The following is a 56,654-nucleotide window of genomic DNA, read 5'->3' as shown; positions in this document are numbered from 1 at the left end:
GGTCTCCAGCAGCCCCGCGTACAGTCCCGATTCCGGGGCCGGTTCCTGCCGGGCCGCCGCGCGGAGCGCCGCCGTCTCGCAACAGGCCCCGCCCATCCATACGGCGAGGCTGACCCCGCCGCGCATCGCGAGGGCCAGGCGCAGCTCCGTACTGCGCCGGCCTGGCCGGTCGTCGCTCATGCCTCCAGCTTGGCCCCGGTTCAGGCGTGCCGCACCCGGGCGGCCGGCACCTCGCGGGCCCTGGTGGCCGAGCGGCAGAAGTTCCGTATGAGGCCCGCGAGTTCGCAGCCCGGCTCGACGCCGAGCTCACGTTTCACGAGGTCGCGGTAGGTGTCGTAGGCGCGCATGGCCTCGATGAGGTTGCCTTCCGCCAAGTGGGCCTCGATCAGGGCCCGCTGGGCGCTTTCGCGCAGCGGTTCGGCGCTGACGGCGAGCAGGGCCGATTCCACCGCCTCGGCGTGCCGGCCGACGCGGGCCAGCTCGCGGCTGAGCGCCTCCAGTGCGTGCAGCAGCCGCTGGCGGACCCGTTCGCGCTCCAGCAGCACCCAGTCGTCGTACCATCCGGGCAGCAGGTCGAGCGCGTCGGTGCGCCATTTGAGCGCCGACAGGTCCTGGGTGGTGGCGGTGCCGCCGATGAGCCGCCCGGCCCAGCCGTACAGGACGTACAGGTCGACGACCGTGTGCTCGCGCACGGCGAGCGAGCACTTGTCGGAGTCGAGCAGGTCGATGCCGGCGGCCTTGAGCCGCCACAGGGCGGAGCGCAGGTTCCCCGCCGCCCTCAGGTCGTCGCCGGACGGCCACAGCGCGCCGGCGGCATGGCGGCGTTCGACCCGTCCGCCGTGCAGGGCGACGAACGCGAGCAACCGCTTGCCCCCCTCCGGCACGTCGATCCACCTCCCCTGATGGACGACGCGCGGGCCGCCGAGGAGGTGGAGCGCCGGCGCCTCCCCCTGCCCGGGACCCCGGACCGGTGACGCGAGGAACTGCTGGTTCATAGGCGGTCCTCCTGCAGAGAAGTCCGACCTCACATGCTATGCGCACACCGTCACGGATCAGTCACCGAGTGCTATCTTGCCTGTCGTTCGTCCCGTCCTGCCGGTCACCGCCGCCTCCCGGGTCGTAACAGTGCCGCAGCTCCCTCCTGACGAAGGCGACCCAGTCGCCGACCGGTGCGTCCCGGTCGTCGACGGGCAGGAGCACGTCGACGCCGACCGGCTCGTCGAGACGGATGCGGTCGCGGTGGCGCGCCTCCTCCACGGCCCGGGCGATGTCGGGCAGCGCGCACGAGCAGTACCTCAGGTCGACCTGCTGACCCAGGAGCCCCCGGATCCCGTCGAGGGCGGCGCCGCGTTCCCCCTCGGGCGTGTACGGCAGGTACCCGGCGGGCGGGAGTTCCACGATGCCCAGCTGTTCCAGGGTGTACGGGCCCGCGGGCGCGGCCCGGGCGCCCTCGCCGAGGCCCGTGACCAGCCGGGCCACTTCCCGGCCCACCTGGTCCTTGGTGTGGCTCCTCAGGAACTGCTGGTCGCCGATCAGGGCCAACTGCTCCAGCAGCGGCCGCAGATCGGCCGTGGACGCCGGCGCGACCCCCCGTACCTGCGCCAACTGGTCCTGGAACTGGAGGATCTGGGCGGTGTAGGCGTCCCAGGGCCGCATGCCGAGCCGTGACTGCCAGTACCGCTGCGGTGGGGCGGCGGCCCGGTCGCGGCGGGCGGCCCAGGTGTCGACCACCCAGCCGGCGGGATCGGCCGTGTCGCGCAGGAGCACCGCGAGCCGTACGGTCTTCGGCCTGCCCGGGCTCGCGGCGGGCGGGGCCCAGGAGGCCGGGAGGTGCGCGCCGCCGGTGCCGTACGGCCACGGCGCGTGCTCGGTGCGTTCGGCGGCGAAGATCCGGGAGGCGAGGAAGTTGCGCCGGGCGGCCGGGAGCTGGTTGTCGAGGCCCCGCTCGGCTGCCTCCGCGAGCTGGATCCGCACTCCCTCGGCCACGTACGGGCGCCGGGTGGTGGCCGTACCGGCGCACGGGTCGTCGCAGTAGCCGCCCTGTACGGGGGCGTCTCCGTAGGGCCGGGAGTCTGGGGCCGCCTCCACCCACCAGAATCCGTCGGGGCCGGGATCCAGGCCGGTGAGCGGGAGCGTCACCAGCCGCTGCGAGCGCAGCGGGCGGCCCTCCGCGGACACGGCGAGCCCGCCGCCGACGCGCAGGACCCCGTCCTGCGCGCTGACCTCGTAGCCCTCGACGACGCCGGGGCCGGCCGCCGCGCCGACGGCCAGGGCCAGTTCGCGGGCGTAGTCCTGGATGCGGGCCAGGTGTTCGGCGCGCAGGAACAGCCCGTCGAAGGGGTTGAGCCGGTCGATCCCGCCGTCGGCGGTCGCGGAGGGGGTGGCGGGCGGGGTGGCGGGCGGGCCGGCCGCCGGTGCGGGGTCGGCGGTGCCTTCGCTGATCGTCATTCCTCGGTCCTCCCGGGGGCCGCCTCGCGCGGCAGATGGACGGTGACGACGGCGTCGTTGCCCTCGTCGGCGGTGCCCGGCGGGCCGCCCTCCGGACCGGCGAACGGCGCCTTCGGGTGCGCGCCGTACAGGGGTTTGGGCCCGGTGCCGCGGATGCGGACGCGGACCGTCTCGTACGCGGGCCGCTGGTCGAGGTCCACCTTGACCCGGCGGCCGTCGGCCGACACCCGGATCCCGGCGACCTCGTCGGCGGCCCAGCCCCGGCCGGTGTCGGAGAGCGAGGTGATCTCGATGCCCTCGGCCTCGGCGGAGCCCGGCGCAAGCGGCGCGGTGACCTCGAAGCCGAGCACGGTGTGCTCGCGGCTCCAGGCGAGGGAGCCGGCCACCAGGCGCGGGCCTCCGGCGTCGGCCGGGGCGGCGGCGCCGACGATCCCGGGCGCCAGGGCGCACAGCAGCTCCTGGATCGTGGTCGTGGGCAGGAGCGCGGTGCGCACGGACGGGTCGGCGTACACCTCCTCGACCCGTACGCACCCGTCGTACTCGGTGAGTTCGACGGTGAGCCGGGCCAGTACGACGGCTGCGTGGTCCTCCGTCACCGGCGCCCCCGGCGGGCACGCGTCGCCCTCCTCGCGCTCCGGCTCCAGTGCGGTGGCGTCCGCGGCGGCCAGCCGGCGGAACGCGGCGAGCAGTGCAGGGGCGCGCAGGTGCGCGGGGACCCGGGCGACCTCGGCGGCCTCGCGCAGCGCCTCCTGGCCGGCGGTGTCCCCCGGCGCGGCCTCGTCGAGGCCGAGGAGGACCCGGATGCGGTGGTACGGGCGCCAGGGCGCGGGGGCGGCGGAGCGGATCGTGATCCGCGTGCCCTCCACGATCCGGGAGAAGTCGTCGTGGCGGCGCATCACGTCGCACGGGTCGGCCAGGGCGGGCACCGGCCGGTCCGGGCAGGACGCGAACTCCGCGAGGATCCAGGCCTCGGCGGTGCGCCGCGCGGGCGCTCCGGGACCGGGGCCGTCGGCGGGCGGCCCGTCCGGGGCCGGGGGCGGGTGGGCCTCGGTCCAGGCCCGCGCCCACCCGCTCAGGGAGAGGCACCAGGCCGCGTCCAGGGTGAGCTCGCGGCCGAGCCCGTCGACGGCGAGGCCGGGCAGGACCCTGAGCTCGTCGCCGTCCCGGGTGACCCCGAGGCCCCGGACGACGCCGGGGCCGTGCTGCCAGGCGTGGTGCAGCATGAGCTTGCCGCGCGGATTGCCCATCAGGACGCGGAAGTCGTCCTCGCCGAGCAGCATCCCGAAGGCCGCGCGCAGTGCGAGGAAGGGGTTGACGGGCAGCTCGTCGCCGCCGCAGGGGCCGCACCCGCACGGGCCGCCCGCGGGTGCGGGGCCGGTGGGCGGGGCCGGGGCGGAGCCGCCGCCGCAGCCGCACGGGGTGCTGCCGGAGCCGAGCGCCGTCATGGGTTCTCCTTCTGGTTGCGCCGGTCGGACGCCGAGGGGGCGGCGGAAAACGGAAGGCCGGGCGCCGCGGCGGCGCGGCGGGCGGGGGGCGGCGCCGGGCCGGGCGGCGGGGCGGACGGCGGGACCAGGGCGCGGGCCGCGCGCCGGTCCGCGCCCGGGGCGTCCCGGCCGGGCGGCACCCCCGGGAAGGGGCGGCCGGCCTTCCCGTACTCGCGGCGCATCGCGTCGGCGAGGTGTTCCTGGCGGACGGCTCCCCCGTCGTCCGCCGCCCGGAAGGCCGCGCCGATCGCCGCGTTGCGGATCCAGCCGCCCGGCACCGGGTAGTGCCGCGCGAGCGCCGCCAGGTCCGCGTCGGGGTGCAGCAGGGCGCGCGGCAGGTGCAGCTCCCACATCCGGTACCGGCCCGCCTCGTCGGGGAGCGGGAACTCCACGACGAAGTCCATCCGGCGGATGAAGGCCGCGTCGATGTTCTGCCGCAAGTTGGTCGTCAGCACGGCCAGCCCGTCGAACCGGTCGAGGCGCTGGAGCAGATAGGCCGTCTCCAGGTTCGCGAACCGGTCGTTGGCCTCGGAGACCTCCGTACGGGTCGCGAACAGGGCGTCGGCCTCGTCGAGGAGGAACACGGCCTGCGTGCGCTCGGCCACGTCGAAGCAGGCGGCGAGGTTCTTCTCGGTCTCGCCGATGTACTTCGAGACCAGCTCCGAGCCGTCCACGACCAGCAGGTCCCGGCCGGCCTCGGTGGCCAGCACCTCGGCGGCCAGCGATTTCCCGGTCCCCGGCGGCCCGGTGAGCAGCAGCCGGACGCCCCGGGCGGCCCGGGCGGCCTCCCGCAGCCGCCAGTCGTCCAGGACCAGCGCCTGGTGGCGCAGCCGGGCCACCGCGTCGCGCAGCTGCGCGCCCGCCTCCCCGCCGAGGACCAGCCGCGGCCAGCGGGCGTCCGGGCCGACGAGGTCGACTCCCGGGGGCAGCAGCGCGCCGGCGCGGGCGCGGATGGCGCCGGAGACGTCCGGGCCGTCGCCCTCGGTGCCGGGGGCCGGTGCGGCGCCGAGTGCGGCGCGGCTGTGCACGTCGAGGGCGACCTGCGCGGTGAGTGCCGGGTCGAGCGGGTGGCGCGCCGCCAGTTCGGGGGCGCGCCCGGGTGCTTCGGGCAGCGCCTCCCGCCAGGCGGTGCGCCGGTCGGCCGTGCCGACCGGTCCGGCCGGCACGGTGAGTACGGGCCGCTGCGGCCCGGGGCGTACGGTGCCCGGCGGTGCGCAGACCAGCAGCGGACCCGGGATGCGGTGGGCGGCGGGTGTGACAGGGGCCGCCGCTGCGGCCGCCGGGGCCGGCACCACCAGCAGCGGGACGGCGCCCCGTACGGCGGCGTGCAGGCCCAGCAGGCCCAGGGCGCGGGGGTCTTCGGGGCGGGTGCGGGCGGCGAACAGGCCGAGTCCGGCGGCGCGGGCGAGGGCCGCGCAGCGGCTGAGGGCGACGGTCTCGTCGCGGGCGCAGACCAGCAGGGTGCGGGGCTCGGCGGAGCGCAGGGCGGCGACGGCCCGGGCGGTTTCGGGGAGTGCGAGCCAGCCGTCGAGGCCGGCCACCGGCGGGCCGGGGTCGGCCTCCTCCAGGACGGCGGGCCGGGCGGGGTGGCCGTGCAGGGCCTCCCAGAGTCCGTCGGCGAGGGTCAGGGAGCGTTCGTGGAAGGGGCCGTCGCCCGTGAGGACGAGCACGCCCGCGCGCACGGCCGGGCCCTCGTGGAGCAGCCTGCGCAGGGCGACCCGGTCCGGCGCGTGCCCTCGTGCACCGGGCGTGCCGGCCCTCGCTGCGGGCCCTGGTGCGGTCCCTGCCCCCGTCCCTGCTGCGGTACGGGCCGCGCAGTCGATCAGGAGGCCCGCGAGGCCCACGCTGGGGTGGGGTGCGCCGCCGGGGTTCATGGTGCGGAACGTCCGGGCCAGGCCCTCGTGTTCGTCGGGGAGCCCCGCGAACAGGACGAGTTCGGTCTCCAGGGAGCCGAGCCCGAACCGGTGCACCAGCCGGTCGAGCGGGGTGGCGGCAGGGGGGTGGGCGCCGGGGCCGCCCGGGGTGCGGTGCGCGGCGCTCGCCGCCCAGTCCCGCAGGAACGCGGCGGACTCGCCGCCCGCCTCCTCGCTGCACAGGGTCTCCAGCAGCTCGGCCACCCGGACGGCGACGGCGGCCGCCCGGCCGGAGAGGTCGCGGCTGATGCGCTCAGACATAGCGGTACCTCACGACCGCGCCGAGCCAGCCCAGCCAGCCCGGGTCGAGGTCCAGTCCGGCGCGCCGGATCTCCGGGTCGGTGTCGGCGACGGCGAGGACGGCCTCGATCCAGCCGGTCTCGGCGGCGATCCGGCCGGGGCGGCGGGCGACGGTGAGGACGGCGCCGGATGGGTCGTGCGCGTACGGCCCGTCGCCGAGGCGGGCGGCGGTGGCCCGCGCCCAGTCGGCGGCGAGCGCGCCCACGGCGTCCCGCTCGCGAGGGGTCGCCGCGGCGGCGCGCAGCAGCCCGGCGGCGCGGGCGGGGCCGAGCCCGGCGAGGGCGAGGGCCGCGGGGTCCGCGGGGGCGATGCCGGGGATGAGTGCGAGGGCTGCGGTGTGCAGCGTCCAGGGCAACGGCCTGGCGGCCAGGGCGGGTTCGTCGAGGGCGCGGTCCGGGAGCCCGGCTTCGGCGGCGGTGGCGAACAGGAACAGCAGCCCGGCCCAGCCGGTGGCGGCGCCCTGCGGATCGGGAGCGGGCGCCGGGCGTGCGGGTCGTACGGGGTCCGGCGCGGCCGTCTCGGCGGCCGCGGAGCCGGCCGGGCCCGGACCGGAGCCGCCCGCACCGGTGCGGGGCGCCCCGGCGGCGGGGGGTTCGTGCGGGGGCGCAGCCCGGTCGGCCACGGCCCCGGGCCCGCCGTCGGGCGACGCGGGACCCGGCGGGGCCGGGGGTCCCGCGGTCCCGTCGGTCCCGTCGGTCCCGGCACACCCGACGCATGCGGCACACCGGACGAGTCCGGCACAGCCGGCGGTCCCGGTGCACCCCCCACACCGAGCCTGGCCCCCGGCACACCCGTCACATCCGGCCTGTCCGGCACACCCGTCACACCCGGCGCGCTCTCCTTCTCCGCCCTCCTCGCCGCTCCCGCCGTCCCCGCAGGGGCCGCGGTCCGGCAACTGGCCGCGCCCCGGCCCCGCCCCGGGTACGGGTCGCGCCGGGGCGCCGTCCGGGGCCCGCAGGCCCTGCGCCAGCAGCTCGCGCAGCCCGGGGCGGGCGGCGGCGCGGTGCAGCGATGCCGGATCGGTTTCGGCGAGGACGAGGACCGCCCATGCGGCCGGGACGGGTTCGGCGGGCCGCAGCCGGGAGGCGCGGACCAGGTCGGCCAGCCGGGAGCCGGCGAGCAGGGCCCGGGCGAGTGCGCGGGTGCCGGGGCCGGGCGGCGGGCCGCCGGTGTCCCCGGGTACGGGCGGCTCCCCGCCGGTCACGAGGGTGGCCAGGCGCTGCCAGCCTTCGCCGCCCCAGGCCCGGTGCAGTGCGGCGAGCCCGCACTGTTCGGCCGCGCGGAACACCGCGGCCGCGGCGTGCTGCGGGTGGCGTTCCAGGGCGGCCAGCAGCGCCGGGCCGGGCGAGGCGTCCGGGGACGGGTCCCCGGGCCGCAGGATGCCGGTCTGCCGCCAGGCCCACAGTCGTTCGCGGCGTCCGGCGGCCAGGCCGGCGACCGCGTCGGCGAGCAGTTCCACGTCGTGCCGGAAGTGCACGAGCCCGCCCGGTGCGGTGGTCCGGCCCTCCCGTACGGTCCGTTCGATCGCGGCGGCGACCGCCTCGGACCAGTCGCGGGCGAGGGCCGGTTCGGGGCGGGCCGGGTCGAGGGCGAGCGTCAGGTCGAGCCGGGCCAGGCACCAGCGGCCGGGCGGCAGGTCGAGTCCGCGCAGAGCCGTTTCGAGGGGGCCGCCGATCGCGCGGCGCAGCGGTCCGCGCAGTCGGTCGGCCGACGGCGGCGGCTGGCCGGGGTCGTGGCGCAGGGTGGCCGAGAGCCGGTCGATGACCACGGTGGGGGCGTTCATCCGACGCGCACCGCCCCGGTGATGGTGGTCTCGCCGACGCGGGAGCCGGCGGCGGGCACGCCGACGACGCCGTCCTCGCCGACCCGTACCCGCCCCACGATCGCGGGACCCCAGGCCGCGCCCGGGCCGACGACGGAGGTGAGCCCGAGGTGGAGGGTGCGGCCGATCCGCATGCCCGCCCCGAGGGGGCAGACGTCCACGAGGGTGTGGGCCGGTTTGTGGGTCTCCACGATGGCGCGGACGACGTCGAGCCGGTCGGGGCCGGGGTCCGCGGGGATGAGGACGCTGAACCGGTGTGCGGTGGCGGTGTAGCCGTCCTCTGCGGGCCGGGTGCCGCCCACGGTGAACCGGCCCAGTGCCCCGGAGGTGGCCGCCGCGCCGCCGACGGCCGGTGCGGGGGCCCCGCCGGGCCCGGCGCCGAGGACCGCTCCGCCGAGGCCGCGCAGCCGCCAGTGCTCCACGACGCTGATGGGCAGCGGGAGGTAGAGCCGCAGGATGCGTTCGAGGCAGGTGACGGTGCCGCGGATGCGGAACAGGTCGTAGGCCTGGGCGATGAGTTCGCGCCGCGCGGTCGGCGGCCAGCGCCGGTCCAGGGCCAGGCCGAGCAGGCCGGCCAGCCAGTCGAGGGCTTCCTGGGGGGTGGCGCGGGGGTCCAGGAGCAGGGTGCGCAGGGCGGCGCGGGAGTCCAGTTCGTGCAGCAGGCCTTCGGCGGGGGCGAGGAAGCGCTGGAGGAACGCGGCGTCGCCCTCGTCGCGGCTCCAGGCCCCGGGGAGTGCGGCGGGCAGCCGGTGTCCGGGCCGTTCCACGCGCAGGCCCCGGACACGGGGGGTCAGGCGCGGGGTGCCGGTGAGCCGGAGCACGATCCACAGGTAGCGGCCGGGCGGGGCGTCGACGGGGGCCTCGTACGTCTCGAACCCGTCGTCGGGGTCGATCTGCGCCCAGGGCAGTTCCCGGCCGGTCGGGCGCCGGAACAGGGGTGCGGTGGGCGGCGGCCGGTCGGCGTGGAGGGCGCGGGAGGGCAGCGGCGGGGTGTGCTCGGCGTGGCGCACGGAGCGCGGTCCGCGTACGGGCGGCTGCCAGGGCAGCGGGTCGGGGACGGTGTCCTCGTCCGTGGTGAGGAAGCCGGCGCGGACGTCGGTGCCGGGCGGGATGCAGGCGTCGAGGAACAGCCGGCCCCAGCGGGTGCGGTACTCCCCGGCGTCGAGGCGGTAGCCGATGACGGTGCCGGCGGGGGTGTAGCGGGCGGCGGGTCCGGCGGTGCGGGCGAGCCCGTCGGCGGTGGTGAACGCGACGCGGCCGTCGGGATCGACGGTGACGGCTCCGCCGTCGTAGCCGGGGGCGCGCAGGGGTTCGATCTCCGCCCAGGCTTCGCCGTCGGCACGGAAGCGGCGCAGCGGCTGGCCGGGGGCGCGGCCCACGACCAGCGCGCCGTCGGCCGTCAGGTCCAGGTCGGTGGCGTCCGGCACGGTGAGCGGGCGGGTGCCGTCGGCGCGGGCGACGACGGCGCGTCCGCCGGCCGGCCCGGTCCACAGCACGTGGAGCTGTCCGGCGTGGCCGGCGATCCGCGTGGGGCGCAGGCCGTCGCCGCCGGGCGGGCGGCGCAGTGCGGGTCCGCGCAGCGGGCCGCGGCGGCCTTCCAGCAGGACGATCCCGGCGGGCCGGGTGACGAGGACGGCCACGGCGCCGCAGAGGACGGTGACGTCGAGGGGCCGGCGGTGCGGGCGGTCCGCGCTGCGGACGGGGACGCGGCGCAGCAGCCGTTCGCCCCACAGGTCGATCACGTGGACGGCGCCGGCGCCGGATTCGGCGATGTGGAGGCGCTGTGCGGCGTCCACGGCGAGGCCGCGCGGGACGCAGAGGGTGCCCGGCCGGTGGGGGGCGCCGTCGGCGGTGGTGCCGGGGGCGATGACCTCCACGCGTCCGGCGCGCGGGTACGAGCGGTAGGCGCGGCCCCAGCGGTCGAAGGCCAGCCCGGCGGGCCCGTGCCCGGGTGTCGCCGGGTCCGGTGCGGGCTGCGGTTCGGGTTCCCAGGCGAGGCCGACGCCCCCCTCGTCGAGGAGGGCGGTGGATTCGTGGCGGCAGCGCACCCACTGGTCCGGGTCGGCCAGGACGCCGACGGCACGGTCGCCGTACATCAGCAGACCTCCGGGGGGAGCGGTACGACGACGGGGTCGCCGGGGGGCGGGGGCGGGGTTCCGTAGCCGGCTCCGACGGGCAGGGGGCTGCCGGTGACGACGGTGATCTCGGCGACCCGGGGCACCTCCCACGGGTTGAGCGGGACGAGCGGCAGCGGGGTCCATCCCGTACCGGTGCGGCGGGCCAGCAGCAGTTCGTCCTCCAGGTACTCCAGGCCCTCCACCTGGACGGCTACGGCCTCCAGTTCGGCGCGGCGCACGGCCCGGCCGAGGGGCCAGCCCGCGCCGTCGGGCCCGTACGGCGGCAGCGGGGCGAGGTACTGGCGCAGGATCAGCTCGACCCAGCGGCGCACGGCGTCGGGCTGGTAGCCGTCGCGGGTGCGGATGCCGACGGACACGGCGATGTCGGTGTAGGTGGGCGGGATGACGTACAGCTCGGTGGTGGCCAGGCGCCTGGGGTCGAGGTACGCGGCGACGCGGCGCAGCAGGGCGAGGTCGGGCAGGGGGGTGCCGGGGTCGCGCTGGTCCTCGGCGGGGAAGACGAGGACGCTGACGACGCCCGCGGCGGGCTGGGTGGGCGTGTCGGGGTGCAGCAGGGGCAGCGGCTCGGCGCGGCGCACGCCGGGGACTTCGAGGGCGAGGGCGCGGAAGTCCTCGGCGGTGACGACCCGGTCGCGCCGGTGGACTTCGGCGGGCAGGGCGTCGAGGGCGTCGGCGAGGGAGGCCGGGTCGGCTCCGCCGGCGGCGGGGAGCGGGTTGGTGACCTTGACACCGCTGACGCCGGTGAGTGCGCCGATCGCGCCGGCCGGGACGTTTCCGGCGGAGCCTCCGCCGTAGCGGTAGCCGAGGACTCGGATGCGTTCGCCGATCCGGGGCAGCCGGCCGCGGTCGGCGAAGCGGACGAGCCCGGCGTCGGCGTCGAGGGTGTAGTGCCGGTCGAGGGGGCCGCTGCCGGCGAAATCCTCGACCTCGGTCCACGGCTGCCAGCCGTCGGCCTCCTCGACCTCCAGCCGGACGCTGCCGGAGAGGACGGGACGCCGGGTGAGGCGCAGGACCTGTCCGGCGTCGGCGGTGCCGGTGCCGAGGAGTTCGGGTGCGGCGGTGCGGGCCTGGACGGCGCCGACGGCATTGACCCCGGCCCAGCGGATGCGGTGGATGGCGTCGTTCTCGTCGGCGGGGCGGCGGACCCTGAGCCAGCCCAGGACGCGGGCGGCCGTCCGGTCGTCGTCGAGGGGCGGGGGGCTGTTGAGGCCGCCGGGGCCGGTGCTGCCCCGGGGGTGGGTGGGGAAGGCGGCGGGCAGGGCGACGGAGACGACTCCGGCGGTGGTGAGCCCGCGGGTGGTGTCGCCGAGTACGGACAGGGCGGTGAAGGCGCTGGGGGCATCGGGGCCGTTCCACAGTTCCCAGAGGAAGCCGGGCGGGGCGCTGACGAGGTCGGCGGCCCGCAGCCGGGTGGGGTCGTGGGTGTCGCGGGCCAGGAGGTCGTAGGGGCGCGGGATTTCCTCGTCGGGGACCACGCCGACGAACAGGGTCCGGCCGGCGAGCAGCCGGGCGTCGGTGGTGTTCTTGGCGAGCAGGGCGATCCACAGGGACCGGTCGAGGGTGGCGGCGACGTCCAGCGGCGGCCGGTCGGGGGCCTGCGGGTCGGCGGGGACGGCGGTGGTGACGTAGAACCGGACGGGGGATCCGGCGGCCGCCCGCTTGCGCTCGTCCGCCGGCAGGGCCTCGACTGCGTTCCGGCGGCGCCGGCTCTCGGCGGTGCCCGGGGCTTCGGGGGCGGGCGTCTTGCCGACGGCGAGGGTCTCCAGGGGCCAGGCGACGACCTCGTCGGCGGTTTCGAAGGCGACCGCGCCGGCCCGGGCCTCGGCTCCGCGGAGCACCTGGACGCCGTCGGGGCGTTCGGTCTCCAGGACGAGGAGGGTGCGGGCGGTGAGCGCGGGGCGCGGGCGGACGCCCAGCAGCCGCAGGAAGGCGGCCTTCGTGGCATCGGGTATCTGGTTGAAGCGGAAGAGCAGGGATTCGCCGAGGTGTGCGAAGAGTTCGAGCAGGGCGATGCCGGGGTCGCCCGTGTTGTGGTCGGTCCACTCGGGCGCGTAGACGGGGATCCGCTTGACCAGCTCCTCGCGGAGCTGTTCGAAGGTGCGGTCGTCGAGGATGGGGCCGATCAGCGGCATACCGTCGTCACCCGCCTACCGCAGGTAGAAGGGGTAGACGAGGTTGTCCGGGCGCAGGTCGAGCAGGTGGACGTAGGCGATGTCGATCCATACGAGGGTCGGCTCCTCCCCCGGGGTCACGGAGACTTCGGTGACCCGGATCCGGGGCTCCCAGGCGGTGAGCGCCTCGGCGATCTCGGCGGCGATCGCGGTGCGGGTGGCCGGGGTGTTGGGGGCCATCAGGTGGCGGCGCAGCCCGCAGCCGAAGGTGGGGCGCATGATGCGCTCGCCGGGCTCGGTGTCGAGGAGGGTCTCGACGGACTGCCGGACCGCGGCGGCTCCCGTGGCCCATGCGAGCGCGCCTGCGCTTCCGGGCCGGAACGGGAACCGCACCCCGGTACCGAGCCGGGCGTCGCCGGCGGACGGGGCGGCCGGGGCGCGGCCGCCGGGGGCGGCCGTCAGGGCGTCAGATGCTGCCATGGCGTCCATGCTCCGCGGCGACCGTCACCGGGGCGTCTCCCCCCGCGGGGCGGCCGGGGTCACTTCCACCAGCCCTCCGCGCGGAGTGCGGGTTTCATCTGCTCGATGGCCTTGTCGTACTTGGTGCCGAACTTCGACCGGACGTCCTTGAGGTCCATCTGGACGGCGGCCTTGAAGCGTTCGGCCTCCACCAGGTTCAGCTGCTCGGCACGGTGCGCCTCGGACTCCTTCCACGTGCCCGTGCTCAGGACGCGCGGATGGTCGGTCCAGTTGCCCGCCGAGTCCTTGCGGCCGCGGTGGTCCTGCCTGTCCATCTGGATGGCGGGTCCCTCGTCCCGCGAAATGTCCCTGATCCTCTTGGTCACGGCCCGCGACGGAATGTGGTTGATCTCCGTTCCGGCGAAGTTCCGTCGCGTCTTCGGGTTCTTCAGCCCGCCGTACCTGCCTCCACCGAACTCGGGCAGGTACTCGTTCTCGTAGAGGGGGTGCCCGGCACTCCTCACCCGCCGGTCGACGCCCTCCACACCCGCCTCGGCTGCCGCCTTCTTCGGTGCGGCGTCGACCTTGGCGGCCTTCGCCTTGGGGCTCATCCCGGCCGTGATCTGCCACTTGTCCCCCTCCAGTGCGGCGTCCAGGACGGTGAAGCCGTACTTCGTCCTGATACCGGCCAGCGCGTCCCGCAGCTCGGTCTCGTCGTACGGGTGCTGGTGCGAGCGTGTGGCGAGGCCGCCCAGTGCCTCCAGCCCGGCGAACCAGCGGTCCCGCTTCTCCGGCGGCGGGACGGTGTGGCCTTCGGCCGGTGCGTCCTTGGCCGGGACGCCCTTGGCCGGGACGCCCTTGGCGGGGCCCTGGGCGGCGGGGCTCTTGACCGGTGCTCCCTTGGCCGGGCCGGTGGCCGCGGCCTTGGCCGAGGGCGTGACGGAGGGGCTCGCCGGGCTCCGGTGCGGGCCCGCGCCGGGCGCGGGGGACCTGGCGGCGCCGGGATCCCTCCAGGCGCCCTTCTTCTGCTCGTCCTTGGACGATTTGGCCGGGACGTGGTCGTCGATCAGGTCCGTCAGGAACTTGTCCGCGTTGAAGTCCACCTCGCCGAACGTGACCTCGGGTACCTTGCCCGAGCCCAGGACGTGCTCGACGTCGGCCCCGATGCCGAACTCCCCCGGCAGCGGGTACTCCAGCCGGCCCAGCGGCCAGTTCCAGCGCTGGTCCGGCGCCGGGGACCACCACGGGCTGTCGAGCTCGACGAAGAGATCACCGCCGAGCGCCAGGAACGGCTGGGCCGCGATCTCCATGTGCCCGGCCAGGAAGAACTCCCCGTGCCTGCCCGCCTTCGGATCGGCGACCTCCCGGTACCCGATCACCGGCGTGGCCTCGACGTAGCCGCGCACTCCGGCCAGGGCGGTCAGCGCGATGCCCGCCTTGATGTCGTGTCCCACGAGCTGGACGCCCGCGCCGCCCTCGGCCTTGAGCCGCAGGCCCGCGTACGCGGAGATGTTGAGGGTGCCGGTCAGGCCGAAGCTCTTGAGCACCTCCGGTCTGGTCGACCAGGTGCCGGTGAGCTCCATCCGGTCGAGCGTCGCGGGGCCGATCCTCGCGACCGCCTCGAGCCCCACGTTGGCGAACAGGAAGACGTTGCCGACCAGGGGGACCCCGTAGAGGGCGCGGACCTCGAACTTCGCGAGCTGTTTGAGGTATTCCCTCGGCTCGAACAACGGCTTGTCCATCTTCGGCTGGATCTTGCCGACCACCGTCACGTCGCCGTGGTGGTCGACGACCACCAGCGCCTCGCCGCGCAGCCAGTCCGCCAGCCGTACGTCGACCGTGCCCCAGCCGGCCAGCACCCGGGGTCCGGGCCGCGGGCCCGCCGGGGCCGCCGCGGAGTCCGCGGCGGCTCCCGGGTCCCCGGTCACCGCCTTCGCGGACCTGACCGCTTCCGGCAGTTGACTGTCCGTCAGTTCCTTCGCGGAGGCGGCGTCGGTGGCGACCAGGGTCACCTGCCCGTCGAACTTCTCGTTGGCGTAGCGCACGGTTGCCCGGACGTCGACGATCCCCGCGGCGAAGGCGGCCGTCGCGCGCCCGCTGAACCCGCGCAGCGCCACGTCCACGACGGCCTTCCCGGACAGCGTGCCGTCCGGTGCCCGGAGCACCGGCACCTCCACCGAGCCGAGCCCGGCCACCGTGCCCTTCGCGACGGCGTCGAAGGTGACCACGTCGTCGGCCAGTCCGAGGCTTCCGGAGGCGGTGAGGAAGCCGCCCAGCGTGAAGGACATGCCGCCGGCCCGCACCACGAGGGTGGCGCCGCGCAGTTCGTTCTCCACGCCCGTCAGCCGCAGACCGCCCACGCCGCGCCAGCCCAGCGCCTCGGCGCAGGACTCCATCCGGCCGAGCAGGGCCAGGGGCCCGTCCAGCAGGACGCCCTTCACCCGCGCCGAGGCGTGTCCCTCCAGGACCCCGTCGCGCACGCGCAGCGCGAGCACCGGCTCGACGCCCAGGGCGCGCAGCGGCAGCAGCAGCGGGTGCGGCAGCGGGACCGCCTGGAAGCCGCCGCCGGGTCCGGTGGTGATCCCGCGGTCGGTCTTGCGGAGGTGGAGGGTCCCGGCCGCGACCTGGCCGAGCCGGACGCGTACGGGCCCGCCCGCGGGCCCCCGGCGGTCCAGGTACTCCGCGACCGGCGCGGGCACGGCGAGCGCCTCCCCGCCCTGGAGCGCCAGTTCCTCCCGGGGGACGTCCGGCGCGACGACCATGCGTGACAGCTCGTCGGCGAGCCTTCCGGGGGCGGCCGGCGCGGGGCCCGCCGGGGCCGGTGCGGGTGTGGCGGGGGCCGGGACGGCAGCGCGGGCGGGTTCGCGGGCCGCGGGTACCTGGGCCGCCATCTCATCCCCCCTCGCACAGCGGGTCCTCGACCGGCGGCTCCGGCCGCGGGGGCACCGGGAGCGGGGCGGTGGCGGGCGGGGTGACGAGGTCCACCAGGTCGTCGAGGTCCTCCTGGGCGAAGGCGCCGTCCGCGTCCCTGAGGCGGGCGCCGGCGCCCCTGGTACCGAGGAGTTCGTCGAACGCGTCGGTCTCCGGCCGCCCCATGTCGGCGAGGCTCTTGCCGCCGGCGAAGAACGCCTTGAGCGCGGCGGCCGCCTCCAGCGAGGGCGGCAGGCAGAACCGCAGGGCGAGCAGCCACCACAGCTGGAACAGGAAGACCACGATCGGCAGGAACATGCTGAACACGAAGTACGCCACGATCATGAAGATTTCGAGGGCGAAGGTGCAGGTCCGCGGGACGGTGCCGGTCACCGAGCCGGAGGCCGGCGTGCCGCCGCCGGGGTCGAAGGACATCTGCGAGCCGGGCGGGCTGGTGATCGCCACCCCGCCGGGGCCCGGCGGCGCCGCGGCCCGGGCGGCCACCGCCCGGAAGTCGGGCATGGTGATGGAGACCTTGCGGTTCCGGGTGCCCTCCGGGTCGAAGAACGACGCCAGCCGGAAGGGCTCCGTGGGCTTGCTCCAGGAGGTCCGCGGCGGGCACTGCTCGTGGCCCGGCCCCGCGGGGCGCCGTACGAAGACGCGGAGTTCGTAGACGGACCGGTCGTCGAGCTTGGGGGCGCCGAGGTCGTCGTGGTCGGCGGAGGAGGTCGGCACCACCCCGAACCACAGCGACCGCTGCGGTGGGCGCGCTCCGTCCGGGCAGTCGCCCGAGCGGCCGGGCAGCCGCCACATCGGCAGCTCCTGCTCCCGGTCCCCGGGCCTGCCCTCCGGCGGCGGCTCGCCGAGCCTGCGCCACTGGCCGCCCGCGGCGCCCGCCATCCACGCCTGCGTCTCCTTCCTCAGGCCGACCCGGTCGAGGAGTTCGCGGTTGGCCTCCTCGAAGGCGGTGCGGTGGGCGAGATCGGCCCACAGGACGTCCCGGGCCTCCGACAGGTGCGGCCCGGTGTCCGGGCCCGGCTGTCGTCCGGCGGCCAGCAGTTCGGCCGACAGCCTGCGGGAGAGCGTCCGCAGCACCCTCGGCTCCGCGTCCATCTCCACCGTGCGGCGGCGCATCACGAAGCCCACGTCGAGGCCCTCCGCGGACTGCGGGCGCGGCAGCCCCGGCCGGTCACAGAAGAGCTCGACGACGACCGCGTAGAACCGCTCGTGGCTGGGCTGGTAGAGCTTGCGCAACCGGGTGCGGACCAGCTGGTGGGTGGCGAACCGGGCCCGCCCCGGTCCGCGGTGGGCGGGGCCGACGGGCACGGGGTACGACCAGACGTCCTCGTCGGGGTCGAACAGCAGCGAGTCGCGCGGGTCCGCCACCAGCGTCCGGACGAACTCGGCGGAGGCGTACTTCTGGAGCGTCGGGGCGTGCGCGCAGGGGTCGAAGCGGTCGAAGTGCCCGCGCTCGCAGGTGTACCAGGGCGCCAGGACCTTGAAGCCGTGCTCGGCGGCGGTCACCAGATGTTCCCGGCGCCCGGGGTGTAGGCCGGGGAGATCACCACTTGCTCGGTGACCAGCGTGGCGCACTTCACCAGGCCGCTGAAGGTGGACAGCGGGGCGTTCACCGCGACCACGGGCGCCTTGACGTCGACGGACACGTTCGCCTGCACCTCCACGGAGGTCGCCGTCAGCCGCACCACGCAGCCGCCGCTGTGCCGGATCGTCACCTGCCGGGTGGCGTCGTCGAGGGTCACCTCGTGGCCGGAGGCCATCGTGATGCGCACCCGGGCGGCGCCCCGGGTGTCGTCGAACTCCAGCCGGCTGTCCGCCCTCGACCGCAGGGTGCGCAGGTTGTTGGCGTCCTGCGGCTCGTGCGGCAGGGCGGTGCGGCCGTTCCAGGCCGCACCGAGGACGTAGGGGCGGCGCGGGTTGCCCGCCTCGAAGGCGACGACGACCTGGCTGCCCACCTCGGGCAGCACCAGCAAACCCTGCTCGTCGTCGGCGTACGGGGAGCAGAGCGTGGCCCAGGCGCGAACGTCGCGGTCCCCGTCCCTGCCGAGCCAGGGGAAGCGCACCTCGATGCGGCCGAGCCGCTTCTCGTCGACGATGTCGGTGACGAACGCCGGGTAGACGCCGAAGTATCCGGGGGCGGAGCCGTCCACGGGAGCGGGCAGGGCCATCAGACCACCTCGTTCATGCCGGCGCGTTCGGCGTCGAAGCGGGTGCGGAAGCCGTGGTCCGCGTCGAAGGTGTGGCGGATCCGGGTGACGTGGTACCCCTCCCCCTCGAAGGGCGCGCCGACCGAACGCAGCACGAGGCGCCCGCCCACGACGAGGTCCGGACTGCCGTTGGTGGTGCCCGCGACGGTCACGAACCGGCGTCCGCGGCGCAGCATTTCGGCGCGCGCCCAGGCGGCGGCCTCCTCGGCGGTCAGCGCGGCCTCGCGGACCCGCAGGCTGGTGCCCGGGCCCAGTGCCCGGGCCAGGAGCCGTGCCCCGGTGCGGCCGTCGGCGGTCTCCGCCTCCACGGCCTCGGGGCCGGCGCGTTCGTCGACGATCTCGCGCCGGTCGGCGTCGTAGCCGGTGACGACGACCTCGCTGCGCTGGTGGGCCAGGTCGGCGCAGAGCCGCACGGACATGAGCTCACCGCCGTACACGAGGGTCTGGGGGGTGGCGCCGCGGCTGCCGCGGGGCCGGAAGTGCAGGGTGCGGCCGGCCGCCCAGAGTTCGGCCTGGACCAGCCGGGCCCGTTCCCGCAGGAAGGCGAGGTCGCTCTGGTTGAGCTGCTGTACGACGTCGTAGCGGGGTCCGGGGACGTCCGCGTCGGCGTCGAGCCCGTGCTCACGGGCCACCTCCTCGGCGAGCCCCGCGTCGGTGGTGTCGCGGTAGGTGCGCATCCGGCGGGTCATCCGCAGCCTCATCAGCGCGTCCTCGGCGTGCACGAGGACGAGTGGTGGTTCGCCGTCCCCGAGGACGAGTTCCAGGCCGGAGACGACGCCTTCGAAGACGTACCGCTGGCGCGACGGCGGGCCGAGGGCGACCTTGAGCGCGCTGCCGAGGCCGACCGTGGACCCGTCGAGGTGCCGCAGCCGGTCCTGCGGGCCCTTGGCCCCGGCGCCGACGGCGAGGAAGTGCGCGCGCAGGGTGCGCAGCCCCTCGACGCCTTCGGCGACCTCCAGGCGTACGCAGTCCCGCGCGAGGTCCTTGACGAGGGCGCCGCCCACCTCGAACACGGGCGATACGACGGCGAGCGCCGCGTCAGTCATCGAAGCCCTCCGCGGCGACGCGGGCGGCGAGCCAGGCGGCGCGCTCGCAGGCCTCGCGGTGGTGTTCGGCGGCCGCCCACCTCCCGGCGGGCCCGTCCGGGCCGGCCGGCGGCGGTGCGGAGCCGCCCGCGGGCACGACTTCGGTGTGCAGCTCTCCGATGTACACGCTCATGGCGGGCCTCCTCGCGGTGTCCACCTCAGGGTGGTCGGGCCCGCGTCACGGCCGCGTTGCTCGCAGTCGGCGGCGGTCCGGCCGGGCGCGGCGGGCGGCAGCCGCTCCCACGGGGCGGCCCCGGGGTCGGGCGCCGGGACCTCCTCGCGCCGGGCCCGGTCGGCGAGGCTGCGTCCGCCGCCGGCCCGGACCTCGGCGAGGGTGCCGGGGTCGGCGCGGGCCCGCAGCGGGATGCCGCGGCCGTAGCCGAGGGCGCGCCGGTCGAGCTCCGGCCGCGGGGCGTACCCGGCCGGTCCGGGCAGGCCGGGGCCGCGTCCGGGCGCCCGGTACGGGGACCCGGCGGGGCCCGTCGCCCCGGCCTGCGCGTCCCGTCCCCCCGGCGGGCGGTCCGGCGCGGGCGGCACCTCGAAGCCGGCGCGGGCCCGTGCGGTGGCGGAGTCCACCGCGGCGCCCGTCACGAGCTCCGTGGACGCGGCGATCCCGCCCCCGGCGCTGATCACGAATCCGGCGAGCGCGGGATCCGCCCCGGCTCCGGCCCCTGACCCGGCCCCTGCCCCGTGGCCCGGCGCCGCCGGCGCACCGGCCTGCGGTGGCGCGGTCAGGCCCAGTGCGGCGGCCAGGCCCTCGACGGAGGTGGGTGCGGCGGCTCCGGCGTAGCCCGCCGAGAGGCTGATCCCGGCGGCGGCGAATCCCGCCGAGACTTCCGCGCCCAGCTGGACGGTGGCTCCCGCGGCCAGGGTCAGCGGACTGTCGAGTCCGCTCATGGCGCCGCGCCAGGCCGCCGGGTCGAGCCCGAGCCGGGACAGCAGCTGCTGGGCGGATTCCCCGTCCCGGGCCTGGACGACCTGGCGGGGCCGGCTGGTGCCGGACGTACCGGGTGCGGCGCCGGCCGGCCGGTCGCCCGCCTCGGTGGCGCTGCGGGCGTCACGGGTGCCGGGGCCCTCGGCGTGGGCCTGGTAGGCGAAGTTCTGCTCGACGACGGTCACCGCGACCTTGGCCCGCAGCGGGGTCCCGTCGGGGGCGAAGTGGTCGAGTTCCTCGTTGACCTGCGTGACGATGCCGTTGTAACGGAGGGTGCCCCAGACGAAACGGACGGCGGGCGGCGGGTCGGAGGCCTTCGCCGGGGGTTCGACGAACTGCCGTACCAGGGCGGTCCACCGGCGTACGTCGACGTACTGTCCGCCGGCGCGCTGTTCGGCCGTGTCGAACTCCAGGTCGAAGGTGAGGGTGGAGCCCTCCTGCGCCGGGTGCTGGACCTTCTGGTTCTTCGTGGTCGCCCCGCCCCGGTCCACGTTGTTGTTGCGGCTGATCCGCAGGGTGGCCGGGTTGAACTGGACGGGGAGCGGCTTGCTGCCCTCGGCCTCCCTGACGAGCGGCGGCTGGTCCTTGCCCGGCTGCGCGGTCACCGTGAGCCGCTGCAGGGTGGCGTGGACCAGGGCCGTCACGGGGTCCGCTCCAGGCGCAGGCCCTCGTGGGCGATGTGCAGTTCCTCCACGGCTATCTCCCCCGTCCTGGCGTTGAGCGTCGGTCCGGTGATCTTCAGGGGCAGTCCCCGGACGAACGTCCAGTGCGCGACCACCCGTTGGCCCGCCGGGTCGAGCACCTCCACGTGTCCGTCGTAGCGGGCGACGGGGGCACCGCCGGCGACCATGCCGTGCAGCCAGTCCCACAGGGCCGGATCGGCGCTCCCGCCGCCGGCGGCGACGAGCATGCCCCGTTTGAGGACGATCGGCTGGAGCCTGACCCGTCCGGCCCGGCGCACCACTTCGTCGTTCGCGCCGCCCTGGAGGTACTCGCGGACGTCCGCCTCCAGGGCCAGCCCGGCGCATTCCTGGAACCCTCCGTCGCCGAGCCGGTCGGGGGACCCGTCCGCGGCTCCGGGGGCGGACGCGGCGGGGGCCAGCGGGCCGGACCCGGACGCGGCGGCCTCGGACGGGGGACGGGGGATGGCGGGCGGGGGCTCGGCGGTCCGGCCGGGCGCGGCGCTGCGGATGAGCCGCACCCGGAACCTGAAGGTCTGTACGAGCTCGGGCACGCTCATCTCAGGTCACCGCCACGGCGCCGTCGGCGTCCTGCGCGATCCGCAGGACGAGGTACTCCAGGGGCCGGGCGGGGGCGACGCCGATCTCGGCGACGAGCCGTCCGAGCCCTTGCGACCAGCCGGGGTTGAGGCGCTCGTCGCAGCGTACGAAGAAGGCCCCCTCCTCGCTGTCGCCCGCGAACGCCCCGCTGCGGTACAGGCCGCGCAGCAGGTGTACGACGGCTCCGCGCAGTTCGTCGCGCAGCTGCGGGGTGTGGGGTTCGAAGGCCAGCGCCCGGGCCTGCCGGTCCAGGGCGAGGCGCAGCATGGTCATCAGTCTGCGGACGCTGAGCTGGAGGTAGTCGGGGTCCCGGGAGAGGGTGCGGGCGGAGGCCAGCCGGTAGCCGTCGCGCTCGGCGCGGAACACGTCGATGCCGAGGAGGTGCAGCTCGTCGCAGTCGGTGTCCCGGAGGCGCTGGAGGGCGGTCACGGCGTCGGCGGCCAGGGCGTTGGCGGGACCCCAGGGCAGTCCGAGGCTCCGCTCGCGCTCGGCGATGATCCCGGCGGCGAAGCCGGAGGGCGGGACGTGCACGGCCCGGTGGTCCGGGTCGTCGGGTGCGACGGTCCCGAGCCAGGGGTGGTAGGCGGCGGCGTACGAGCTGTCGAAGGCGGCGCGCCAGCGGGCGACGGCGCGGACGGGCAGCCCCGGCGGAACGTCGAGGAGGGCGACGAACCGCCGCTGCCGTTCGGCCAGGGCGACGAGCCGCTGCTGGCGCCGCAGGATCTCGGGCAGCTGCGCGGCGCCGTCCAGGAGCAGGCCGCGCGGCCGGGCCGGGTGCAGGGTCAGGGGGACGGGCGGCGGCGGGCACGGCGCGAAGCTGTCCGCGGGCTCCCGCGCCGGTGTCTCGGTGACGGGGACGCTCTCGCCGTACTGCCAGAGCAGGTCGGGTACGCACAGCAGCGCGACCTCGGCGACCAGCGCCATCCGGTCCATGCCGACGACGTCGGCGGACACCGGGTCCTCGGCGCTCTCGGCGCCGCCGACGGGCAGCAGTTCGGGGGGAAGCGGCCCCTGGAAGCTGTCGGCGCCGATGGACTCCCAGCGGTCCATGCCCGGGCGGACGGGGCGGGAGAGGGCGGAGCCGAGGAAGGCGTCGGGTGGCAGGAGCGCTGCGGGCCAGGGCCCGTCGGGGGTCACCAGCAGTGATTCGGCGGCCAGTACGGAGGCGGCGTACCGGGGGTGCGCGGGGCCCAGGCCGAGTTCGGCGAACCGCTCCTGGCGGGGGTGCGCGGGGTCGCCGTCGGCCACGGTGACGGTGGCGGTGACGAGTTCGGCCTCGACGGCCGGCGCCGCACCGGCCGGGGCACCGGCCGGGGCACCGGCCCCCGCGCGGGAGCCGCCGCCGGGCGGCCGGTCCAGGACCGCGACCCGGGTGCGCGCCCCGGACGCGTCCTGCCGCTCGGCCAGTTCGAGGACGCGGAAGAAGCTCCCGGCCGCCGGCAGCCCCGGACCCCGGACCCGCAGCACGGAGCCGGCCGGCGGGGTGCGCCCCTCGGGCAGGGCCAGGTCCCGGCCGGTCGCGGCGGCCGTGAACTGCCCGGTGCCGCTGAACTCCCAGCGCACCGTGAGCCCCCCGCCCCAGCTCCCCTCGTTGCGGGCGCACAGCCCGATGGTGCAGGGCGCTCCGCGGCCGGGGTCGGCGCCGGGTGCGTCCGCGCGGGCCAGCGTGATCCGGTGCAGGGCGCGGGCCTGCTCGGCGGCGGGGTGCGGGGCGCGGGGCAGCGGCCCCACCCGCAGTACGTGCGCCCGGACCCCGCCCTGGGCGAAGAAGGCCCGCACCGCGTACGGGAGCAGGCCGGGCCCCTCGAAGCCGCCGAAGTGGCGCTGGTAGTCGCTCCAGCGGTCGAGGGCGACGGGCTCGTCGACGGGCCCGCGGGGTGCCACGCCGACGAACCCGGCGACATCCAGGCGTTCCGGCCGGAAAGAGGGCGGCGGCCGGCGGGCGTCCCGCAGGACCCCGGGCGCTCCGAGGCGCAGTCCGGCGGGGGTCACAGCGACTGGAAGTCGATGCGTTCGGCGACGAGGTGGAGCTCCTCCATCGCGACCTCTCCGCCGCCCTTGCCCGTGAGGGTGGGGCCGACCCACTTCTTGGGCTGGGCGGCGCGCAGCACCCAGGCGCAGACGGGCTGTCGTCCCTCGTCGTGCAGGGTGACGGTGACGGTGCGGGCGTCGTGGGCGCCCTCGCGCGTGGCTTTGATCCAGTTGAAGAGCCGCAGGTCGCCGATGATGCCGCGCTTGAGGGTGACGTCGTTCGTCGTGTTGGTGTTGGCGATCTTGCGGACGTGGTTCTCGGGGTCGTTGCCGTTGCGGTACTCGGAGAACTTCACCTCGTTCCCGGCTCCGCTGAAGTCGGAGAAGCCGCCGGCGATCTGGTCCTCGCCGCCGGTGTCGCCGAGCTTGACGAGGAAGTTGAAGGCTCCGTACGGGTTGTTGCGCGTGGCCATGGGTTCTCTCCCTGTGTCGGCGCGGGCGTCAGCTGCGCTGGGCGTCGGCCGTGAACTGTCCGATGCGGAACACGACGAACTCGGCGGGGTAGGTGGGTGCCACGCCGATCAGGCAGATCAGCCGTCCGTTGTCGAGGTCGTTCTGGGTCATGGTGGTGCGGTCGCAGCGGACGAAGAAGGCTTCCTCGGGCTTGGTGCCGAGCAGGGCCCCGGTCCGCCAGACGGAGATCAGGTAGTCCTCGACGGTCTGCCGGACGGAGGCCCACAGCCGCTCGTTGTTCGGCTCGAACACCGCCCACTGGGTGGACTTGTCGATGGAGTGCTCCAGCTGGATGAACAGCCGGCGTACGTTGACGTACTTCCACTCCGGGTCCGAGCTCATCGTGCGGGCGCCCCACACGCGCCGGGCCCGGCCCTCGAAGAGGCGCAGGGCGTTGATGCCCTCGGGGTTGAGGACCGACTGCCGGTCGTAGGTCACGTTGGAGGTGAAGTCGGTGATGCCGAGGAGGACTTCGTTGGCCGGGGCCTTGTGGACCCCGCGCTCGAGGTCGCTGCGGGCGTAGACGCCGGCGACGTACCCGGAGGGCGGCACGTCGAGGACCGGCGAGGGTGCGCCCGGGTCGGGGCGCCGGCCCGGATCGGTGATCCGCACCCACGGGTAGTAGAGGGCGGCGTGGCTGGTGTCGAACTGGGCGCGGAACCGGCGCACTTCGGAGACCGAGCTGTCACGCGGCGGGTCGACGATCGCCATCCGGTAGCGCAGCCGCTCGCAGTGTCCGATGAGGAGGTCCACCGCGGTCTTCTGCTCGTCGCCCTTCAGCGTCACGGTGTCCGGGGCGGCGACGATGGCGATGTCGTCGATCTCGGCGAGCGCGCCGAGCCCGCGGGCGGGGTCGGCCAGGCTGTCCGGGTTGGCCTCCTTGCCGCCCAGGTCCTGCGCCGTCAGATCCAGCCCGTCGCCGCCGCGGGTCAGGTGGGCTCCGGGCTGCGCGAGGGTGAGCAGTGCGGCGAGCCGGGCGCCGGGGGCCGGCGGGGGTGCTCCGGCGGCGGGTTTGATGGTGTCCAGCCAGACGAGGGAGAACTCGTCGGCCGGATCGGAGGCCTGGAGCACGTTGCCCACCGAGCGGGGGTGCCGGTCGTCGAGTTCCAGCTCGTTGTAGACGTCGATGCGGTCGCCCAGGCGTACGGTGACGGCGAGGGTCAGGTGGAAGGCGGCGAATCCGGCCGCGACGGGTTCGAAGTCCTGTCCCCTGAGGTACCCGAGGACTCCGTCGGCGCGGCGTACGACGGTCCTGACCCGGTCGGGCACCGGCGGGGTGCCGTCGGCCGGGGAGGGTACGTTCCCGCCGGTCAGCGGGAGGACCTCCACGGCGGCTCCCTCCTGCACGCCGGTGAGCCGGAGCGTGCCGTCGCTCCCGGCGATCAGGATGTTCTTGCCGCGCCGGAAGGTCACCGCGACGGAGATCCCGGCCCCCGCCGAGCCGGGCCAGCGGGCCCGCCAGTACAGCAGCGGGGTGCCCTGGGCGGGGACGGCCAGGGAGGCGAAGTTGGCGTCGACGGCGGTGGGCGCGCCCTCGGCGGTGCCGGTGCGGACGAAGGGGAAGACCCGGGACACGTAGAGCCGGCGGCCGCCGTTGGCGAAGAACGCCCGTGCGGCGAGGGCGAGCAGGCAGTCGTCCTCGCCGATCCGCAGCCCGCCGAAGGCCCGTTCGTACTCGGTGAAGCTGGTGACGAGCACCGGGCCGGGCAGCACGGTGGGACCGCCGGGCAGGGTGTAGGGCACGGGTCCGTAGGCGGTGCGGCCGGCCATCCCGAACGTGCTGGTCGGCACGGACTCGATGGACCGTGAGCGGAAGCTGGTCTCCTCGACGTAGACGCCGGGGGTCAGGTACTCGGGCATGTACGGGTCTCCTCCGTCACGGGTCGGGCGGGGTGTGGGGCAGGTCGGCGGCGTGGACCACCCGGCCGACGGTGAGGGTGCGGACGGTGTCCGCGGCGGCGGTGCGGTACCCGGCGGGGCGGGCGGTGCCGCGCAGGACCTCGTTGTCCAGGTCCTGGGGGCGGGGCGGGTTGGCGCTGCGGACGAGCGGTTCGGCGACGAGGCCGGCCAGCGGATCGGCGGACGGCGCGGGGGGCGGACCGGCGACGGGACCGGGCGGCGGCGGGTCGGGGGCGTGGGTGCGCAGCGCGACGGGGAACCGGGACGGCCCCGGGTACGGGAGCACGCCGACCCCGTCGATCAGCAGCAGCACCTGCCCGTGCTCGTCGCCGTGGGCCCAGCCGAGGGGGACCCCGCCGGGCCCGAAGGCGTCCACGCGCGGCCAGCGCACGGGGGCGGCGTCGGGGCGGGTCACGCGCAGCCGCAGGCCGGTCGTGCCCTGGGGGACGGGGTAGCCGGGGCCGGGCAGCAGCCAGGGGATCAACAGGCGGGCGCCGGCGGGGACATGGGGTGCGGTGGGGGGCCGTTCGTCGGCACCGGAGAGTTCGGCGGGGGTCCACAGCGGCACGGTGAACCGGCGCGGTATCCAGCGCCGGGCGGGGTCGTCGACGCGTACGGTGACGGCGGCGGGCAGGGCCCCCGCGGTGGTGTGGCGCAGCACGAAGCCGGTGGCGCCGTGACCCTCCAGCGGCCTCACCGGGTCCGGCGCGTGCCGGCGGCGGCCCGGTACGGGGGTGCTCTCCCAGCCCACGCGCAGGCCCGGCCCGGCGGGGGCGCGGCTCCTGGCGTCGAGCGGCCGGACGGCCAGCGCGAGCCGGTGCAGCACGTCGACGGCGCCGGCCTCCACCGTGATCCGCCGGTCCGGGCGGCCGCCGGCCGGCCCGGGCGGGGCGTCCGCGGGCGTCATCGGGCCGGCTCCGGCGAGGATCCGGCGGCGACGACGGTGACCTCGCCCGGGGTGGGCCCGGCCGGCCCGTCGATCCGGATGACGCGGGCGAGGTACGGCAGGCAGAGCCGGTAGTCGGTGGTCATCGCCTGGAAGGCCTCGCTCATCGAGTCCATGGCGAGTTCGTCGGGGACGACCTGGACGCAGTCCCCGGCGAGCCAGCCCCCGCTCGGGTCGAGCAGGGGTCCGGTGAGCAGGCCCTCGCTCTCCAGGATCCGGGCGACGAGCCCCAGCCATTCGAGTTCCGCCTCCACGGACTGGTCCCAGGCGGCGATCATCAGGTGCATCCGCAGCGGCAGCCGGGGCAGCCCGTCCTGGGCGGCCATCGCGGCCAGCGCGGGCCGTGTCTCGCGGTCGATGCTCAGGCGGTAGCAGTAGACGGACACGGCGGGGTTGCGGATGAGGGAGCCGGGCGTTTCGACCTTGTCGAAGTCGACGGGCCCGGCGAGGACGGCTTCCGGGCGGCGCCCCGGCGCAGGGATCTCCTCGGCGAAGCGCCGGTTGAGCAGCGCGACGACGCTGCGCCCCACGGCGGCGAGTGCCCGGTATCCAGCCATGGGCCGATGCTGCGGCCCCTCCCGTCACGGGGGCGTTGCGCGGGCGGACGGCGGTGTGCGAGCGGACGGCGGTGTGCGGGCGGACGGCGAGTGCGGGCGGCGATGGCCGGGCGACGGGCCGGTGACACCGCCCGGCCCACACTCGGGTGCGCCTGCCCCCTCACCCAGGAGAGCCCACCATGAGCAGCACCGCGCACCACCCCCCGGCCGGCACCGGCACGGGCGGCTGCGACCCCGGCGCGGTCGACGCGCTCGCCTGCATCGCCGCGGGCATCCAGCGCCGGGCCGAGGTCACCCAGGAACACCTGCCTCAACTGCGGGAGTTCCAGGATAAGTTCAACAGCGCCCGGACCGAGTACACCAAGGCCCGGCTGGCCGCGAGGACCGATCTGGACGAGGCGGCGGCGACGCTCGCCGAGGTCCGCGAGCAGATCCGCTGCCGGGTCACGCACGAGCAGCGCCACTGTCTGCAGCAGGCCGTCGACGAGGTCTTCGAGGACATCCGCAGGTGCACGGGCGGCTGGGGCTGCTGCGTGGACGACTGCGGCTGCGCGTTCGACGACACGGTCGGCCCGGACGACACGGTCGCCACGCTCTCCGCGCGCATCGCCCGGTACACGGCGGACACCCTGGCGGCCGCGGCCTGCTTCACCGGTCTGGACGGCGAGCTGACGGCGCTGCCCGAACGCGCGGCGAAGATCAAGACGGACGCGGCCCAGCTGCTGGCCGACGTCTGCGACGCCGTGCTGGGCAAGGACGTCGTCCGCCTCTACGCCCGCCTCCTGGTGCTGCTGCGCCGCATCACGGAGGCCTGGCGGGGCTTCGCCACGGTGTCCGCGTTCGTCGACTGCCTGTGCAGGGCCCTGCTGTGCGTGCTCAGGGGCTGGCAGGCGATCGCCGTACTGGAGGGCGCCCGCGCCGAGCTGCTGTGCAAGGAGGAGACGCGCAGGAAGGCCTGCGAGCGCAAGCAGCGGGAGACGGTCGAGGAGGTGATGGCGGAGTACGCGCGGCTGTGCCCCCCGTGCAGCGCGCAGCCCGAGGGGACCGGGGAGGAGGACCCGTACGGGGAGCCGCCCCACGACTTCGAGGGTGCGGGCTGACCGCCGGCTCCTCCTCCCGGACCGGCGGGCCGGGCTACTGCCAGTCGTCCCAGGGCGGGTCCGCGTCCTCGAAGTCGAAGGGCGGCTCCTCCTCGGCGTACGGGGCCGGGGGCTCCGCCGGGGCCGCCTGCGCCGTCGCCGGGGGCGACGGGGGCTCGGGGGTGGACGGGGGCTCAGGGGTGTCGGTCCCGGCCAGGGTGGCCAGGATCCCCTCGGCGTACTTGGCGAGCTTCGCCTCGCCGACCCCGCTGATCGTGCCGAGTTCCTCGGCCGTGCCCGGCAGCCGGGTGGCGATCTCCCGCAGGGTCGCGTCGTGGAAGACCACGTACGCCGGCACGCCCTGCTCCTTCGCGGTCGCGGCCCGCCAGGCGCGCAGGGCCTCGAACACCGGCACGGCCGCGGCCGGCAGGTCGGCCGGGACCCGCCCGGCCTTCCCGGAGCCGGAGCCCGCACCGGAGGACCTGCGGGCCGCCGCGGCCGGCGCCGCCTCCTTGCGCATCGGGACGCTGCGGCGCCCGCCCAGCACCTCGCCGCTGGCTTCCGTCAGGACCAGCGTCCCGTAGTCGCCCTCGACCGCCAGCAGCCCCGAGGCCAGCAGCTGCCGTACGACCCCGCGCCATTCCGCGGTGCTCAGGTCGGTCCCGATCCCGAAGACCGACAGCGCGTCGTGGTCGAACTGGATGACCTTGGCCGTCTTCTTGCCCTGGAGGATGTCGATGATCTGGCCGGCGCCGAACTTCTGCCGGCGTTCCTTGGCCAGCCGCCACACCGTGGACATCAGCTTCTGCGCCGCGACCGTTCCGTCCCAGGACTCGGCCGGGGTCAGACAGGTGTCGCAGTTGCCGCAGGGCCCGGCGGCCGACTGACCGAAGTACGCCAGCAGCCGCACCCGGCGGCAGTCCACCGTCTCGCAGAGCGCGAGCATCGCGTCGAGGTGCCCGGCCAGGGAGCGGCGGTGCGTCTCGTCGCCCTCGGAGCCCTCGATCATCTTGCGCTGCTGCACCACGTCCTGGAGGCCGTAGGCGAGCCAGGCCGTGGCCGGCTCGCCGTCGCGCCCGGCGCGGCCGGTCTCCTGGTAGTAGCCCTCGACGGACTTGGGCAGGTCCAGGTGCGCCACGAAACGGACGTCCGGCTTGTCGATGCCCATGCCGAACGCGATCGTGGCCACCACCACGATCCCGTCCTCCCGCAGGAAGCGCGCCTGGTTCGCCGCGCGCGTCCGGGCGTCCATGCCCGCGTGGTACGCGACGGCGTCGATGCCGTGCTCCACCAGGAACGCGGCGGTCTTCTCGACGGACGCCCGCGACAGGCAGTAGACGACGCCCGCGTCCCCGTCGTGCTCGGTCCGGATCAGCTCCAGCAGCTGCCGCGTGGGGTTGTTCTTCGGGGCGATCCGGTACTGGATGTTGGGCCGGTCGAAGCTGGCCACGAAGTGCCGGGCGTCGCCCTCCGCCAGGCCGAGCCGGGCGGCGATCTCGGCGTGCGTCGCCTCGGTGGCCGTCGCGGTCAGCGCGATCCGCGGCACCGTGGGCCAGCGCTCGTGCAGCATGGACAGGGCGAGGTAGTCGGGCCGGAAGTCGTGGCCCCACTGGGCGACGCAGTGCGCCTCGTCGATCGCGAAGAGCGACACCCTCCCCCGGTCGAGCAGCCGCTGCGTGCCCTCGGTGCGCAGTCGCTCCGGGGCCAGGTACAGCAGGTCCAGTTCGCCGGCGAGGAAGGCCTGCTCGACGGCCTGCCGCTCGTACGGGTCCTGCGTCGAGTTCAGGAACCCGGCGCGCACACCGAGCGCGGTCAGCGCGTCCACCTGGTCCTGCATGAGCGCGATCAGCGGCGAGATCACCACGCCCGTACCGTCTCTGACCAGCGCCGGGATCTGGTAGCAGAGCGATTTGCCGCCACCGGTGGGCATCAGCACCAGCGCATCGCCGCCGCCTGCCACGTGTTCGATGATCTGCTGCTGCTCGCCGCGGAAGGAGTCGTATCCGAAGACGCGGTGCAGCACCTCCAGGGCATCGGGGGTCTCGGTGGGGGCGTCGACAGGGCTCATCCCCGAAGCCTATCGACCCCCACGGACACACCCGCCCCGATCCACCGATCCGGTGATCACTCCATGGTCGCCGCGATCAGCCGAGAGCCGCCTGGAACGCCGTGTACGCCGCGTCGTCGAAGAGGACGAAGCGGACCTCTTCCACCGGGGGCGACGCCGACGCGCGGGCCGTTTCCACCGCGATGCGGGCGCCGTCGTCCATCGGCCAGCCGTAGATGCCCGTGGAGACCGCCGGGAAGGCGACCGTGCGGGCGCCCAGCTCGGCCGCGACGCGCAGGGACTCGCGGTAGCAGGACGCCAGCAGCGCGGAGCGGTCCTCGTCCCGCGACCAGACCGGGCCGACCGTGTGGATCACCCAGCGGGCCGGGAGGCGGCCCGCCGGGGTGGCCACGGCCCGGCCCGTCGGGAGGCCCTTGCCGTACTGGGAGGCGCGCAGCGCCCGGCAGGCCTCCAGGATCTCGGGGCCGCCGCGCCGGTGGATGGCTCCGTCCACTCCCCCGCCGCCGAGCAGCGAGGAGTTCGCCGCGTTGACGACGGCGTCCGCGTGCTCGGCGGTGATGTCCCCGCGGACGAGGGTGATGCGCACCATCAGGGTGCCTTTCGCAGGTGACGCCAGACCGCCTTGGCCGCGTTGTGGCCGGACATGCCGTGGACGCCGGGGCCGGGCGGGGTGGCGGAGGAGCAGAGGAAGACGGCCGGGTGGGCCGTCGTGTACGGGGACAGGGACAACTTCGGGCGCAGCAGCAGCTGCAGCCCGGAGGCGGCGCCGCAGGCGATGTCGCCGCCGACGTAGTTGGGGTTGCGGGCGGCGAGTTCCGGCGGGCCGGCGGTGGCGCGGGCCAGCACCAGGTCGCGGAAACCGGGCGCGAAGCGTTCGATCTGGCGCTCGACGGCGTCGGTGAGGTTCCCGCGCCACCCGGCGGGGACGTGGCCGTACGCCCAGAAGACGTGCTTGCCCTCGGGTGCCCGGCCGGGGTCGGCCAGGCTGGGCTGGGCGGTGATCAGGAAGGGGGTGCGGGGGGCCCGGCCGCCCGCGGCCAGCTGGAGGGCGGCGTCGATGTCGCGGGCGCGCGGGCCGATCTGGACGGTGCCGGCCCGGCGGGGCGCCTCGGCGGTCCAGGGGACGGGTCCGGACAGGGCGTAGTCGAGCTTGAAGGCGGCGGCGCCGTACTTGTAGCCGTCGTAGGCGCGTCCCAGGCGGGCGATCCGGGCCAGCGCGGTCGGCGAGGTGTCGAAGACGTACGCCCGGGCCGGCGGCAGGTCGTCGAGGCGTTTGACCTCGAAGCCGGTGTGGAGGGTGCCGCCGAGGTCGCGCAGGTACGCGGCGAGGGCATCGGAGATCGACTGTGAGCCGCCGCGGGCCATGGGCCAGCCGCCCGCGTGTGCGGCGAGGGCGAAGACGAGGCCGACGGCGCTGGTGCCGATCCCGCCGAGGGGGGCGATGACGTGCGCGACGAGCCCGGCGAACAGGGCCCGGGCCCGCTCCTCGTGGAAGCGGTTCAGCAGCCAGGTGGACGGTGGCAGCCCGGCGAGCCCGAAGCGGGCCAGCGTGAGGGGGTCGCGGGGCAGGGCGGTCGACGGCAGGGACATGAAGTCCCGGGCCAGGGTGTCCCATCTGCCGAGGAACGGCTCGACGAGGCGGCGGTAGGTGCCCGCGTCGCGCGGGCCGAGGGAGGCCGCCGTCTCGGAGACGGAGCGGGAGAGCACGGCGGCCGTGCCGTCGTCGAAGGGGTGGGCCATGGGCAGCGGGGCGTGCAGCCATTCCAGCCCGTAGCGCTTCAGGGGCATGGTGGCGAACACCGGCGAGCCGGCGCCGAGCGGGTGGACGGCCGAGCAGGGGTCGTGCCGGAAGCCGGGGAGGGTGAGCTCCTCGGTTCGGGCCCCGCCGCCGACCGTCTCCGCGGCCTCGAACACGGCCACCGAGAAGCCGCGCCGGGCCAGCTCGACGGCGGCCGTCAGCCCGTTGGGACCCGCCCCCACCACGACCGCATCGAAAATCGACGGCACCTTGAGACTCCTTCGTCCGGTGGCGGCTGCCCTCCCAGGATATTCGGCCCGTCCACGCGGGCCCCGGGCCGTGCCCGTCAGATGCCGCGCAGCAGGTCGCGGATCCGCAGGGCGGTGGCCTCGTCACGGCCCACGGCGAAGGGCAGCGCGTTGTCCCGGTCGATGCGGAAGGGGACTCCGGCGACGGTGCTCTGCGCTCCGCCCGCCTCGGCGACCAGCAGCAGTCCGGCCGCGTGGTCCCAGGCCGAGGGCCAGGTGAAGGCGAGGCCGTCCATCTCGCCGCGGGCCACCTTCAGGTACTCCAGGCCGGCGGATCCGCAGGGCCGGGCCGTGACCCCGGGCACGTCGAGCCGGGCCAGGGTCCGCTTGTCCTCCTCGGAGGTGTACAGCGGGTGGGCCATGGCGACCCGCAGCTCGGCGCCGGGCTGCGGGGAACCGCTGTGGATCCGCTCGCCGTTGACGTACGCTCCCCGCCCGCGCACGGCGGTTGCCAGCTCGTCCAGCGCCGGGGCGAAGGTCCAGGAGGCGAGGATCTCCCCGCGGTGGGCCAGGGCCACCAGCGTGCAGAAGGCGGGGTCGCCGCCGACGAACTGGCGGGTGCCGTCCACCGGGTCGACGATCCACACCGGCGCGTCGGCGCGCAGCGCCCCGTACACGGTCGGGTCGGCGTGCACGGCCTCCTCCCCGACGACGGCGGAGCCGGGCAGCAGGCGCGTCAGGGCGGCCGTGAGGTGCTCTTCGGCCTTGCGGTCGGCGATGGTCACGAGATCGTGCGGACCGCTCTTCTGGTCCACCTCGTGCTCGGCGAGCTGCCGGAATCTCGGCATGATCTCCACCGCCGCAGCCTTGCGGACCGCTTCTTCCACCGCGGACAGGTCTTGGGCCAGGAACTCTTCGATCATGCCCCCATCACACCACGCCCGGCTGACAAACCCCTCCGCCCGTCGCGTCCACCGGCCGGCCTCCAGGTGTACTGCGGGTGGCGCCGGTCAGCGGTCGGGATGCCGGCGGATCATCAGGGCCGTGTACAGGAGGAAGGCCGAGGCCACGCCGACCGCCCAGCCGTAGTCGGCGAGGGGCTTCAGGAAGGGGATCAGGCCCTCCTCGGGGAAGGGGCCCTGGCCGGGGGCCGAGTGGGAGCCGCCGATGGCCAGGACGCCGCCGACGACGAAGGCCGCCACCGCGCTGATGTTCCAGCCGCCCGTGTACCAGTACGGGCCGCCCTCCCGGTACAGGTCGGGCAGTGACAGCCGGGTGCGCCGCACGACCCAGTAGTCCGCGATGAGGATGCCGGCGACCGTGCCGAGCAGGCCGCCGACGAGGCCGAGCCAGGTGTAGATGTACAGCTCGGGGGTGGAGGTCAGCTTCCACGGCATGATCAGGACGCCGACGACGCCCGTGATCAGTGCGCCCCGGCGGAAGTCGATCCGGCGGGGCGCCAGGTTGGCCAGGTCGTACGCCGGGGAGACGACGTTGGCCGCGATGTTCACCGAGATCGTCGCGACGAGCACCGTGACCAGGGCGTAGAGCAGCCCGAAGACGCTGTCGGTCTTGGAGACCAGCTCCACCGGGTCCCAGATCGGGGCGCCGTACACCGCCTCCGAACCGGAGGTGACGAACACCGACAGCAGCGCGAACAGGGTCATCGTCGTCGGCAGCCCGAGCGTCTGTCCGAGGATCTGGCTGCGCTGGCCGGCGCCGAAGCGCGTGAAGTCGGGGATGTTGAGCGAGAGGGTGGACCAGAAGGCGATCATCCCCATGAGCGACGGGAAGAAGACCGGCCAGAAGTCCTCGCCCCAGCCGAGCTTGGACGGCTGGTCGAGCAGCTCGCCGAAGCCGCCCGCCTTGACCCCGATCCACACCAGCAGGGCCAGCGCGCCGACGATGACGAACGGCGCGGCCCAGTTCTCGAAGCGTCTCAGGGCCTCCATCCCCCGGTAGATGATGGCGAGTTCGAGGGCCCAGAAGAGGATGAAGCACAGCCACAGCGGCCAGGGCTGGCCGGCGATCTTCGCGGCGTCCTCCCAGCCGCCGAAGATCTTGCCGAGGAGGACGAAGATCCCGGATCCGCCGATCCAGGTCTGGATCCCGAACCAGCAGCAGGCCACGGCCGCCCGGATCAGCGCGGCCAGGTTGGCTCCGCGCACCCCGAACGGGGCCCGGGCCAGCACCGGGAACGGGATCCCGTACTTGGGCCCGGCGTGCCCGATGAGCAGCATCGGCACGAGCACGATGAGGTTGGCCAGCGCGATGGTGAAGACGGCCTGTTTCCAGTCCATCCCCAGGGCCACCAGCCCGGAGGCGAGCAGCCAGGAGGGGATGTTGTGGGCCATGCCGACCCACAGGGCCGTGAAGTTGTACGTCGTCCAGCGCCTGGCCTCGACCGGTACGGGGAGGAGGTCGGGGTTTGCGAATCGGCCGTCGGAGGGGACCTCTCCGGGAGCGAGCTCCACGCGGTCCCTGGTGTCGCCGATCGTGTGGTCCGGCATGTGCGCGCGTCCCTTCGGGTCGGTGGGGGTCTCGGTCGGGCTCCGGGCGCCGGGACGACGGCTCGGCCGGCCTGACGGCAGCTCACGGCGTTGCAGCGGTGCCCGGCCTTGCAGCCGTCAGGCGAGGGGGCCGGAGGTTCAGGCGTTGATCGTGGGGATGACGTCGGTGCCGTACGCGTCGATGGTGGCCTCGCGGTTGTCGTGCATGTCGTAGACGGCGAACTGGTCGACGCCCAGGGACTGGAGGTGGCGGAGCTTGTCGACGTGGGCCCCGGCGGGGCCGAGCAGGCAGAAGCGGTCGACGATCTCGTCGGGGACGAAGTCGGCGGAGGGGTTCCCGGCGCGGCCGTGGTGGCTGTAGTCGTAGCCCTGGCGGGCCTTGATGTACTCGGTGAGCTCGTCCGGGACCATCGAGGAGTGCTCGCCGTAGCGGGAGACGAGGTCGGCGACGTGGTTGCCGACCATCCCGCCGAACCAGCGGCACTGGTCGCGGGCGTGGGCCAGGGCGGCCGGCGAGTCGTCCGCCGTGACGTACGCCGGGGCCGCCACGCAGATGGTGACCGACGCCGGGTCGCGCCCCGCCTCGGTCGCGGCCTCCCGTACCGCTTTCACCATCCACTCGGTCAGGTAGGGGTCGGCGAGCTGGAGGATGAACCCGTCGGCCTTCTGACCGGTCAGGGCGAGCGCCTTCGGACCGTACGCGGCCATCCAGACCGGAAGTTTCCCGTCCTTGATCCATGGAATCCGCAACGGCTTGCCGTCGACCACGGCCTCGCGGCCCTCGGCGAGGTCGCGGATCACCTCGATGGCCTCGCCGAGGCGGGCCAGGGTGTTGGGGGCCCTGCCGGCGACGCGCATGGCGGAGTCGCCGCGGCCGATGCCGCAGACGGTGCGGTTGCCGTACATGTCGTTGAGGGTGGCGAAGGTGGAGGCGGTCACCTCCCAGGTCCGGGTTCCCGGGTTGGTCACCATGGGGCCGATGTGGAGCTTCTGCGTGTTGGCGAGGATCTGGCTGTAGATGACGAAGGGTTCCTGCCACAGCACGGCGGAGTCGAAGGTCCAGCCGTAGCGGAAGCCGTTGCGTTCGGCGCGCTTCATCAGGCTGACGACCTGGGAGGCGGGCGGGTCGGTCTGCAGGACGAGGCCGAAGTCCATGCGTCGCTCCTTGCTGGGGAGTGCGGGCGCCGGGGCGTGCGGGCCCCGGCCGCCCCTTAGAGGTACTGGCAGGTGGAGCGGGGGATGAACACCCCGTGGCCGGCCCGCCCGGTGTACTCGCGGCGGTCGATGACGAGTTCACCGCGGGAGAGCACGGTGTCGACGCGGCCGGTGATCCGCTTGCCCTCGTACGCCGAGTAGTCCACGTTCATGTGGTGCGTCTCGGCGGAGATGACCTGCTCGGCGTGCGGATCGTAGAGGACGATGTCGGCGTCGGAGCCGGGCGCGATCGTGCCCTTCTGGGGGTAGAGGCCGAACATCCGGGCCGGGCTCGCGCAGGCGATCTCGATCCAGCGGCGGCGGCTGATGTGCCCGTCCACCACGGCCTGGTGGAGGAGGTCCATGCGGTTCTCCACGCCCGGCAGCCCGTTGGGGATCTTCGAGAAGTCGCCGCGGCCGAGCTCCTTCTGGCCGCGGAAGCAGAACGGGCAGTGGTCGGTGGAGACCACCTGGAGGTCGTTGGTCCGCAGGCCCCGCCAGAGGGCGGCCTGGTGCTCCTTCGGCCGCAGCGGGGTGGAGCAGACGTACTTGGCGCCCTGGAAGTCGGGCTCCGCGAGGTTGTCGGTGGACAGGAACAGGTACTGCGGGCAGGTCTCGCCGAACACCGGCAGGCCCTTGTCGCGGGCGGCGGCGAGCTCGGCCACCGCCTCCTGCGCCGAGACGTGGACGACGTACAGCGGGGATCCGGCGACGCGCGCGAGCTGGATCGCCCGGTGGGTGGCCTCGGCTTCGAGGAGGACCTTGCGGACCTCTCCGTGGTGGCGGGGGTCGGTCTCGCCACGGGCCAGGGCCTGTTCGACGAGGACGTCGATCGCGATGCCGTTCTCGGCGTGCATCATGATGAGCCCGCCGTTGCCGGAGGCCCGCTGCATGGCGCGCAGGATCTGCCCGTCGTCGCTGTAGAAGACTCCGGGGTAGGCCATGAACAGCTTGAAGGAGGTGACGCCCTCCCCCACCAGGTGGTCCATCTCCTTCAGGGTCCCCTCGTTGACGTCCGAGAGGATCATGTGGAAGGCGTAGTCGACGGCGCACTTGCCGTCGGCCTTGTCGTACCAGGTGTCGAGCCCCTGCCGCAGGGACTGGCCCCTGCTCTGCACGGCGAAGTCGACGATGGTGGTGGTGCCGCCCCAGGCGGCGGCGCGGGTCCCGGTCTCGAAGGTGTCCGAGGCGGCGGTCCCGCCGAAGGGGAGCTCCATGTGGGTGTGGGCGTCGACCCCGCCGGGGATGACGTACTTCCCGCCGGCGTCGATCGTGCGGTCGGCCGTCCAGGCGCCGGCGGCCGCGGAGCCGTGGGCCGCGAGGGCGGCGACGCGGCCGTCCTCGACCAGGACGTCGGCGTGGAGTTCGTCGGCGGCCGTGACGACGAGGCCGCCGCGGATCAGGGTGCGGATGGACATGTGCGGCGCCTCCCGGTCACACGATGCTGTGCAGGGCCCGTTCGAGGATCTCGGCGCCCTCTTCCGCCTCGGCGACGGTGAGGGAGAGCGGCGGCGCGATGCGCAGCACGCTGGTGTTGTACCCGCCGCCCTTGCCGAGCAGCAGGCCGCCTTCGCGGGCGGCCTCCAGTACGGCGGCGGCCGCGTCCGGGTCGGCCTCGTCGGTGCCGGGCTTCGTCAGCTCCAGGCCGGCCATCAGGCCCCGGCCGCGGACCTCCCGTACGGCGGGCACGGAGGCGGAGACGGCGCGCAGCCGTTCCAGGAGCAGGCCGCCGACGCGGCGGGCGTTGGCCTGGAGGTCGTGCTCCAGCAGGTACGCGAGGTTGGCGACGCCGGCGGCCATGGTGACCGGGGAACCTCCGAAGGTCGAGATGGAGTTGGTGTCGATGCAGTTCATCACCTCGGCTCGGGCTACGACGCCGCCGACGGACATGCCGTTGCCGATGCCCTTGGCGAAGGTGAGGATGTCCGGCGGCCCGTTCTGGGCGTGGGCCTGCCAGCCCCAGAAGTGGTCTCCGGTGCGGCCCCAGCCGGTCTGCACCTCGTCGCTGATCCAGAGGACGCCGTGCCGGTCGAGGACCTCACGGAAGGCCCCGTACAGGCCGTCGGGCGGGGCGGTGAACCCGCCGACGCCCTGGATGGGCTCCGCGATGAGGGCGGCGACGCCGCCGCGGGCCTGGCCGAGCACGTCCTCGAGGTCGGCGACGGCGGCGGCCGTGAACTCGGCGTCGCCCAGGTGCGCGAAGGGGCCCCGGCTGCGGACGGCGCCGTGCACGTAGTACGTCTGGAGCGGGGAGAGGCTGGTCGGGGACCAGCCGCGGTTCCCGGTGACGGAGACGGTCGAGAAGGACCGGCCGTGGTAGCTGTTGCGCATCGCCAGGATCTGGTTGGAGCGGCGGTACGCGGTCGCCAGCAGCAGGGCGGTGTCGTTGGCCTCGGTGCCGGAGGTGGTGAAGAAGACCCGCGCGTCGGGGATGCCCGACAGGGCGGCGATCCGCTCGGCCAGCTCGATCATCGGGCGGTTGAGGTACAGGGTGGAGGAGTGGATGAGCCGCCCGGCCTGTTCGGAGACGGCCTTGGTGACCTCGGGCAGGGCGTGGGCGGTCATCGTCGTCAGGATGCCGCCGAAGAAGTCGAGGTAGCGGTTGCCGTCCGCGTCCCAGACGTGGCGGCCCTCGCCGTGCGTGAGCTCGATGGGGCGGTCGTAGTAGAGGGCGAGCCAGTCGGGCAGGACGGACTGGTGGCGGGTGTGCAGGGGGATCGGGTTGGTCACGGCTGTACGAGCCCTCCGTAGGCGTCGGGGCGGCGGTCGCGGTAGAAGGCCCACTGGTCGCGGACCTGTTTGATCAGGTCGAAGTCGAGGTCCCGGACGAGGAGTTCCTCGTCCTTTCCGCTGGCGACCTCTCCGACGAACTGGCCGCGGGGGTCGACGAAGTAGCTGGTGCCGTAGAAGTCGTTGTCGCCGTACTCCTCCTGGCCGACGCGGTTGATCGCGGCGACGAAGTACTCGTTGGCGACGGCCGCGGCGGGCTGCTCCAGCTGCCAGAGGTAGGAGGACAGTCCCCGGTGGGTGGCGGAGGGGTTGTAGACCAGCTGGGCCCCGGCCAGGCCCAGGGCGCGCCAGCCCTCGGGGAAGTGGCGGTCGTAGCAGATGTAGACGCCGACGCGGCCGACGGCGGTGTCGAAGACGGGCCAGCCGAGGTTGCCCGGTCGGAAGTAGTACTTCTCCCAGAAGCCCTTGACCTGGGGGATGTGGTGTTTGCGGTACTTGCCGAGGTAGCTGCCGTCGGCGTCGATGACGGCGGCGGTGTTGTAGTAGAAGCCCTCGGATTCGAGCTCGAAGACCGGGACGACGATGACCATGCCGGTCTCCCGGGCGAGTTCCTGCATCCGTCGGACGGTGGGGCCGTCGGGGACGGGTTCGGCCCACCGGTAGTGCTCGGGCTCCTGGACCTGGCAGAAGTAGGGGGCGTTGAACACCTCCTGGAAGCCGATGATCTGCGCACCGTCGGCGGCGGCCCGCCGGGCGTGCTCCTCGTGCTTGGCGATCATCGACTCGGTGTCTCCGGTCCAGGTGGCCTGGACGAGTGCGGCGCGGACGACTTGGGCCATGAGCTGCTCCTCGCGACGGGAACGCCGAGTTCTACGCACGTAGACGGTGTCCGTAGGGAGTAGAACGTAGGCCGCGTCACACCGTGGGGCAAGAGCGCCTTGCACGGTTGGCGTAGTCGATCGCATTACGCCACCGCGCGATCTATTGCGATCAGGAGACGGACGGTTTCGCAATCCGCAGGGCGTGTACGAGGTCACGGTGGTGCGTGACGGACAGGGCCTCGGCGGCCCGGAGCAGCCGGGGGGTGAACCACCGGGGAGCACGGCGCGCGAGCCGGACCGCCTCCTCGGCGGTGCGGACCTTGACGAACGCACCGAGCAGGGCGTCGGCCTCGGCGAGGCGGCCGGCTCCGGCCAGGGCCAGGGCGGCGTCGGCGATCTCGTCGGCGGGGCGGGCTGCGCCCTGGCGCAGCAGCGCCTCGCAGTCGGCGCCGCGGCCGGCTTCGCCGAGGGCGGCCGCGGCCGCGGCGAGCCGCTCGGGCGGGAGCGAGGCCGCCTCCCACAGCAGCGTGGCCCAGTCCGCGCCGAGCCCGGCCCGCAGCAGCTCGTCGGCGAAGCGGGGCAGCCGCTCGGCGGGCCAGGCGGCGGCCTCGCACAGCAGGACGTGCGCCTCCCCGCTGCGCCCCTCGGCCCGCAGTCCCGCCAACTCCCGGACGACCTCCGCGATCCGGCCCGCCTCCGGAACCCCGGCGGCCTCCCCCGGGACGGTGTGTTCCGGCGCGGCGGCCCCCTCCGGCGGGGCGGCCTGCTCCGGCGCGACCCCGCTCTCGCTCCCGGCCTGCCCGTCCGGCCGCGGCGGGGCGAAGCGGGCCCGGCCGAGCGCGGCCCGGGGTTCCGGCGCGGTGGAGTGGGCGAAGCGGGCGCCGCGGGGCGGGCCGACGGACCCGTCCGGCTGTCCGGGCGGCGGGGTGAAGGGCACGGGCGCGGGCTCGGCGGCGCCCGCGTTCCGGGCCCCGCCGGCCCGGCGGCCCCCGCGCAGCCGACGCCCCTCGGCCGGACCGATGGGCGGCTCGGGCTGCTCCTCCCCCGCCTCGCGCTGCCGCGGAACGCCGAGCAGCGGCCCGTCCCCCGCCGCTGCGGCCCACGGCCCGCCCGGCCCGGAGTCCGCCCCGTCGGCGGGCCGTTCGCCACCGTGCGGGGCCCCGGGGCCCGGGCTCCGCGGCCCGCCGGCGCCGGCTCCGGCGCCCCACGCCCCGGCCTGCGCCCCGCCGCCCGAACCCGGCCCCGAGCCCAACCCCGTGCCCGTGCCCGGAACCGTCGGGCCGGTGGGCCAGGGGCCGCCGGGCTGCGCCGTGCTCGCCGGGGCGTGCGCGGGGCGGGTCCCGTGGGGTGCGTCGACCGTGGCCTGCCCGGGCCCCGGGGCGCCCGGTCGGCCCGGAGCCGCCGGGGATGCGGGCGGGGCCAGGGCGGAGAGGCGGGACGCGAGGTCGTGGTGGCGGGCCGCTGCCCGGGCCGCGTCGTCGCGGGTCCAGGCGAGTTCCGCGGCCAGCGCGTCCGCCTCGGTCCGGTCCGTCGTCGCGGCCAGTCGCGCTGTCAGCGCGTGGGCCGCGGCCTCCGAGGCGGCCTGCTGGTCGGCGGTCGCCGCCAGCAGGGTCTGCAGTTCCCGCACGCCGCCCGGCAGCCGGTCCCACGCGGTGACCGCCGCGGCCCGCAGTCGGGCCGCGTGCTGCGTCTCCCGGGCCGCGGACTCGGCCCCCCTGATCCGCGCGAGGTCGCCGAGCAGCGACTCCACCACGTCCCACGGCGGCATCGCCGCGCCGTCCAGACAGGCCCGCAGGCCCTCGGGATCCCTGCGCAGGAACTCCCCGTACCAGCCCGTCCCCGGATCGAGTCTCTGCGTCAACCCTCGTAAGTAATAAGAGAGTTGACCGATCGCCAGCGAAGTCGCGGTCTCCATGGCCGCATTGGACCCCACCGGTGTTACGGGCGGGCTACGGGAGTCTCAAAGCTTGACGGCGATCGCGGTGTGCGGCCGCTTTCCGCCACGGGCCAGCATGGCCGGTACGTCCAGCAGCCAGAACTGCCACGTGTACTTGCGCAGCATCAGCGCGCGCACGCGCTTGAGCCCCGCCTCGTCCAGCAGCCGCGCCTCCCCCTCCACCGCGGGCGCTCCCTCCGCGACCCGGCCGCGCACGTCACACGCGCTGACCGTGACCCGCCCGTTGTTGCGGATCCGCTTCACCTTCCAGGAGTCGGTGCGCGTCCACACGTACAGCTCGCCGCCGTCGGCCACCGCCCACACGGGTGTCGCCACGGGTGTGCCGTCCTTGCGGAACGTGGTCAGGCTGACGTACTTGCCCCGGTTCAGCTCATCGAGAGTCATTCCGGGAGCCTACGACGCCACCCGGGGCATGGAAGGCCGCGTCACCCGGCTTCCTGTCCCGGGCGGGCCCCTGCGGCACCGCGCAGGCGGCGAGCAGCAGGCCGGCCGCGAGCAGGGCGCCGAGCAGGGCGAATCCGAGCCGTTGGGATGCGTTCGAGGCTGACACGCCTTCACGCCTGCCCCGCTCCCGCCGGCCCGCACCGCCGATTGGGCCGTTCGGCCCGCCGGCCCGCCCGAAAGAAACCCGCAGGTCCGCGGGCCGGACGGGGCTCTGACAGACGTCAGCCGGATGCCTGGCGGGGTCAGCCGGACGCCTTGCGGGGGTCAGGCGGGCACGAAGGAGCAGCGGCGCAGCACGTCGTCGAGGGAGAGGCCGAGCGCCTCGGCGAGGGCGGCCACGGTGAAGAACGCCGGCGTCGGCGCGCGGCCGGTCTCGATCTTGCGGAGGGTTTCGGCGGACAGCCCGGCGCTCGCGGCGACCTCGACCATGCTGCGGCCGCCGCGGGCCTCGCGCAGCAGTGCGCCCAGGCGCTCGCCGCGCTCGCGCTCTTCGGGTGTCAGTGGGGTGCGGACCATGGCCGCCATCCTACCCCCTCCCCCAATAACTATCCCGTTAAAGTTATACCGGTATAGTTATTGGCATGGTGGAACTGAAGACAGCAGAGTCGATCGAAGCGATGCGCGCCCCGGGCCGGGTCGTCGCCCGCACCCTGGCCGCCGTACGGGAGGCCGCCCGGGTCGGGGTCGGCCTGGAGGACCTGGACCGGGTGGCGCGCGGGGTGCTGGCCGGGGCCGGTGCGAGCTCGCCGTTCCTCGGCTACCGGCCGGAGTTCGCGCCGGTGCCCTTCCCCGCGGTGATCTGCACCTCGGTCAACGACGCGATCGTGCACGGCGTCCCCGACGGCTACCGGCTGCGCGACGGCGACCTGGTCAGCATCGACTGCGGGGCGGAGCTCGGGGGCTGGGTCGGTGACGCGGCGGTCAGCTTCACCGTCGGCCGGCCGCGCCCCGCCGACCTGCGCCTGATCGAAACCGCCGAGGCGGCGCTCGCCGCCGGAGTCGCCGCCGCGGTGCCCGGCAACCGGATCGGCGACATCGCCCACGCCATCGGCACGGTCTGCCGCTCCGCCGGATACGGCGTACCGGACGGGTTCGGCGGCCACGGCATCGGCCGCAGGATGCACGAGGACCCGGGCGTGCCCAACGAGGGCCGGCCGGGACGCGGCATGAAGCTGCGCCCCGGCATGGTCCTCGCGATCGAGCCGATGCTGGTCGCGGGCGGTACGGACGACTACCGCTGCGACGGCGACGGCTGGACCCTGCGGACCGTCGACGGCAGCCGCGCCGCACACGCGGAGCACACGGTGGCGATCACCGCCGACGGCCCGAGGATCCTCACGGCCCTGTGATCCCGTACGGGCTCCCTGCGGGTTCCGCGGGGTCCCCAGGGTTCCCCGGGTCGCGTCGTACGGGTTCCCTACGGCTTGCCCTGCGGGTGGACCACCATCGCCGAGCCCCCGCCCCGCCGGCTCGTCTCGGCCGCGGCCAGCCAGCGCCCGTCCGGGAGCCGCTGGACCCCGGTCGCCGCGCCGATCTCCGGGTTCTGCCGGAAGCCCTGGCCCAGCGCCTCCAGCTCGGCGCGCACCGGGCTGTTCCACAGGCCGGGTTCCAGCTCGGTGGTGGTCTGGTTGCGCTGGCTGGCCCGCGGCGCCGCGATGGCGTCGACCAGCGGCAGGCCCCGGTCCAGGTGCCCGGTCAGGGTCTGCAGGACGGTGGTGATGATGGTGGCGCCGCCCGGGGAGCCCACGGCGAGCACCGGCCGACCGTCGTCGAGCACGATGGTCGGGGACATGGACGAGCGCGGCCGCTTGCCGGGCCCGGGCAGGTTCGGGTCCGGGACCCCGGGGGCGGCCGGGGCGAAGGAGAAGTCGGTCAGCTCGTTGTTGAGGAGGAAGCCGCGGCCCGGGACGGTGATCGCGCTGCCTCCGGTGGACTCGATGGTCAGGGTGTAGGAGACGACGTTGCCCCAGCGGTCGGCGACCGTCAGGTGCGTGGTGTTCTCCCCCTCGTAGGTGGTCGGGGCGGCCTGTCCGGAGCCGCCGCAGGCCGCCGGGTGGCGCGGGTCGCCGGGGGCGAGCGGGCTGGTCAGCGTCCGGTCCGGGGAGATGAGGCAGCCGCGCGAGTCGGCGAACCCCTGCGAGAGCAGTTCCCTCGTGGGCACGTTCACGGCGGCCGGATCGCCGACCCAGCGGCCCCGGTCGGCGAACGAGATCCGTGAGGCCTCGATGAAACGGTGCAGGTACTGGGTCTCGGACAGCTTCGAGAGGTCGGTGCGCTCCAGGATGTTGAGCGCCTCGCCGACGGTGGTGCCGCCCGAGGAGGAGGGCGCCATGCTGTACACGTCGAGTCCCCGGTAGCCGACCCGGGTCGGGGCCTGGCGCTTGGTCTCGTACGCGCGCAGGTCGTCGGCGGTCAGGTCGCCGGAGCGGACGGTGCGGGTGGCGGCCGGGTCCACGGGGGGTGTGCGGACGGCCCGGACGATGTCCTCGGCGATCGGGCCCCGGTAGAGCGCGCCGGTGCCCTTGCGGGCCAGTTCCGCGTACGTGGCCGCGAGGTCGGGGTTCTTGAAGGTGGAGCCGACCACGGGCAGGGCGCCGCCGGGCAGGAAGAGCTTCCTGGTGTCGGGGAAGTCCTTGAAGCGGTCCTGGTTGAGCTCGGTCTGGGCCCGGAAGGTCGCGTCGACGGTGAACCCGTCGCGGGCCAGCTTCTCAGCGGGCTTCAGCAGCTTGCCGAGCGGGCGGGTGCCCCAGGCGTCGAGGGCGCTCTTCCAGGTGGCCGGGGTGCCGGGGACGCCGACGGAGCGGCCGCTGGTCTGGCCTTCGGCGAACGGGATGGGGACGCCGTTCTCCTGGAACAGGCCGGCGGTGGCCGTGGCGGGCGCCGTCTCGCGGCCGTCGATGGTCTGCACCCGGCGGGACGCGGCGTCGTAGTAGACGAAGTAGCCGCCCCCGCCGATGCCGGCCGAGTACGGCTCGGTCACCCCGAGCGCGGCGGCCGTCGCGACGGCGGCGTCCACGGCGTTGCCGCCGGACCGCAGGACGGCGAGGCCGGCGGCCGAGGCGTCGGCGTCGACACTGGCGACGGCCCCGCCGTACCCGACGGCGACCGGGACCTTGGCGGGTGTGCCGCCCGCCGCCTGCGACGGCGGGGCCGCGGCGCCGGTGGAGACCAGCGCCCCGGCGAGGGCGGCGAGCGCTAACTGACGTGTGGCCGAGCGACGCATCCGAACCTCCAGTCGACGGCCTGTCGGACCCCACCGGACAGGCCTGAACTCGGCACTGTAACTTCACCGCACCCCCCGCGTCAGGAAGACCTCGCGGGGGCTAGCATCCGCCGCATGAACGACGACGTGCGCAACATCGTGCTCGGGGTGGTGGCCACCGCCGTCAGCGGCGGCTTCGGCTGGTTCACCCGGACCTATCTGTGGCGCCGCGACCTGCGCCGCAAGCAGGCCTTCTTCGGGCTGCCGACCGGATCGGACTGCCTCTTCGTGGTCAACCGCCAGATGGGCGGAAAGGATTCGTCACTGCACCGTAACGACGCCTTCGCCCTGCTGGAGATATCCGGCCTGATCCGCGACTGCGGGGCGACCGTGCAGATCGTGCCGCACGACGCGGCCCGGCAGGGGTTCGGCGAGCGCACCGAGTTCTGTGTGGGCGGCCCCGCCTCCAACTCCCGTACGACCGCCCATCTGGCCTCGCTGCTGCCGGGTGTGCAGGTCGACGTCAGCACCGATCCGGGCCCGGAGCGGGGGTCGATCAGCGTGGGCGGGGAGAGGTACCTCTGGGAGAAGGGCATGGTCGAACACGTCGTGCTGGCACGTCTGGTGACGGAGCGCGGCACGCGCCCGGTGTTCCTGCTGTCGGGGCAGACCGCCAACAGCAACCAGGCGGCCGCCCGCTACCTGGCCAAGCACCACAGGGAGCTGGCGCGCAGGCACGGCCGCGACTCGTTCTGCCTGTTGCTCAAGGTGATCAACTCCGATGCCTACGGGCCGGACGTGACGGAGCTGGTCGCGGACGTCACCCGGCAGGCCCGGACACCCGCAGTGGCAACCGCGTGATCCCGTTGATGAAGTTCGACACCAGCCGGCGCGGCGGGCCCGCGAGTTCCGGGGCGGGCATGGCCGCGCGCCACTCCTCGTAGAGCACGCGCAGCTGGAGGCGGGCGAAGTGGGCGCCGAGGCAGACGTGCGGGCCGTCACCGAAGGAGACGTGCGCGTTGGGCGTCCGGCCGAGGTCCAGGCGCCCGGGGTCGGTGAAGACGCGTTCGTCGTGGTTGGCGGAGGCGTGGAAGACCACCACCTTGTCACCGGCGCGGATCCGCCGTCCGGCGAGTTCGGTGTCGGTGGCGGCCGTGCGGCGGAAGCTGAGCACCGGCGGGTGGACGCGCAGCAGTTCGTCGACGGCGGTGTCCAGCGGGGCCCGCCCGTCGGCGAGCAGCCGGTACGCGCCGGGGTCGCCGGCCAGGGCCAGCAGGCCGCCGGGGGCTGCGCTGCGTACGGTGTCGTTGCCCGCGACGGTGAGCAGGAAGAAGAACATCTCGAGCTCTGGGGGGTCGAGTCCGGCCTCGGCGAGCGCGGTCATCACGTCGTCGCCCGGGTGGGTGCGTTTGTGGGCGGCCAGTTCCCGGGCGTACGTGAACATCTCGCCCAGCAGCGCCGGGGAGCGCGGGTTGAGGGGCTTGCCGTCGGCGCCGAGCAGGGGCGCGGGCGCGTCCTCGGGATCCTGGTAGCCGATGATCCGTACGGTCCATTGCAGCAGGAGGTCCCGGTCGGCGGCCGGAACGCCGAGCAGGTCCGTGAGGTTGAGCAGGGCGTACTCGTCGGTGACCGTGCGGACCAGGTCGGCGGCTCCGTCCTCGGCCTGTGCGCGGGCGGCGGCGAGCAGGGTGCGGGCCCGCTCCCGGACCCGGCCGGCGAACGCGTCGACGCGGGCTGGGGTGAAGGCGCGGGAGACCAGCCGGCGCAGCCTCCCGTGGCCGCCCGCCGTCTTCGCCGGGTCCTGGTTGAGCATGGTGCGCCGCAGGAACGGCAGGTCGGCCGGGTCGGGGTCGCGGATCTGGGTGGCGCCGAGCCAGGAGGAGTACGTGGTGTGGTCGCGCAGGACGCGGACGACGTCGGCGTGCCGGGTGACCGCCCAGAATCCGGGACCGGCGGGCCAGCCCCGGACCTCCGGCTCCTCCTGCCAGGCGACGGGGTGCCGGTCGCGCAGCAGCCGGTAGCTCTCGTGCGGGATCCCGGCGGCGTAGATCCGGGGGTCGAAGACGTCGGGCACGGGGGCTGCGGGTACCTGGGCGGATGGCACGGCGGCGGGGTCCATGGGGTCACCGTGGCCGCAGCGCCCGCCCTGCCGCAAGGGGACGGTCAGTCGTCGAGTTCGCAGCGGGCGGGTCCGACCGAGGTGTCGGTGCCGCGCAGGACCACCGTGTACTTCGGGTTGGTGGAGGCCGCCGTGCACACGAGCTGGCGGCGGGCCGTGTCGGACAGGCCGGCGACCGCGAACGGCAGCCGGACCTCCAGGACGTCCCCGGAGACGCTGGCCGAGAGGCCGAAGGGGGGCTTCCTGTCGGCGGGTGCGGGCACCCGGGTCCCCAGGCCCGCGGCCTTCTCCTCGTCGAGGGGGCCGATGAGCAGCCGCATGAGGACGGACACCGGCGACTTGGCGGGCTGGTCCTGCTCGGGTACGGGGGCCAGCCGTCCGTCGGGCATCACGAAGTACACGGTCCCCAGGGTGCCCGGGCCGGGGATGATCACCTTCGCGGCGGCCCCGCTCTCGATGACGCCCGTCGGCTTGATCCCGCATCCGGCGAGCAGCGGCCCGCCCAGCAGCAGGGCCGCGGCGGCGGCCGCGGCCGTACGTGTCCGGGTCATGCGTCGGCCTCCAGCGGCATGTCGAGCGTGAACACCGCTCCCCTGGCGGGTCCGTTCGCGGCGTGCAGGGTGCCCCCGTGCAGCCGGACGTTCTCCAGGGTGATGGCGAGGCCGAGGCCGCTTCCCGCGGAGCGGGTACGGGCGGCGTCGGCCTTGAAGAACCGGTCGAAGATGTGCGGCAGCACCTCGGGCGCGATGCCGGGCCCGCTGTCGGCGACGTCGATCAGCAGCCGGGGGCCGCCGGGCCGTACCTCGGTGCGCACGGTGACGTGGACGGGGGCGCCGCCGTGCCGGAGTGCGTTGCCGACGAGGTTGGCCAGGATCACGTCGAAGCGGCGCGGGTCGAGCCGGGCGCGGACCTGCGACGGCAGTTCGGTGACCACCCGCTCGTCGTCCCAGTGGCGCAGCTCCAGGGTCTTGCGGACGGCCTCGGCCACGTCCACGTCGTCGAGGTTGAGCTCGGCCGCGCGGGCGTCGAAGCGGGAGATCTCCATGAGGTCCTCGACGAGGACGGCGAGCTTGCCGGTCTCGGAGCTGACCAGCCGCAGGGCGGCGGCCGTGTCGGGGTCGAGGCGCTCGGCGTCCTCGTCCAGGACCTCGGTGACGGCGAGCATCCCCGACAGCGGGGTGCGCAGCTCGTGGGAGACGTCGGAGGCGAAGCGGCGGGCCCGGGTCTCGGCGTCCCGCAGTTCGCTCACGGACCGTTCGAGGGCGCGGGCGGTCTCGTTGAAGGTGCGGGCGAGTCCGGCGAGCTCGTCGGCGCCGCGGACCTCGATCCGGGTGTCGAGGCGGCCGCGGCCCAGGTGCTGGGCGGCGCGGCGCATGTCCCGTACGGGGCGCAGCACGCTGCGCGCGGCGAGCAGGGCGGGGACGACGGCGATGGCGAGGCCGGGGACGGCGCCGCGCTTGGCGGCTTCGACCATGGCCTCGACGGTCTTGCCCTCGGTGGTGAGCGGCATGGTCGCGAAGACGACCACGCCGGTGGGTTCCCGGACGTCGCTGTGGAGCCAGACGGCCGGCATGCCGACGGCGAGGTACGGGTTGCCGGAGGCGTCGGTCACGCGCTGGAAGGCGCCGTGCGGATGGGCCGTGACCTGGCGGCGGAGCTGTTCGGTGACCAGGGTGGAGGTGGGTGCGGTGGTGGTGCTGGAGGCGCGCAGGGTGCCGTACTCGGCGAAGATGTTCCACGGGTGCGGTTTGCCGCGTTTGGCGATGTCGTTGACGACCCGCTGGAGCTGGGCCTGGTCCAGCGGCAGTTGGAGGGGCTGGTTCTCCACCTGGTCGCGCAGGGTGCTGACGGCGGTGTCCTGGCTCTGCTTGAGGACGGCGGTGCGTGCCTGCTGGTAGGTCAGTGCCGCGGTGGTCACCGCGGTGATCGCGGCGACCAGCAGGAAGGCCGCGATCAGCCGGGTGCGCAGCCCGAGGGGCGCGATGCGCCTCACAACGGCCCGAACCGGTAGCCGAAGCCGCGCACGGTCTGGATGTAGCGGGGGCTGCCGTCGACGTCCTCGACCTTGGTGCGCAGGCGGCGTACGCAGGCGTCCACGAGCCGGGCGTCGGCGTGGTAGCTGTGGTCCCAGACGCATTCGAGGAGCTGCTGGCGGGAGAAGACCTGCTCGGGCGAGGCGGACAGGTGCAGCAGGAGTTTGATCTCGCTGGGGGCGAGGGGGACGCGTTCGCCGTTCTTGGCGACGGTCAGCCCGGCGCGGTCGATGGCCAGCTCGCCGTGGAACTCGATGTCGGGGCGGCTGCCGGCCGGGGCGCCGAGGCGGCGCAGGACGGCTTTGATGCGGGCCTCGATGACCTCGGTGCGGGCGGGTTTGACGATGTAGTCGTCGGCGCCGGCTTCGAGGCCGACGACTATGTCGAAGTCGTCGCCGCGGGCGGTCAGCATGATGATCGGGAGCTGGCTGGTCTCGCGTATGCGGCGGCAGACCTGTACGCCGTTCATCCCGGGCAGCATGAGGTCGAGCAGGACCAGCTCGGGGCTGAAGCCCGTCATCAGGGCGAGGCCCGCCTCACCCGTCTCGGCGGCGGCCACCTCGTGGCCGCGGCGGCGCAGGCCGAGGGCGACTCCTTCCCGGATGGAAGGGTCGTCCTCGATCAGCAGTACGCGTGGCATCCGGTCATTATCCAGGGTGTTTCGCCGACTTCGGATCGTCCAGCCGGCCGGTCTTGCGCCGCAGGGAGTCCAGCAGATCGGTGATCTCGGTGAGGCCCAGCGGCCTGGCGAGGAGTACGACGACGAGTGCGAGGGCCGCGGTTCCCGCGCCGATCGCGGCGAAGTCGCCGAGGCCGTCGGCGGCCCGGGCGGCCGCGTACCCGGCGGCGGCGCCCGGCAGGCAGGCGGTCAGCAGCCGAAGGTGGGTGCGGGCGGCGGTGGTGCGCCGTTCGGTACGGGTTCCCGTGCGGGGGCCGAGCCGCCGGGAGAGGGTGTACGCGGTCACCGCGAGGCCCGCGAACAGTGCGACGGAGTAGGCGCCGGCCATGCCGGTGACCGCCCAGCGCGGTGGCAGCAGGAGGTAGGCGGCGGCGGACAGGCCTGCGTTCAGGCCGGCGATGACCAGGTTCAGGAAGAACGGGGTCCGGGTGTCGGAGAGGGCGTAGAAGGCGCGCGAGAGGACGTACTGCCCGGAGAAGGCGATCAGGCCGGGTGCGAAGGCGACGAGCATGCCCGCCATGACCTCGATGTCGGCGGCGCCGGTGCGTCCGTACCCGAAGACGCTGCCCATGATCCAGGGGGCGAGCGCGGCGAACAGCGCGGCGGCGGGGACGACGAGGGCGGCGCTGGAGCGCAGCGCGTAGGAGACGTCGCGGCGGACGCCGCCGAGGTCGCCCTCGGCCGCCGCCGAGCTCATCCGGGGCATCAGGGCGGTGACGAGGGAGACGGTGATGATGCCCTGCGGGACGATCCACAGCTGGTAGGCGTTGCTGTAGGCGGTGTACCCGGCGCCGCCCGCGAGGCCGGCCTCCACGGCGCGGTGTCCGGTGGCGGTGGAGAGCCGGGTGACGACCCAGTAGCCGATCTGGTTGGTGAAGACGAGCATGACCAGCCAGCTCGCGTTGCGCAGCGGGCGGGCCAGGCCCTGGCCGCGCCAGTCGAAGCGGGGGCGCCAGCGGAAGCGGGCGGAGCGCAGCGAGGGGACCAGGGCGAGGGCCTGGATGACGATGCCGGCCGTGGTGCCCAGGCCCAGCAGGCGGGTCTCGGCGGCCGTCAGGCCGTCCGCCGCGCCGTGGGAGACGTGGAGGAAGAGCCCGAAGACGCCGATGATCACGACGTTGTTGAGGACCGGGGTCCACATCATCGCGCCGAACCGGCCGCGGGCGTTCAGGACCTGGCCGAGCAGGGTGAACAGGCCGTAGAAGAGGATCTGCGGGAGGCAGTACCGGGCCAGTGCGACGGTGGTGCTCGCCTGGCTGCCGGTGTAGGGCGTGTACGCGGAGACGATCAGCGGTGCGGCGAGCACGGCGACGGCGGTCAGTACGACGAGCACCGCGGTGCAGGCGGTCAGCAGCCGGTCGGTGTAGGCGGCCCCGCCGTCCTCGTGCTCCTTGGCGGCCCGGACCAGCTCGGGGACGAAGACGGCGTTGAGCGCGCCGCCGATGAGCAGCATGTACAGGATGTTCGGGACGGTGTTGGCGACGGCGTAGCCGTCGCCGAGCAGCCCGGTGCCGAGTGCGGCGACGACGACGGCGGAGCGGACGAAGCCGGTGGCGCGGGAGACGATCGAGCCGGCGGCCATGAGCGCGCCGCTGCGCAGCACCGACGTCTTCGCCGGTGCCGGCCGGGCCGGGCCGTCGGCGGACGCGCCGTCGGCGGCCGGGCCGGGTGCCGGCCGGGTGTCGGTGGTGGTCACCGGCGGGCCATGTAGGCCTGGAAGCCCTTGTACAGGGCCGTGTTGGTGTATCCGTCCATCGGGGTCTCCCACTCGCCGAGGGTTTCGACGACCTGCCCGCCGGTGCCGAGCTTCCAGCGCAGCAGCCCGAAAGATCGTTCGTCGGGGTCGAGAGTGGAGGGTACCCCGCGCATGTCGTACTCGTCGGCCCCGAGGGTGTGGGCGTCCCGCATCATGCGCCACTGCAGGGCGTTGCTGGGGCGGACCTCGCGGCGGTGGTCGGCGGAGGCCCCGGTCTGGTACCAGACCCGGCGCCCGGCCACGATCATGGTGTGCGCGGCGAGGATCTCGCCTTCGTGGATGCCCAGGTAGAGGCGCATCCGGCCGGGCGATTCGGCGTTGAGGGCCTCGTACTGCCGCTGGTAGTAGGAGAGCGCGCGGCCCAGGCGGAACCCGTCGCGCTCCTCGGTGATGCGCAGCAGCCGGTAGAACTCGGGCAGGTCGGCGGCGGTGCCGAGGACCGTCTCCACGCCGGCCTTCTCCGCCTTGCGCACGTTGCGCCGCCACTCCTGGTTGAGGCCGGACCACAGCTCGTCGACGGAGCGGCCCGCGAGCGGCACGCGGAAGACGTGGCGCGGCTGGGCGTCGCCGTCGTCCTCGCCTCCGCAGCGGGTCCAGCCACGGGTGCGCAGCCGGTCGGCGAGGGCCGCGCCGACGGGGTCGACCTCGGTGGCGAGCACATCGGACACCTGCCGGCCGGGACCGGTGGCGGACTTGACGGCGGCGGCGTCCCAGCGGCGGTAGGCGGGCGTGGGCCCGATCCGGACGGCGAACGCGCCGGCCGCGCGCAGGTGGCGCTTGAGGGGCTCCAGCCACCGGTCGATGTGCGGGTCGGACCAGTCGGCGACGGGACCCTCGGGGAGGTAGGCGAAGTATTTCCGGGTGCCGGGGAATTGGCGGTAGAGGACCAGTCCGGCGCCGGCCATCTGCCCGTCCGGGTAGTGCCATCCGACCCTTTCCGAGCGCCACTGGTCCTTTACGGCGGCCCAGGACGGGTACTGGAGAAAGCTGGCATTCCGGTTTCGCGAAAGGAAGGCCTCGTATTCCGGAACGGACAGGGAACGCACGCTCAGTTCCCGGTCCGGGGACTGGTTTCGGTGAGCGGGGGTCACGAGCAGTGCGCACACGGCGGATCGGCCTTCCTGTACGTCCGGGGAAGCGGGACGCACAGGACTCTCACAGGTGTCCATGACCGCGGTGCGCGGCGATTGTGACCGGACGATGACCGTTTTGCTGCGGTGCACGTCACAAGAGGCGGACGAATCTTTTCGGCGGATTGCGCAACCTACAGTCGTGCCGTTCGCATCTCCTTTTGCGATCGATCATTACTTGGAGGGGTTTCGTTGAGCCGCACACGCCGTATCGCACGCAGTCGCCACGCCATGCTGGCCGGGACCGCACTCATGGCCGCAGCGCTGACCGCCTGCTCGGGCGGGAGCGGCGGCGGGACCGACTCCGGCAAGGGGGAGATGAAGAAGAAGCCGGACATGGCCATCTCCGTGAACCTCACGGGCGATCAGGCCAAGCCCGGCGAGCCGGTGAAGGTGACCCTCGCCGAGGGCAAGCTGGCCCTGGTGAAGGTGTCCGACGGCAAGGGCAACGAACTGCCCGGCAAGATAGCCGACGACGGCAGGACGTGGACCTCCGAGCGCAACGCCTCGCCGGGCACCGAGTACAAGGTCGAGGCGCAGAACACCGACAGCCAGAGCGCGAACGCCCAGTTCAAGACGGTCGCCGCGGACAAGGTCAACAAGGTCACGATCAACCCGGGCAAGGCGAACGGCGTGGTGGGCGTGGCCCAGCCGGTCTCGATCGTCTTCGACAACCCGGTGAAGAACAAGGCCGAGGTCGAGAAGCACCTGAAGGTCACCACCTCGAACAACACCGAGGGCTCCTGGGGCTGGTTCAAGGACTACACCGGCAACGACCGGGTGGACTGGCGGCCGAAGGACTACTGGAAGTCCGGCACCGAGGTCAAGGTCGAGATGAACCTCAACGGGGTGGACTCGGGCCAGGGCGGCGGCATGTTCGTCAAGGACTACAACACCGAGTTCAAGATCGGTAAGGACCGCCGTCTCCAGGTCGACCTGAACACCCACAAGATGACGGTGACCGAGGACGGCCAGACGGTGAAGACCATCCCGGTCTCGGCGGGCACGCCCGGCGGCAAGAAGGCCTCCTGGCTCGGGAAGATGGTGCTGATGACCAAGGAGGGCACCATCCGGATGGACTCCCAGACGGTGGGCCTGGGTGACTCCTACGACAAGATGGTCGACTACTCGATGCGGGTGACCTGGTCGGGCATGTACATCCACGCCGCGCCGTGGAACACCGGCAACTTCGGTCGCGCCAACACCAGTTCCGGCTGTGTCGGGATGAGCGACTCCGACGCGAAGGCCCTCTTCGCCGAGGCCCAGGTCGGCGACCTGGTCGAGGTCTCCGGCGAAGGCTCCAAGGGCAAGGCCGACATCGGCAACGGCTACGGCGAGTGGAACCTGTCCTGGGACGAGTGGAAGGCCAAGAGCGCCCTGAGCGGCACGCCGCAGAACGGCTGATGCACGAGCACGACCCCACCGGCGCAGCTGACCTTCTCCTCGCCGTGCACCGATCCCTCGTACTCCTCGGTACCTCTGCGCGAGCAGTGATCTGCGGCTGCTGCCGGACGGGGCGGCTCTTCGGAGCTACCGTGAACCGCCCGGCAGCACCGTTCCGGGTTCCGGCGCGGGGCGCTCCTTCGCGCCGACCACCAGGCGGCCGCGCTTCCTGGCCCTCTTCCGGGTGGGCGACCGGGGCAGCCGGAAGCCCGTCGCGACCTTGTCCACCGCCGGGTCCTCGGGCTGCGGGCCCTTGACCGGCGGACCGCCGGCGTGCGGTCGGTGTCCTGGAGGACGCGCAGGGCCCCGTAGTGCTTGTTGACGTTCCGCAGCTCGATCAACCGATCGACGGCCATGCGCTGCCCTGCCCACCTGTCGGAGTGTCGAGGTCAGCGCAAACTATCCAGCGGCGGAAGGGCGCTTCCGCTCGACACGCCTAAAGGCGACATAAACATCGAACGGGGCCCGTGGAGGTCAGCCCTCGGAGGCTTCGGCGTACGCCTGGGACAGCTCGGGGGACCCCGTCATCGCCCACGACACCCCCGACTCCACCACGTTCAGCTCGCGGCCCGAGGCCAGGCGGATCACCGGCTGGCCGTTGGGCCAGACCTGCCAGGCGGCGCCCAGCCTGGTCCGGATGATCACCGTGCCGAGGTAGAAGCCCGCGTCGTTGCCGAGCCAGGGCACCACCTCCGGGTCCCGGCGCCAGCGGGGCATCAGCTGGTCGAGCGCCTCCAACGAGGCCGGACTCTCGTCGAGTTCCAGTCCGGCCGCCCGCGCGTGGACGCGCAGCATCTCGCATTCCGAGAACAACTCGTTGACGTTCTCGGGATCGTCCGCGAGGGCGGCGGCCAGCCCCGCACCCCGTTCCGTTTGGTGCCGGTTCAGCCAGTGGTCCAGGAAGGGGATGTTCATACGGACCAGCCTGGCACCAGGATCCCGCGCTGGCCACAGGGCGCGCGGGATCCGCCCGGGGACCGGCTACGCGTCCAGCGCCAGGTCCACGACGACCGGGGCGTGGTCCGAGGCGCCCTTGCCCTTGCGCTCCTCGCGGTCGACGTAGGCGTCGGTGACGGCCTTGGCGAAGGGCTCGTTCCCGTACACCAGGTCGATGCGCATGCCCCGGTTCTTGGGGAAGGCGAGCTGGCGGTAGTCCCAGTACGTGTACGGGCGGTCGTACTTGAGCGGGCGCGGCACCACGTCGGAGAGGCCCGCGGCACGCAGTGCCTCCAGCGCGGCGCGCTCGGCGGGGGTCACGTGGGTCAGGCCCTCGAAGACCGCCGGGTCGTACACGTCCTCGTCGGTGGGGGCCACGTTGAAGTCGCCGAGCACGGCGAACGGGCGCGGCCCGGCCGCGTCTTCGGCGACGGCGGTGGTCAGCGCGCGGAACCAGTCCAGCTTGTAGCCGTAGTGGTCGTGCTCGACCTCGCGGCCGTTCGGCACGTACACCGACCACAGGCGCACTCCGCCGCAGGTGGCGGAGATCGCCCGCGGCTCCTGGACGCCCTCGTAGGCGGGGCCGCCGGGCAGGCCCATGACCACGTCGTCCAGGCCGGCCTTCGAGATCAGGGCCACGCCGTTCCACCTGCCGGTGGCGTTGACGGCCGACTCGTAGCCCAGCTCGCGCAGCTCCGCGTGCGGGAACTGCTCCGCGGAGCACTTGGTCTCCTGGATGCACACGACATCGGTGCCGGAGCTCTCCAGCCAGGCCAGCAGACGGGGCAGCCGGGCGGTGATCGAGTTGACGTTGAACGTGGCGATACGCATGCCGACCAACCTACCGCCCGGCACCGACAGTCACAGTTCGGCGGCGTCCCCGGCGGCGAGCCGCCCGTGCTCGGTGCCGCCCAGTGCGGCCAGGGCGTGGTCGTAGATCGGCCGGGCGATGTCCGAGAGGTAGGCGTCGTGGATGTCGATGGCCCGGCGCGGCTTGACCTCGCGCAGGTAGTCGATCACCTCGGCGACCTTGTTCCAGGGCGCGTGCACGGGGAGCATCAGGGTGTCCACGGGCACCTCGGGCACGGTCAGCGCGTCCCCGGGGTGGAAGAGCGAACCCTCCACGAGGTAGCCGACATTGGTGACCCGCGGGATGTCCGGGTGGATCACGGCGTGCAGCTCGCCGTGCACCTGGACCTCGAACCCGGCGGCGCTGAAGGCGTCCCCGTGGCCGACGGTGTGCACCCGGCCCGGATACGCCGGGGCCAGCCGCTCCGCGACGCTGCGCAGCGTCCACAGCGCGGCCGCCGGGTTCGCGTCGAGGGCGGCCCGCAGCCGGCCCTCGTCGAAGTGGTCGGGGTGCTCGTGCGTGACCAGCAGGACGTCGGCCCCGAGCCCCGCGCCGGGCTCGCTGAACGCGCCCGGGTCGATGACGAGCACGCGCCCGTCCTTCTCCAGTTGGACACAGGAGTGCAGCCGCTTGATGAGCTTCATGATCCCAGGCTAGGCCCTGTCGTCAAACTGCCGTCTGCCCCGCGGGCGACGACGGGAGTTTGACGACAGGGCCTAGCG

47 protein-coding genes and 1 pseudogene (1 of these 48 only partly in view) are annotated in these 56,654 nt (G+C 74.5%); 4 read left to right on the top strand and 44 right to left on the bottom strand.

Features of this window, described 5'->3' with window-relative positions; all coding sequences use genetic code 11:
• The 21 genes from ACIPK4_RS32400 to ACIPK4_RS32300 form a co-directional block, all read right to left on the bottom strand.
• A protein-coding gene (locus ACIPK4_RS32400; RefSeq protein ID WP_402319365.1) for a DUF3376 domain-containing protein crosses the window boundary here: on the bottom strand, positions 1-180 show its start. 3,018 nt of this gene lie to the left of the window's left edge; the window shows 180 of its 3,198 coding nt (coding positions 1-180); the start codon lies at positions 178-180; the stop codon falls past the left edge of the window.
• Between the two features lie 20 nt (positions 181-200).
• On the bottom strand, positions 201-995 hold the full coding sequence (locus tag ACIPK4_RS32395) for a BTAD domain-containing putative transcriptional regulator (RefSeq protein ID WP_402319362.1): 795 nt from the start codon (positions 993-995) through the stop codon (positions 201-203).
• 61 nt (positions 996-1,056) lie between these two features.
• A complete protein-coding gene (locus tag ACIPK4_RS32390; RefSeq protein ID WP_402319360.1) occupies positions 1,057-2,448 on the bottom strand; it encodes a hypothetical protein in 1,392 nt (463 codons plus the stop codon).
• Positions 2,445-3,893, bottom strand: coding sequence for a hypothetical protein (locus ACIPK4_RS32385; protein WP_402319357.1), 1,449 nt, complete (start codon positions 3,891-3,893; stop codon positions 2,445-2,447). The genes ACIPK4_RS32390 and ACIPK4_RS32385 overlap by 4 nt, the downstream gene beginning before the upstream one ends.
• The gene (locus ACIPK4_RS32380) at positions 3,890-6,106 is read right to left on the bottom strand and encodes an ATP-binding protein (RefSeq protein WP_402319355.1); all 2,217 of its coding nucleotides are present in this window, start codon (positions 6,104-6,106) and stop codon (positions 3,890-3,892) included. Before ACIPK4_RS32380 ends, ACIPK4_RS32385 begins: the two co-directional genes overlap by 4 nt.
• Positions 6,099-7,928: a heterocycloanthracin/sonorensin family bacteriocin gene (locus ACIPK4_RS32375; protein WP_402319351.1), complete on the bottom strand. Its 1,830-nt coding sequence runs from the start codon at positions 7,926-7,928 to the stop codon at positions 6,099-6,101. The genes ACIPK4_RS32380 and ACIPK4_RS32375 overlap by 8 nt, the downstream gene beginning before the upstream one ends.
• Positions 7,925-10,063, bottom strand: a complete 2,139-nt coding sequence (locus ACIPK4_RS32370) for a phage tail protein (protein WP_402319349.1) — start codon at positions 10,061-10,063, stop codon at positions 7,925-7,927. The genes ACIPK4_RS32375 and ACIPK4_RS32370 overlap by 4 nt, the downstream gene beginning before the upstream one ends.
• Positions 10,063-12,237: a putative baseplate assembly protein gene (locus ACIPK4_RS32365; protein ID WP_402319346.1), complete on the bottom strand. Its 2,175-nt coding sequence runs from the start codon at positions 12,235-12,237 to the stop codon at positions 10,063-10,065. The genes ACIPK4_RS32370 and ACIPK4_RS32365 overlap by 1 nt, the downstream gene beginning before the upstream one ends.
• Before the next feature lie 15 nt (positions 12,238-12,252).
• Positions 12,253-12,696 (bottom strand): GPW/gp25 family protein, encoded by a 444-nt coding sequence (locus ACIPK4_RS32360; protein ID WP_402319343.1) that lies wholly within the window; start codon positions 12,694-12,696, stop codon positions 12,253-12,255.
• Positions 12,697-12,755: 59 nt separating this feature from the next.
• Positions 12,756-15,566, bottom strand: a complete 2,811-nt coding sequence (locus ACIPK4_RS32355) for a hypothetical protein (RefSeq protein WP_402319340.1) — start codon at positions 15,564-15,566, stop codon at positions 12,756-12,758.
• A gap of 1 nt (position 15,567) precedes the next feature.
• On the bottom strand, positions 15,568-17,109 hold the full coding sequence (locus ACIPK4_RS32350; protein ID WP_402319337.1) for a hypothetical protein: 1,542 nt from the start codon (positions 17,107-17,109) through the stop codon (positions 15,568-15,570).
• The gene (locus tag ACIPK4_RS32345; RefSeq protein WP_402319335.1) at positions 17,106-17,771 is read right to left on the bottom strand and encodes a phage baseplate assembly protein V; all 666 of its coding nucleotides are present in this window, start codon (positions 17,769-17,771) and stop codon (positions 17,106-17,108) included. The genes ACIPK4_RS32350 and ACIPK4_RS32345 overlap by 4 nt, the downstream gene beginning before the upstream one ends.
• Positions 17,771-18,856 carry a phage late control D family protein gene (locus ACIPK4_RS32340; RefSeq protein ID WP_402319332.1) on the bottom strand — a complete coding sequence of 362 codons (1,086 nt, stop codon included), beginning with the start codon at positions 18,854-18,856 and terminating at the stop codon, positions 17,771-17,773. Before ACIPK4_RS32340 ends, ACIPK4_RS32345 begins: the two co-directional genes overlap by 1 nt.
• Entirely contained in the window at positions 18,849-19,028 is a 180-nt protein-coding gene (locus tag ACIPK4_RS32335; RefSeq protein ID WP_054226442.1) for a hypothetical protein, read from the bottom strand. The genes ACIPK4_RS32340 and ACIPK4_RS32335 overlap by 8 nt, the downstream gene beginning before the upstream one ends.
• Entirely contained in the window at positions 19,025-20,473 is a 1,449-nt protein-coding gene (locus tag ACIPK4_RS32330; RefSeq protein WP_402319329.1) for a hypothetical protein, read from the bottom strand. Before ACIPK4_RS32330 ends, ACIPK4_RS32335 begins: the two co-directional genes overlap by 4 nt.
• Positions 20,470-21,069, bottom strand: coding sequence for a phage tail protein (locus tag ACIPK4_RS32325; protein ID WP_402319326.1), 600 nt, complete (start codon positions 21,067-21,069; stop codon positions 20,470-20,472). The genes ACIPK4_RS32330 and ACIPK4_RS32325 overlap by 4 nt, the downstream gene beginning before the upstream one ends.
• Before the next feature lies 1 nt (position 21,070).
• Positions 21,071-23,101 (bottom strand): phage tail sheath subtilisin-like domain-containing protein, encoded by a 2,031-nt coding sequence (locus ACIPK4_RS32320; protein ID WP_402319323.1) that lies wholly within the window; start codon positions 23,099-23,101, stop codon positions 21,071-21,073.
• The gene (locus ACIPK4_RS32315; protein WP_054226438.1) at positions 23,098-23,553 is read right to left on the bottom strand and encodes a phage tail protein; all 456 of its coding nucleotides are present in this window, start codon (positions 23,551-23,553) and stop codon (positions 23,098-23,100) included. The genes ACIPK4_RS32320 and ACIPK4_RS32315 overlap by 4 nt, the downstream gene beginning before the upstream one ends.
• A gap of 28 nt (positions 23,554-23,581) precedes the next feature.
• Positions 23,582-25,453, bottom strand: a complete 1,872-nt coding sequence (locus ACIPK4_RS32310) for a phage tail sheath family protein (RefSeq protein ID WP_402319320.1) — start codon at positions 25,451-25,453, stop codon at positions 23,582-23,584.
• Between the two features lie 16 nt (positions 25,454-25,469).
• Complete coding sequence (locus ACIPK4_RS32305) at positions 25,470-26,399, bottom strand: hypothetical protein (protein WP_402319318.1); 930 nt, start codon at positions 26,397-26,399, stop codon at positions 25,470-25,472.
• Positions 26,396-26,995, bottom strand: coding sequence for a DUF4255 domain-containing protein (locus ACIPK4_RS32300; protein WP_054226435.1), 600 nt, complete (start codon positions 26,993-26,995; stop codon positions 26,396-26,398). Before ACIPK4_RS32300 ends, ACIPK4_RS32305 begins: the two co-directional genes overlap by 4 nt.
• A gap of 179 nt (positions 26,996-27,174) precedes the next feature.
• Between ACIPK4_RS32300 and ACIPK4_RS32295 the strand changes: the two genes are divergently transcribed.
• Positions 27,175-28,095: a hypothetical protein gene (locus ACIPK4_RS32295; RefSeq protein WP_402319315.1), complete on the top strand. Its 921-nt coding sequence runs from the start codon at positions 27,175-27,177 to the stop codon at positions 28,093-28,095.
• A 34-nt stretch (positions 28,096-28,129) separates the two neighbouring features.
• Here ACIPK4_RS32295 and recQ read toward each other — a convergent pair whose 3' ends face one another.
• From recQ to ACIPK4_RS32235, 12 genes are all read right to left on the bottom strand, one after another.
• A complete protein-coding gene (gene recQ / locus ACIPK4_RS32290) occupies positions 28,130-30,142 on the bottom strand; it encodes a DNA helicase RecQ (protein WP_402319313.1) in 2,013 nt (670 codons plus the stop codon).
• 76 nt (positions 30,143-30,218) lie between these two features.
• On the bottom strand, positions 30,219-30,731 hold the full coding sequence (locus ACIPK4_RS32285) for an O-acetyl-ADP-ribose deacetylase (protein ID WP_402319311.1): 513 nt from the start codon (positions 30,729-30,731) through the stop codon (positions 30,219-30,221).
• The gene (locus ACIPK4_RS32280; protein WP_402319308.1) at positions 30,731-32,149 is read right to left on the bottom strand and encodes a phytoene desaturase family protein; all 1,419 of its coding nucleotides are present in this window, start codon (positions 32,147-32,149) and stop codon (positions 30,731-30,733) included. Before ACIPK4_RS32280 ends, ACIPK4_RS32285 begins: the two co-directional genes overlap by 1 nt.
• Positions 32,150-32,226: 77 nt before the next feature.
• Positions 32,227-33,051, bottom strand: coding sequence for an inositol monophosphatase family protein (locus tag ACIPK4_RS32275; protein ID WP_402319305.1), 825 nt, complete (start codon positions 33,049-33,051; stop codon positions 32,227-32,229).
• 87 nt (positions 33,052-33,138) lie between these two features.
• The gene (locus ACIPK4_RS32270) at positions 33,139-34,638 is read right to left on the bottom strand and encodes an NCS1 family nucleobase:cation symporter-1 (protein ID WP_402319303.1); all 1,500 of its coding nucleotides are present in this window, start codon (positions 34,636-34,638) and stop codon (positions 33,139-33,141) included.
• A 138-nt stretch (positions 34,639-34,776) separates the two neighbouring features.
• Positions 34,777-35,793, bottom strand: a complete 1,017-nt coding sequence (locus ACIPK4_RS32265; protein ID WP_402319300.1) for a TIGR03842 family LLM class F420-dependent oxidoreductase — start codon at positions 35,791-35,793, stop codon at positions 34,777-34,779.
• 56 nt (positions 35,794-35,849) lie between these two features.
• A complete protein-coding gene (gene hydA / locus ACIPK4_RS32260; RefSeq protein ID WP_402319297.1) occupies positions 35,850-37,250 on the bottom strand; it encodes a dihydropyrimidinase in 1,401 nt (466 codons plus the stop codon).
• Between the two features lie 16 nt (positions 37,251-37,266).
• A complete protein-coding gene (locus ACIPK4_RS32255) occupies positions 37,267-38,562 on the bottom strand; it encodes an aspartate aminotransferase family protein (protein WP_402319294.1) in 1,296 nt (431 codons plus the stop codon).
• Positions 38,559-39,401 (bottom strand): nitrilase-related carbon-nitrogen hydrolase, encoded by an 843-nt coding sequence (locus ACIPK4_RS32250; RefSeq protein ID WP_054226426.1) that lies wholly within the window; start codon positions 39,399-39,401, stop codon positions 38,559-38,561. Before ACIPK4_RS32250 ends, ACIPK4_RS32255 begins: the two co-directional genes overlap by 4 nt.
• Before the next feature lie 151 nt (positions 39,402-39,552).
• On the bottom strand, positions 39,553-41,244 hold the full coding sequence (locus ACIPK4_RS32245) for a hypothetical protein (RefSeq protein WP_402319291.1): 1,692 nt from the start codon (positions 41,242-41,244) through the stop codon (positions 39,553-39,555).
• 99 nt (positions 41,245-41,343) lie between these two features.
• Entirely contained in the window at positions 41,344-41,724 is a 381-nt protein-coding gene (locus ACIPK4_RS32240; RefSeq protein ID WP_376194536.1) for a PPOX class F420-dependent oxidoreductase, read from the bottom strand.
• A 324-nt stretch (positions 41,725-42,048) separates the two neighbouring features.
• Positions 42,049-42,300, bottom strand: coding sequence for a helix-turn-helix transcriptional regulator (locus tag ACIPK4_RS32235; RefSeq protein WP_363179334.1), 252 nt, complete (start codon positions 42,298-42,300; stop codon positions 42,049-42,051).
• A 65-nt stretch (positions 42,301-42,365) separates the two neighbouring features.
• Here ACIPK4_RS32235 and map point away from each other — a divergent pair, with 65 nt between their 5' ends.
• Positions 42,366-43,133: a type I methionyl aminopeptidase gene (map, locus tag ACIPK4_RS32230; RefSeq protein WP_402319287.1), complete on the top strand. Its 768-nt coding sequence runs from the start codon at positions 42,366-42,368 to the stop codon at positions 43,131-43,133.
• A 68-nt stretch (positions 43,134-43,201) separates the two neighbouring features.
• Here map and ggt read toward each other — a convergent pair whose 3' ends face one another.
• The gene (ggt, locus tag ACIPK4_RS32225; RefSeq protein WP_402319284.1) at positions 43,202-45,007 is read right to left on the bottom strand and encodes a gamma-glutamyltransferase; all 1,806 of its coding nucleotides are present in this window, start codon (positions 45,005-45,007) and stop codon (positions 43,202-43,204) included.
• Positions 45,008-45,121: 114 nt separating this feature from the next.
• Here ggt and ACIPK4_RS32220 point away from each other — a divergent pair, with 114 nt between their 5' ends.
• Positions 45,122-45,847, top strand: a complete 726-nt coding sequence (locus ACIPK4_RS32220) for a hypothetical protein (RefSeq protein ID WP_402319281.1) — start codon at positions 45,122-45,124, stop codon at positions 45,845-45,847.
• Here ACIPK4_RS32220 and ACIPK4_RS32215 read toward each other — a convergent pair.
• The 6 genes from ACIPK4_RS32215 to ACIPK4_RS32190 form a co-directional block, all read right to left on the bottom strand.
• Positions 45,807-47,105 carry a cytochrome P450 gene (locus tag ACIPK4_RS32215; RefSeq protein WP_402319278.1) on the bottom strand — a complete coding sequence of 433 codons (1,299 nt, stop codon included), beginning with the start codon at positions 47,103-47,105 and terminating at the stop codon, positions 45,807-45,809. The two genes, ACIPK4_RS32220 and ACIPK4_RS32215, sit on opposite strands and share 41 nt — an antisense overlap.
• A 44-nt stretch (positions 47,106-47,149) precedes the next feature.
• Positions 47,150-47,656, bottom strand: coding sequence for a hypothetical protein (locus ACIPK4_RS32210; RefSeq protein ID WP_402319275.1), 507 nt, complete (start codon positions 47,654-47,656; stop codon positions 47,150-47,152).
• The gene (locus ACIPK4_RS32205) at positions 47,653-49,098 is read right to left on the bottom strand and encodes an ATP-binding protein (protein WP_402319272.1); all 1,446 of its coding nucleotides are present in this window, start codon (positions 49,096-49,098) and stop codon (positions 47,653-47,655) included. The genes ACIPK4_RS32210 and ACIPK4_RS32205 overlap by 4 nt, the downstream gene beginning before the upstream one ends.
• Positions 49,095-49,778 (bottom strand): response regulator transcription factor, encoded by a 684-nt coding sequence (locus tag ACIPK4_RS32200; RefSeq protein ID WP_054226707.1) that lies wholly within the window; start codon positions 49,776-49,778, stop codon positions 49,095-49,097. The genes ACIPK4_RS32205 and ACIPK4_RS32200 overlap by 4 nt, the downstream gene beginning before the upstream one ends.
• 7 nt (positions 49,779-49,785) lie before the next feature.
• Entirely contained in the window at positions 49,786-51,420 is a 1,635-nt protein-coding gene (murJ, locus tag ACIPK4_RS32195; protein WP_402319406.1) for a murein biosynthesis integral membrane protein MurJ, read from the bottom strand.
• A gap of 89 nt (positions 51,421-51,509) precedes the next feature.
• Positions 51,510-52,679 (bottom strand): lipid II:glycine glycyltransferase FemX, encoded by a 1,170-nt coding sequence (locus ACIPK4_RS32190; protein WP_402319269.1) that lies wholly within the window; start codon positions 52,677-52,679, stop codon positions 51,510-51,512.
• A gap of 216 nt (positions 52,680-52,895) precedes the next feature.
• On the opposite strand from ACIPK4_RS32190, the gene ACIPK4_RS32185 reads away from it, so the two are divergent.
• Entirely contained in the window at positions 52,896-54,107 is a 1,212-nt protein-coding gene (locus ACIPK4_RS32185) for an Ig-like domain-containing protein (RefSeq protein ID WP_376194558.1), read from the top strand.
• A 174-nt stretch (positions 54,108-54,281) separates the two neighbouring features.
• Here the strand turns inward: ACIPK4_RS32185 and ACIPK4_RS32180 are convergent.
• From ACIPK4_RS32180 to ACIPK4_RS32165, 4 genes and pseudogenes are all read right to left on the bottom strand, one after another.
• Positions 54,282-54,416, bottom strand: a pseudogene (locus tag ACIPK4_RS32180) (ABC transporter substrate-binding protein); the annotation flags it as partial.
• A 204-nt stretch (positions 54,417-54,620) separates the two neighbouring features.
• Positions 54,621-55,061 (bottom strand): DUF6278 family protein, encoded by a 441-nt coding sequence (locus ACIPK4_RS32175; protein ID WP_054226703.1) that lies wholly within the window; start codon positions 55,059-55,061, stop codon positions 54,621-54,623.
• 66 nt (positions 55,062-55,127) lie between these two features.
• Positions 55,128-55,913 (bottom strand): exodeoxyribonuclease III, encoded by a 786-nt coding sequence (locus ACIPK4_RS32170; protein ID WP_376194562.1) that lies wholly within the window; start codon positions 55,911-55,913, stop codon positions 55,128-55,130.
• A gap of 30 nt (positions 55,914-55,943) precedes the next feature.
• A complete protein-coding gene (locus tag ACIPK4_RS32165; RefSeq protein WP_402319265.1) occupies positions 55,944-56,576 on the bottom strand; it encodes an MBL fold metallo-hydrolase in 633 nt (210 codons plus the stop codon).
• Positions 56,577-56,654: the final 78 nt, after the last annotated feature.

Source organism: Streptomyces sp. NPDC086989 (assembly GCF_044745505.1).
Classification (GTDB): domain Bacteria; phylum Actinomycetota; class Actinomycetes; order Streptomycetales; family Streptomycetaceae; genus Streptomyces.
The sequence above is the reverse complement of the archived record's forward strand: the minus strand, read 5'-3'. Positions and strand labels throughout refer to the sequence as shown.

Excerpts from the sequence above, each read along its gene's own strand:
- ACIPK4_RS32395 (WP_402319362.1), bottom strand. The coding sequence starts at position 995 with ATGAACCAGCAGTTCCTCGCGTCACCGGTCCGGGGTCCCGGGCAGGGG.
- ACIPK4_RS32390 (WP_402319360.1), bottom strand. The coding sequence starts at position 2,448 with ATGACGATCAGCGAAGGCACCGCCGACCCCGCACCGGCGGCCGGCCCG.
- ACIPK4_RS32385 (WP_402319357.1), bottom strand. The coding sequence starts at position 3,893 with ATGACGGCGCTCGGCTCCGGCAGCACCCCGTGCGGCTGCGGCGGCGGC.
- ACIPK4_RS32380 (WP_402319355.1), bottom strand. The coding sequence starts at position 6,106 with ATGTCTGAGCGCATCAGCCGCGACCTCTCCGGCCGGGCGGCCGCCGTC.
- ACIPK4_RS32375 (WP_402319351.1), bottom strand. The coding sequence starts at position 7,928 with ATGAACGCCCCCACCGTGGTCATCGACCGGCTCTCGGCCACCCTGCGC.
- ACIPK4_RS32370 (WP_402319349.1), bottom strand. The coding sequence starts at position 10,063 with ATGTACGGCGACCGTGCCGTCGGCGTCCTGGCCGACCCGGACCAGTGG.
- ACIPK4_RS32365 (WP_402319346.1), bottom strand. The coding sequence starts at position 12,237 with ATGCCGCTGATCGGCCCCATCCTCGACGACCGCACCTTCGAACAGCTC.
- ACIPK4_RS32360 (WP_402319343.1), bottom strand. The coding sequence starts at position 12,696 with ATGGCAGCATCTGACGCCCTGACGGCCGCCCCCGGCGGCCGCGCCCCG.
- ACIPK4_RS32355 (WP_402319340.1), bottom strand. The coding sequence starts at position 15,566 with ATGGCGGCCCAGGTACCCGCGGCCCGCGAACCCGCCCGCGCTGCCGTC.
- ACIPK4_RS32345 (WP_402319335.1), bottom strand. The coding sequence starts at position 17,771 with ATGGCCCTGCCCGCTCCCGTGGACGGCTCCGCCCCCGGATACTTCGGC.
- ACIPK4_RS32340 (WP_402319332.1), bottom strand. The coding sequence starts at position 18,856 with ATGACTGACGCGGCGCTCGCCGTCGTATCGCCCGTGTTCGAGGTGGGC.
- ACIPK4_RS32335 (WP_054226442.1), bottom strand. The coding sequence starts at position 19,028 with ATGAGCGTGTACATCGGAGAGCTGCACACCGAAGTCGTGCCCGCGGGC.
- ACIPK4_RS32325 (WP_402319326.1), bottom strand. The coding sequence starts at position 21,069 with ATGAGCGTGCCCGAGCTCGTACAGACCTTCAGGTTCCGGGTGCGGCTC.
- ACIPK4_RS32315 (WP_054226438.1), bottom strand. The coding sequence starts at position 23,553 with ATGGCCACGCGCAACAACCCGTACGGAGCCTTCAACTTCCTCGTCAAG.
- ACIPK4_RS32310 (WP_402319320.1), bottom strand. The coding sequence starts at position 25,453 with ATGCCCGAGTACCTGACCCCCGGCGTCTACGTCGAGGAGACCAGCTTC.
- ACIPK4_RS32305 (WP_402319318.1), bottom strand. The coding sequence starts at position 26,399 with ATGACGCCCGCGGACGCCCCGCCCGGGCCGGCCGGCGGCCGCCCGGAC.
- ACIPK4_RS32300 (WP_054226435.1), bottom strand. The coding sequence starts at position 26,995 with ATGGCTGGATACCGGGCACTCGCCGCCGTGGGGCGCAGCGTCGTCGCG.
- ACIPK4_RS32295 (WP_402319315.1), top strand. The coding sequence starts at position 27,175 with ATGAGCAGCACCGCGCACCACCCCCCGGCCGGCACCGGCACGGGCGGC.
- recQ (WP_402319313.1), bottom strand. The coding sequence starts at position 30,142 with ATGAGCCCTGTCGACGCCCCCACCGAGACCCCCGATGCCCTGGAGGTG.
- ACIPK4_RS32285 (WP_402319311.1), bottom strand. The coding sequence starts at position 30,731 with ATGGTGCGCATCACCCTCGTCCGCGGGGACATCACCGCCGAGCACGCG.
- ACIPK4_RS32275 (WP_402319305.1), bottom strand. The coding sequence starts at position 33,051 with ATGATCGAAGAGTTCCTGGCCCAAGACCTGTCCGCGGTGGAAGAAGCG.
- ACIPK4_RS32270 (WP_402319303.1), bottom strand. The coding sequence starts at position 34,638 with ATGCCGGACCACACGATCGGCGACACCAGGGACCGCGTGGAGCTCGCT.
- ACIPK4_RS32265 (WP_402319300.1), bottom strand. The coding sequence starts at position 35,793 with ATGGACTTCGGCCTCGTCCTGCAGACCGACCCGCCCGCCTCCCAGGTC.
- hydA (WP_402319297.1), bottom strand. The coding sequence starts at position 37,250 with ATGTCCATCCGCACCCTGATCCGCGGCGGCCTCGTCGTCACGGCCGCC.
- ACIPK4_RS32250 (WP_054226426.1), bottom strand. The coding sequence starts at position 39,401 with ATGGCCCAAGTCGTCCGCGCCGCACTCGTCCAGGCCACCTGGACCGGA.
- ACIPK4_RS32240 (WP_376194536.1), bottom strand. The coding sequence starts at position 41,724 with ATGACTCTCGATGAGCTGAACCGGGGCAAGTACGTCAGCCTGACCACG.
- ACIPK4_RS32235 (WP_363179334.1), bottom strand. The coding sequence starts at position 42,300 with ATGGTCCGCACCCCACTGACACCCGAAGAGCGCGAGCGCGGCGAGCGC.
- map (WP_402319287.1), top strand. The coding sequence starts at position 42,366 with ATGGTGGAACTGAAGACAGCAGAGTCGATCGAAGCGATGCGCGCCCCG.
- ggt (WP_402319284.1), bottom strand. The coding sequence starts at position 45,007 with ATGCGTCGCTCGGCCACACGTCAGTTAGCGCTCGCCGCCCTCGCCGGG.
- ACIPK4_RS32220 (WP_402319281.1), top strand. The coding sequence starts at position 45,122 with ATGAACGACGACGTGCGCAACATCGTGCTCGGGGTGGTGGCCACCGCC.
- ACIPK4_RS32215 (WP_402319278.1), bottom strand. The coding sequence starts at position 47,105 with ATGGACCCCGCCGCCGTGCCATCCGCCCAGGTACCCGCAGCCCCCGTG.
- ACIPK4_RS32210 (WP_402319275.1), bottom strand. The coding sequence starts at position 47,656 with ATGACCCGGACACGTACGGCCGCGGCCGCCGCCGCGGCCCTGCTGCTG.
- ACIPK4_RS32200 (WP_054226707.1), bottom strand. The coding sequence starts at position 49,778 with ATGCCACGCGTACTGCTGATCGAGGACGACCCTTCCATCCGGGAAGGA.
- ACIPK4_RS32175 (WP_054226703.1), bottom strand. The coding sequence starts at position 55,061 with ATGAACATCCCCTTCCTGGACCACTGGCTGAACCGGCACCAAACGGAA.
- ACIPK4_RS32170 (WP_376194562.1), bottom strand. The coding sequence starts at position 55,913 with ATGCGTATCGCCACGTTCAACGTCAACTCGATCACCGCCCGGCTGCCC.
- ACIPK4_RS32165 (WP_402319265.1), bottom strand. The coding sequence starts at position 56,576 with ATGAAGCTCATCAAGCGGCTGCACTCCTGTGTCCAACTGGAGAAGGAC.